Source organism: Streptomyces sp. NPDC086023 (assembly GCF_044540325.1).
Lineage (GTDB): Bacteria > Actinomycetota > Actinomycetes > Streptomycetales > Streptomycetaceae > Streptomyces.
On record NZ_JBITRX010000034.1, the window covers coordinates 1 to 48,132 of the forward strand.

A 48,132-nucleotide genomic window follows, 5' to 3' on the forward strand; every position below is an offset into this window, starting at 1 on the left:
ACGACGCCCGGCCCTTCAAGTGGACCAAGACCGCCGACCAGATCCTCGACCGCATCTGCCGCTACTGCTCACGCATCTCCGAACCAGATCACTAGCCGGCGTCCAGCCCCTCACCGGAAGGCACCACGACCCCGAACAGGTCGGCGACGGTCGCCAGCGCGCCGGCCCGCAGCACCTCCGCCGGCACCACGCCCCCGTCCGCCGCCGGCAGCGACCGGGTGGCCGTGGCCGCCGCGACCACCGTCGGCCGGTACCCCAGGTTGAACGCCCCCTGCGCGGTGAACAGCACGCACATGTGCGTCATGAACCCGGCCAGCACCAGGTCCTTCCCACTCCCTGCCGCGAACCCCAGCCCGTCCAGCACCTTCTCCAGATCGGTCCCCCGGAAGGAGTCCGGCAGCTGCTTCACCACCACCGCCTCCCCGGCCCGCGGCGCGACCTCGTCGCTGATCGCCCCGATCCGCGCCCGGACGTCGTACGGCGTACCCGGGCCGCCGTCGTTCACCACGTGCACCACCGGCGCACCCGCGGCCCGCGCCCGCTCCAGCAGCCGGGCTCCCTCCGCGAGGGCCTCCTCCGCACCCTCCAGGGCCATGACCCCCTCGCGGTAGGTGTTTTGAAAGTCGATCATCACCAGGACGGACTCGCTCAGCCGGGCCGGCCGGTCGTCCAGCCCGACCACCTCGCGCAGCCTCTTCGACACGACGCTCATCAGGACTCTCCTCACAAAAAGGGCATGGCGCGGCGAACACTCCGACCAGGCCACCGACACGAACAGAAGGAAGAAGAAAAGAGAGAAGGAGGGGTCAGCCGACCGACATCCGGAACCGCCGCCGATACGCCGCCGGCGTCGTCCCGACCTGCCGCCGGAACGCCCGGTGCAACGTCTCCGCCGACCCCAGCCCGGCAGCCGCCGCGACCTGACCCAGCGGCAGGTCCCCGGTCTCCAGCAGCCGCCGCGCCGCCTCCACCCGCGCCGACTCGACGTACGCACCGGCGCTCACACCGGTCTCCCGCGCGAACACCCGGGCGAAGTGCCGCTCGCTCAGGCACATCCGCGCTGCCAGCGCCCCGGCCGACAGATCACCGTCCAGGTGGTCGGCGATGAACAGCAGCAGCTCGTCGATGTCCCGCCGCCCCGCCGGGGGCCGGCTGAGGGGTACGGAGAACTGGCTCTGCCCGCCCTGCCGCTTCAGGTACATCACCAGCTGCCGCGCCACCGCCAGCGCCGTGTCCTCGCCCAGGTCCTCCGCGACCAGCGCCAGCGCCAGGTCCAGGCAGGCGCTGATGCCCGCCCCGGTCCACAGCCGCCCGCGGTCCGCCCGTACGAAGATCGGATCGGCGTCGACGGTGACGCCCGGGTGGTCGGCCGCCAGTTGGGCGGCGGTCGACCAGTGCGTGGTCGCCGTCTTCCCGTCCAGCAGCCCCGCCGCGGCCAGCACGTGCGCACCGACGCAGACCGACGCCACCCGCCGTGCCCGCCGCGCGGTCTTTGCGACCCACGCCACGACGCCGGGGTCGATCCGCGCGACGGGACCGTCCGGCCCCATGTCCACGGCCCCCGGCACGAGCAGCGTGTCCACCGGTCCCCGGACCTCGCCGAAGGCCAGGTCGGCGACCAGTCGGACCCCCGCCGCGGTCCGGACCGCCGCCCCGTCGGGCGACGCGAGGAGGACCTCGTACCCGGCACGCCCCCCGGTCTCCCGGCCGGCCAGCGAGAACACCTCGGCCGGACCGGTGACGTCGAGCAGGTCGACGTCGGGGAAGACCGCGATCACGACGCGGTGGGATGTGGTGGACATGCATCGATCCTCACCGCCCCCCGCCGCGGCCGCAATGACGATTCCCTGTCACATCCGGACACGGCCGGCCGCACCCCCTAGGCTGCGGCCACAGCACACCCGCCCGTCCCGCACCAGGAACCGGGAGAACCCTTGAACGCGAAGACCCTGGCCGCAGCCGCGGCCCTGGCAGCCGCCGCACTGATCGCCGCGGCGCACACCGCTGCCGCCCGTGAAACCCCCGAACCGCCCGCCCCGGACGAGTCGGCGTCCTCCCACGCCCTCACCCCCCAGGGTGAAGCCGAGGACTACTGGACCCCCGAACGCATGCTCGCGGCGGCCCCGGCCCCCATGCCCACCGAGCCCTGAGCCCGGTCGACGGGCATCAGCGCGGCGTTGCGCGCCAGGGCGAGCGGGTGGCCCGCATGGTTGGCGCGCAGCATCGGAGTCGGATACCCCTCACGTCGCGCTCGACGGTTGATCAGCTGATAAATGTCCCGGACGGTGAGAACTTCGGGTGCCTCGGCGTCGCCGACGGCAAGCACCTCGGTCAGGTGCCGGGTGAAGACCGGCAGGCCCTGGTCGTCAACGAACGAGGCAGCGTCGGCCCCGCTGGAGGCGAGGAGATACGTGCTCGGCGCCTCCTGCAGACCCGAGTGCGGGCCCATCACGTCCAGCGCGCGACCCGAGTAGCAGGCGTCCAGCACGATCAGCGAACGCTTGGCTCGACTTGAGGACACCAGTTCCCTGATGTCGTCGTACTGCACGGCGGTGTAATCGGCGTCAGGGCGAGTGCTGCGGGTGGCGAGCTGAAGCTTCCCCCTCCTGGACACCAGGCCATGGCCGGAGAAGTACAGCATCAGCACGTCGTCCGCTTCGTCAGCGGCAGCGTGCACCGCCCCCAGGACGTCGCGGGGGTCCTCCGGGTCGAGCAGCACATCCAGCCTGTCGAAGGCCGGCTCCGGCCACGGGGCGGTCAGGACCTCCGCCAGCATCTCCGCCGCCCTGACGTCTCCCGGCAGGTCGGAGAGATGATCGTACGCACCTGTTGCGACGAGGAGGCACCGGGACCGGCCCGGGTCCGGCATCTCCACAGGCCGTGACGGGCTGATGCCCGACGAAGACGGTGATCGACGGACGACGGGGCCGACGACTTCGTCACCCGCCACCCCGAAAGGGCCCTCGGAATCCGCCTCAGGGGTTTCCTCACGCTCCGTCCGGACCGGCTCCTCGTCGTCGTGGGGCGGCACTCGCCCTGCCGGCACCACGGGTGGCGGCAGCTCGGGCGGTTCCAGCAGCTCGAACGTCATCGCCGCGTCCCACAAGGCGTCGAGTTCGTCGTAGAAGCGGTCTTCGCTCTCTTCGTCGCCGCTCACCCGGGGGCGGGGTGTCCGCCCGTCGAGCCATCCCGCAAGCCTGAACAGGGTGCGGGCGTCATGGGGGCACCTCCCCGAGGTCAGCATGTCGTGGATCTTGTGACGGCTGCACCCCACGGCCTCGGCCATGTCGCGGACACCGGGAGCCCCTGCGCGGCCGTGCAGCCGGTGCATCCACAGCAGCAGGTCGCGAACGGGGCTCGGGCCGATGTCGTGAGGGAACCGGAGGCGTGCCATGGCCCTCCTTGTCCCCTGGCGTCATCCCGTGTCATGTGCCGTCAGCGAGCGTAGCGCGGGGTCATGGGTCGTCATAAGGGCCTGACAGGTGCTGGACCATCTCAACTACCCGGAAAACGGGAGGAGGTGAGGACCATGTCCGTGTCGGAAGAGATCGGCAGGACGGTCCGGATGGCCATTGCCAAGCAGCGCCGGACCGCCCGCCTGATCTGCATCCTGCTGGCGGTGGGCGCCATCGCAGGTGCGGTTCTGTTGATCATCAACGGTGGTGAGTTTTCCGTGACGGTCGGGTAGAGCATCTCGCTGGATCTCTCTGCCCCACCACAGCAAAGCACGAGCAGGGGGCCCGGTCGACTGTTGTCGACCGGGCCCCCTGCCTGCTTTCGGCGGGCGGATCGTTCACGACCGGCGAGCAGAGCGTGCAACGGCAGCGCTCGGCTCAGGCACCGACCAGCGGCCCGCTCCCACCACGCCGCCGCCGCACGCTCACGGCCACCGCGGCGGCCGGCACCAGCAGGAGCAGCGGCAGCCCGAGGTACGCGGCGAGCGCCCCGGTCAGCTCCGCGAGGGCGAGGAACGGCAGCCCCGCGGCCAGCACCGCCGGCGCCGTGCGCAGCCGTACGAAGGCCTGACGCCCCGCCAGCAGCAGCCCCCCGGCCACCGGTACGAGGAACCGCAGCCAGCCCACCGCGTACGGCAACGGCACCGCCACCACCGCCGCGCTCAGCACGACCCCCCAGGCCGCGACCGCCATGGCACCAGCCGCGCTCCGCACCTGCGGCACCGGCCGCAGATCGGGCGGGCAGGCCAGCGCCACCAGGACCAGCACCAACAGCGGCCCCGTGGTGAAGAGGGCGGCCCCCGCCGCCCCGGCACCCTGCCGCCAGGCATCCGCGGCCAGCGTCCCGGCCACCCCCGCCGACGCGAGCCGGCAGCCGGCCGTCCACCGACCGGCCAGGGCCAGTACGGCCCCCGCCACGGTCACCAGTCCGCCCGCGGCCACCAGCGTGTACGCCGTACCGGCCGCAGCCACGGTCGTACCGCCGCCCAGGCCGACCCGGAACATCAGCCCGGACCACCAGAGCGCGGCCGCACCGGCGGCCACCAGGGCGAACGGCGCGACCGCGGCGAACCACCGCCCGGCCCGCCCGGCCGAGCCCAGCCCGAGCCGCATGCGCACGGCGTGCCCGACCACGTCGCCGGTCTCCCGCATCCGCGCCAGCGGACCCGCGTCACGTGTGGCCTCCCGGTACGCCTCGGCGACCTCGTCGCCGAACTCCCGCCGGAAGGAGGCGGGGTAGAGCCGAACCGCCCAGCTCACGCGCCCACCGCCCCACCGGCGGCACCGAGACCGGCGGCACCGAGCCCCAGGCGGCGCGTGGCCTCCCGGGCGGTCCGCGCGATCCGGGCCGCCTCCGCCGCCAGCACCTCGCGGCCGCGCGGCGCGAGCGCGTAGCTGCGCCGCCGCCGCCCGTCGACCACCGCGTCCTCGTGGACGGCGATCAGTTCCTGTTCCAGGAGCCGCTCCAGGGCCCCGTACAGCGTCCCGGTGCGCATCTTCGTGCGCCCTTCCGAGATCTTCTCGACCTCCTGGGCGATCGCGTACCCGTGCCGCGGGGCATCGGCGACCGCCGTGAGGATGAGCAGCGTCGGCTCACGCAGAGCTTGATCGTTCACGCTCCGACAATAACTCGCCTACCGACATATGTCGATGCCCGAGCTATGAAACGACGGCGGGCCGCCCTCGGACCGCAGCCCGCAAAGACGGCCCGACGCGCGGAACTTCACCGCCGCGCGGTCCGCAGCAGCGTCATCGCCCCCACCCCCGGCACGGCCACGGAGCACGCCGCGATCACCAGCAGCTCCACCGGCCCGACGCGCACCGCCGCCAGCACCAGCGCACCCACCAGGAGCATCAGCGGCACGGCGACGGACGCGGCCGTGCCGAGCACCTTCTCCCGCCGCTCCCACACCGCGGAGCTCCACAGCAGCACCAGCCCGGCCAGCAGAGCCACCCCGCCCAGCGCGAAGTTGGCCAGGACCAGCAGGCTCGCGCAGGCGAGGAGTCCCACCGTGACCCGCGTCCGCCACAGCGGTTCCGAAGGCGCGGCAGACGCAGCCGCCGCCCCGGCGGTGGGTGTGGCGGCCGGCTCCTCGGCGAGCGCGGACGCGGCCACGGTCCGCGGGTCGCCGAGCTGTTCCAGCACCTCCCGGATCTGCTCCTCGCCCTCCGCGCCGCTGTCCTGGACGTGCTCGCGCAGGTCCGCGAGCAGCTCGGCCCGCCGCTCGGCGGGCAGTTCGGCCGTCTCGCGCGACACGGCGTCGAGGTAGGCGGTCAGCAGCGGGTGCTCGGCAATGGCGTTCATGCGGTCTCCCCTTGCGGGTCGGTGAGGAAGTGGTCGACGGCGTCCCGGAAGAGCGGCCACGCCTGAGTGAACTCGGCGAGGGCCGCCCGGCCGACGGGCGTCAGGGTGTAGTACCGCCGCGGCGGCCCGCTCGGGGACTCGCGCAGCTCGGTGTCGACGTACCCCTCCCGCCGCAGCCGCGACAGCAGGGGGTAGATCGTGCCCTGGCTGGTCGTCATCACGCTGACCGCGGACAACTCGGCCAGCAGCTCGACCCCGTACCTGGGCCCGTCCCGCAGCAGGGCGAGCACGCAGTGCTCCAGCACGCCCTTGCGCAACTGGCTGGGGACCCGTCCCCCTGCCTCGTTCTTTGCGTTACCAGGAACCATGCAATGCAAGATACCTCGCACGGGAACCCATCGACAACCAGCCACCCCCGCACACCCGCTCACGGGTACTCAGACACCTGCGCGCCGAACCTGAGTACCAGCACCCTGACCTGGACTTCCGCGCTCCAGAACACTGTTCCCCATGAGCACTCGACTCCACAGCCTCCCCCGTGACCTGATGGCCACCCCCCTCCTGGCCGGCCTCGCCGTCGGCGCCTGGGCGGCCTGGCTCGGCTGGGACCAGATCCTCGACGTGGCCCCGGACGGCTCGGTCAGCGGCCCCTACCAGGCCTGGCAGGTGATCGGCCTGGTGCTGACCCTCATGGCGGTCGTCTGGGCCGCCGCCCGCCGCCAGTTGGTCGTGGCCTCGATCGTCGGCACCACCGCCGGCCTCACCGTCGCCTCGTTCTACGACTGGTCCGACGACGGCAGCGGCCTCTTCGTCATCGGCGTCGGGATGACCACGATCGCCACGTTCGCCGCCACCGCCGGCCTCACCGTCATCACGGCCTCACGCGCCCGCCGGGCCCACGCCTGAACGGACACCGCGTCAGGGCACCCGGGCCCGCACCATCACCACGGCCCGGTCCCCTACGGACACCAGCCGTCCGGCAGGGGAGGCGAACCCCGCCGCCGCCGCGAGCCGGCACCCGTCCTCCGCGCTCTCCGGCAACACCAGATCCTCCGCCACCAGTTCCGCGAACACCCCACCCGGGCGGAACCGCGACGCGACCGGCAGGGTGAACCCCACCCGCCCGCCGGGCCGCACCACCCGCAACCAGTCGTCGAACGCCGCCGCCCCCAGGAAGTGCAGCGAGGACGCGCAGAGCACCACGTCGAGGGCACCGTCCGCTACCGGCAGGGGCACCGCCGGACCCACCCGCCAGTCGATCGCCCCGCCGACCCCCGCCCGCTCCGCCCGCACCCGGCCCGCCGCCACCATCCCGGCCGACAGGTCCACCGCGAGCACCGGCACCCCACCGCCGCCCGCCGCGACCACGGCCAGCGCCACCGCGCCGGTCCCGCACGCCACATCGGCCACGGCCTCGTCCCCGCCCGGGGCCAGCCACCCGACCAGCGCCCGCCCGATCCCGTCGTGGTGCGCGTCGTCGTACGCCCCGGCCAGCCCGTCGAACGCCACCGCCATCCGCCGCCCCGCTGTCGTCATGACCGAGCAGCCTAACCAGCCCCTCCCGCCGGAAACCGCGCCTCCCGCCGATGAGTTCGGGCACCGCGCGGCGTCTACCCCTCGGAACACCGACGCGCAGACATCCCCTGGACCCGGCCGAGGAGGCACCCCATGACCAGCCCCAACCCCACCTTCACCACCGCCCCCACGCCCCGCACCCAGTCCACTCCCGCCACCACCCGCACCCGCACCCGTCTCCTCCTCACCGGCGGCCTGGCAGCCGGCCCGCTCTTCCTCGCCGCCGGCATCGCACAGGGCCTCGCCCGCGACGGCTTCGACTTCACCCGCAACGCGATCAGCCAGCTCGCCCTCGGCTCCCACGGCTGGATCCAGACGGCGAACTTCCTGCTCGCCGCCGTTCTGCTCACGGCAGCCGCGACCGGCCTCCACCGCCTGCTCCGCACCGCGCCCGCGGCACCTGGGCCCCGCGCCTGGTCGCCGTCTTCGGCGCCTCGTTCCTCGCGGCCGCGGTCTTCCCGGCCGACGCGGGCGCCGGCTTCCCGGCCGGCAGGACGTGCCTGAGTGCCGTCACGGCCAGACTCCTCACCGACCGGAGCTAGGGTCGACCTTCCCGATCAAGGGGGAATCCACAGGGGCCGGTGGAGCGAGCGGGTCCGCCGGGGAACGTCCCGCCCTGCACTCGCGGGGGAGGGGCGCGGGGGACGTTCCCGGGATGCCGAGCACCGAGAGGAATGCCGTCGCCGCGGGCGGGCGCCCGGCAAGGCTCCAGACCACGTGCTCGACGCGGGCCGGGGCGTCGGTGACCTCGATGACGGTCACCCCGTCGAGCGTCGGCGCGTAGGCGGCGGGGAGCAGCGCAACGGCGAGGCCCTCACCGACGAGCCGGGCCATGAGCGAGTCCGCGGTGTTCACCTCGAAGGCCACGTCCCGGGTGAGGCCGGCGGCCGCGAAGGCCTGGTCGGACTGGAGCCGTCCGGCCGTTCCGGCCGGGAGGTCCACGAACACCTCCGAGGACAGCCTGCGGAGGTCCACCGAGGGCTCGGCGGTGAGCGGGTGGTCCGGTGCGGCCACCGCGACGAGGCGGTCCCGGGCGAGTTCGTGGGCGGCCACTCCGCGGGGCTGCGAGGTCGTGGGCAGTCCGAGGAACGCCACGTCCAGGGTCCCTTCCCGGACCTGCTCGGTCAGCTCGTCGCTGGCCCCCACCCGCAGGCCGATGCGCACGTGCGGATGGCGCCGGCGGAACTCGCGCAGCGCCCCCGGCACGTCGGCCGCGGCGACCGTGGGGATCAGTCCCACGGACAGCCTTCCGCGGACTTCGCCGACCGCCGCGGCGACCTCGGCGACCGCCCGTTCGGCGGCTTCCACGGCCTGACGGGCCGCAGGCAGGAACGCCGCGCCGGCCGGAGTCAGCCGGACCCGGCGGCTGGTGCGTTCGAAGAGCTTCGCCCCGAGTTCCCGTTCCAGACGCGCGATCTGGTGGCTGAGGGCGGACTGGACGACCAGACAGCGTGCGGCAGCCCGGGTGAAGCTGTTCGTCTCGGCGACGGCAAGGACGTAGCGCATCTGCTGGAGCTCCACCCGTCCATCGTGGATCGAGATCGATGAGCTGACAAGCATGTGTTGGACTCATGGATCCCACCCGACCGAGACTCCGGTCATGTCTCCCCACGCGACGAGTCCCCAGGCGCTGCGGACGAACGACACCTCCATTGCGGCACTCACCGCGCTGACGGCACTGGCCCCGCTGTCCTGGGGCACGTTCTACGTCGTCACCACCGAACTCCTCCCGCCCGGGCACCCGCTGTTCGCGGGCTTCCTGCGGGCGCTGCCCGCCGGCCTGATCGCGCTGGCCATCGGCCGGACGCTGCCGCGCGGGGCGTGGTGGCCGAAGGCCGCGGCGCTGGGCGTGCTGAACACGGGCCTCACCTTCCCGCTGCTGGCCGTCGCGGCCGAACGCCTGCCGGGCGGTGTGGCCGCCACCCTCGCGGCCGCCCAGCCGCTCGTCGTCGCCGTCCTGGCCGTGGCGGTCCTCCACGAACGCCGGTCCGTCTGGCGGCTGGGCTGGGGCGTGGCGGGCATGGCAGGAGTCGGCCTGGTCGCGATCGGCCCGGACGCCGCACTCGACGCCGTGGGGGTCCTGGCGGGCCTGGCCAGCGCAGCCTCGATGGCACTCGGCGTGACACTCACCAAGCGCTGGGGGCGCCCCGCCGGAGTCGGCGCCACCGCCTTCGCCGGCTGGCAACTCACCGCAGGGGGAGTCTTCCTGACGCCGGTCGTGCTGCTCGCCGAGGGCGCGCCCCCCGCCGTTGACGCGCCTGCCGTCCTCGGCTACCTCTGGCTCGGCCTGGTCGGCGGTCTTCTCGCCTTCGTCCTGTGGTTCCGGGGCATCACCACCCTGCCCGTCACCGGCTCCGCCGTCCTCGTCCTGCTCTCGCCGCTGGTCGCGGCCGCCCTCGGCGCCGCCCTCCTCGGCCAGACCCTGAGCCCCGCCCAACTCGCGGGCTTCGCCCTGGCCCTGTCCGCCATCGCCGCGGGCCAACTCCCCATCCCGCCCCGCTCCCGCGGCTGAACCGAGCCCCGGCAGCTGCTCCTCGCCGCAGCCGAGCAGCCGGCGCACCGCCTCGACCGGGAGGTCCAACCACCGCAGCGCCCTGATCGAGGGTCAGGCCCGTCCTCGAACGGCGGCTTCGCCGCCACCTGCCGACCGCGGCGTCGCCCGGTGGTCGCGCCACGCCGCCAGGGCCTCCTCGCGGCTGCCGGCCGGGTGGGCGGCGTGCCAGTCGCGCAGGTGGCGGTTGAACTCGAACTGGGCGCCGATCTCCTGCGGCAGCGCCGCCTCGGCGCGCGTCGCGTGCCAGTGCGCGACGGCCTCGCCCAGGGTGCGCCCCGCGTTCTCGGCGACGTAGGCCCGCATGTGCGCGTCGAAGTGGAATCCGGGCCCGATCTCCCGCACGAAGAACTCCCGCAGCACCTGACTGCACCGCTGCCCGTCCGGAATCACCGTGCCTGCGTCCACCGGGGCGGCCAGCTGCCGCCCGCCCGGCCGCCGGACGCGCACCTCCGCGGGCACCGGCTCCCCGTCGAGTGCGGCGCGCAGCCGCTCGGTGAGTACGGCCTTCCCGCCCCCGCGCGGTACGCCGAGCTCCCGGGCCAGCCCGGTCAGCTCGGCCAGCGTCCAGTACCACCGCCCCAGCTCGTCCCCGGTCAGCGCGGAGCCGAGCACCGGGCGTCCCGCACGCATGTCTCCATGATTCGAACGCATATTCCATTCTAGCAACCGCCCGCGTGGCGTTAACTTCACCGTCATTGCAACACGCGCCTCACCTCAATTGCATTAACTCGCCAAGTCAACGCAACGATTTACCCACTCTGAGCTGCAAAAATAGATCTACATCGCAACGAACACGTTGCTGAATCAGTGAACACAACGTAGCTTTTGCGTTGTCGGAAACGAGCGGGCCAAAGGGGCCGGCGCCCGACACGATCAAGGAGCAGATCATGCAGCAGTTCGACACCACCGCCCCGCTCTCCGCCCTCCTGAACGTCCCCGCGGGCCGCATCCGCTTCGTGGCCACGGACGAGCCGGACACGACGCACACGCCGAACGGGACGAGCACGACGGTGGAGGTCCTGCCCGTGGACGCCTCGAAGAGCCGCGACGTGAAGGCCGCCGAAGCCGTCCAGGTCACCTACGCCGACGGCGTCCTCCGCATCGAGGCCCCCGAGGACAGCGCCCGGATGCTCGGCAACCCCGGCTCCGTCGAGGTCACCGTCCACCTGCCGGCCGGTTCCCACCTGCGGGCGAAGACCGCGTCCGCCGAGTTCCGCGCCATCGGCCGCCTCGGCGAGGTCGAGTACGACAGCGCCCACGGCTCGGTCAAGCTCGACGAGACCGCGGGCGGCCGCATCACCCTCCAGGCCGGCGACATCGCGGTCGGCCGCCTCGGCGGCCCGGCGGAGATCCGTACCCAGAAGGGCAACCTGATGATCGCCGAGGCCGTCCGCGGCACGGTCCGCCTCAGCACCGACGCCGGTGACGTGACCGTCGGCGCCGCCCGCGGCGTCTCGGCCGCCCTCGACGCCGGCACCTCCTACGGCAGGATCCACAACAGCCTCGCCAACACCGAGGGCTCCGCCGCCGCCCTGACCATCCACGCCACCACCTCGTACGGCGACATCACCGCACGCGCCAACTGAAGGAGCCGCACCAGGACTCCCCCCGGCCCCGACCACTCCGAGGCCTGGATGTCCCCGACGTGCACCACGCAGGCGCCGCCCTCCTCACGCAGACCCGAAAGGCAGAAATGGACCGCACACTCTCCTCGGACGGCACGAAGATCGCCTACGAGCGGACCGGACAGGGCCCCGCCCTGATCCTCGTCGGCGGCGCGTTCCAGCGCCGCGGCGACTTCGGAGACCTGCCGGACCTGCTGTCCGGGCACTTCGAGGTCATCACGTACGACCGCCGAGGCCGGGGCGACAGCGGCGACACCGCCCCGTACGACGTCCGGCGCGAGATCGAGGACCTCGACGCCCTGATCCGCCTCGCCGGCGGAACCGCCTTCGTCCACGGCATGTCCTCGGGCGCCGTCCTCAGCCTGGAGGCCGCCGCCCACGGCAGCGCGATCTCCCGCCTCTCGGTGTACGAGCCGCCGTTCGTCGTCGACGACACCCGCCCCCCGGTCCCCGAGGACTACGCCGACCACCTCACCGCCCTCGTGGCGGCCGGCGCCCGCTCCGACGCGGTCGCCTACTTCCTCACCCGCGGAGTCGGGGTCCCCGCCGAGACGGTCGAAGGCATGCGCCAGACCCCCTTCTGGGCCGGCATGGAGGCGCTCGCCCACACCCTCCCGTACGACGCGCAGGTCATGGCCGGCACCATGTCCGGCCACCCGCTGCCGCCCGGCCGCTGGGACTCCCTGGCCCCGCACCTCCTCGTCCTCGACGGCGGCGCGAGCGACCCCTGGATCCGCAACGCGGCAGCAGCCCTCCCCGGCCGCCACCAGACCCTCCCCGACCAGGACCACCAAGTCGACCCCCACGCCCTGGCCCCCGCCCTGACCGCCTTCTTCACGAACTGACCCTCCCGGGTCAGACGGACGGCAGGGGCCGGTACGGCAGGCCGGGAAGCCGGATGCGAACCGCATCCCCGGGACTGAGGAAGCCGGTCGCCTCGACCACGGCCATCACCCCGGCCCGTCGCACCACCCGCCCCTCCCCACCCGGGGCGAACACCTCCAGGCGCACGCCGTCGATGGCACGCACCCCGTCGAGGCGGACGACGGCGTGCGCCCCGAGCTGCAGCCGGGTGCCGAGCGGAAGCCGCGCGAGATCGATGCCGCGCGTGGTGACGTTCTCGCCGAGCTCCCCCGGCTCCAGCTCGTGCCCGGCCTCGGCGAACTCGTCCAGGACCTCCGCCGGCAGCAGGTGGACCTGTCCGACACCACGCCGACGACGCCGCGAGGCACCCCGCACACCGAGGTCGCCCTCGACCCCGACCCCGGCCAGCAGCCGGACCCGCGCCCGCAGCTCCCTCCCGTCCCGGTCCCCGGCATCACGCCGAAGCACCCGGCCGACGACCCCGTCGTACAAGACCACTCCTCACCACCCGGACCGCGTCGCGCGGTCCAACGTCCGACGGCCGCCCCCCGGTGCCGCAAACCCGCCGAACACCCCCGAACGGCTGAAGCCCGCCGACCCGGTGTCATCCACGCGGCCGCGCAGCGGATGCCGGGCCGCGCCCACCGCGTCAGGCTGCGGTCAACGGCACACCGCACAGACGAGGACCGAGCCATGTCCCACCACCGGCGTTTCGGGGTCATCACCGGAGCGGCAGTCCTGCTGCTCACCGCCACCGCGTGCTCCGCCGACAGGACCACCGTGGGCACCCTCAGCTTCCGCGCCCACGACTCGCCGGTCGAACTGACCTACAGCAACACGCCGGTCCAGGGCTGCCACAAGATCGCCCTCCCACGCGGAGCCGCGCACGTGGAGAACAACACGCTCGTCGACATCGTCCTCTACCGCACCCCGGGCTGCCAGAAGTCGGACGAGGCCCCCGGCACCTACCTCGCCACCACCATGTCGGACGTCACCGCCCCGGACACCCTCCCCTGGCGCAGCTTCACCGTCGTCCACTGACCACCCCGCCCGGACCACCACCCGCGCCGTCGCGGTGCGTTCCCCCTGCTAGCTTCCCCTTCCATGGGGGAACACCAGGAGGACACCAGAGCGGCCTACGACGACGTCGTCGAGCTGTACGCGTCGCTGTTCGCCGACCGGCTGGAGACGCGCCCGTTCACCCGCGCCATGCTCGGCACGTTCGCCGAGCTGGTCCGCGCGACGGGCAACCTCCGCACAGCCGACGTCGGGTGCGGCCCCGGCCACCTGACGGCCATGCTGCACGGCCTGGGACTGGACGCCTTCGGACTCGACCTCTCCCCGGCCATGATCGCCCACGCCCGCCGCTCCCATCCGGACCTGCAGTTCGACGAGGCCCGCATGGAGGCCCTCCCGGTCGATGACCACACCCTCGGCGGCGTACTGGCCCACTACTCGATGATCCACACCCCGCCCGGGGAACTGCCCGCGCTGCTCGCCGAGCAGGTACGCGCCCTGGCACCCGGAGGGCTGCTCCTGGTCTCCTTCTTCGCCACCGACGCCCCCGACCCGGTCCGCTTCGACCACAAGGTGACCCCCGCCTACGCCTGGCCGGCCGCCCGCTTCACCGCCCTCCTGACCGCCGCCGGCCTCACCCCCGTAGCCCAACTCCTCCACGACCCGGCCTCGGAACGCGGCTACCTGGACGCCCATCTCCTGGGGCGGGCCGTCCCCCGTCCCGGTTGACCCGACCGGGCGGACCGGCGGCGCGGAGAGACCCCCGGCACCGAGGGGTCAGGACGACACGGCCGGGGGGAGGAGGTCGGCGACGAGGGCCGCGAACTCCTCGGGGTCGAGGATGCGGATGCCCAGTTCCTCGGCCTTGGTCCGCTTGGAGCCGGCCTTTTCCCCCGCCACCAGGAGGGTGGTGCGCTTGGACACCGACGACGACGCCTTCCCGCCGGCCCGCTCGATCAGCTCGTTCATCTCGTTCCGGGACAGCTCCGCAACCGGGCCGGTCATGGAGCCGGTCACCACGACGGCCTGACCGGCCAGCGGTCCGCCCGCGGCCTCGGCGCCGATGCCGTCGCCTCCCTCGGCCACGGGCTTCCGCACCTCGGTCACCTGCGTGCCGACCCGCTGCGCTTCGAGTTTGTCGAGGAGCGGGGCGAGTTCGACGAGTTCGGCCGCGATGACGCGGGCCTTCTCTGTCCCGATGCCGTCGACCCCGGCCAGCGTGTCGGCGTCGGCGGCCCGGATCGCGGCCATCGAGCCGAAGTGCGCGGCGATCCGGCGCGACATCGTGCGCCCGGTGCCTCGGACGCCGAGGGCGCAGAACACGCGGCTCAACGCGGCCCCGCGGGCGGTCTCGATCGCGGCCAGGAGGTTGGTGGCGCTGGTCTCGCCCATCCGCTCCAGGCCGAGGAGCTGCTCGCGGGTCAGGGTGAACAGGTCGGCGATGTCCGCGACCAGACCGGCCTCCACCAGCTGGACCGCGCGCGTGCCGCCGAGACCTTCGATGTCGAGCTGGTCCCGCCCGGCCGCGTAGATCACCGAGGCCACCGCCTGGCAGCTCCGGCCGCGCACGCACCGCCACCGCTGTTCGGCGGTGTCGATGGCGTCACCGCAGCGGGGGCACGTCTCGGGGAAGACGATCGGGCTCTCGGCGCCGGTGCGCTGGTCGACCAGGGGAGCCTCGACCCGGGGGATCACGTCGCCGGCGCGGTACACGAACACCTGGTCGCCGATCATGAGCCCCCGACGGGTGATGTCGGCCGGGTTGTGGAGCGTGGCGTAGGTGACCGTCACCCCGTCGATGACCACGGGCTCCAGGACGGCGCGCGGGGCGATGATCCCGGTCCGGCCGACGTTCCACTCCACCGACAGCAGGCGCGTCACCTTGTGTTCGGCCGCCATCTTCCGGGCCACCGCCCACCTCGGGGCGCGCGAGCCGTTGCCGGCCTGCCGCTGGTCCTCGGCGGTGTCGGCCTTGACGACGACACCGTCGATTCCGAACGGCAGGTCGCCGCGCAGGCCGGCGATCACGTCGATACGTTCCTGCACCTGCTCCAGGGTCTCGTACCGCGCGGGGGCGGCCGCCGTGCCGGCGGCCGTGTTCGCGCCGAGCGCGGCCAACTCCTCCAGCAGGGCGAGGTGGCCGAGGTCGTCCAGGCCGATCGCGCCGTAGGCGAAGAAGGTCAACTCGATCCGGTACGGGCGGTCCTTGGCCCGCAGTGTGCCGGCCGCCCCGCTGCGCGGGTGGGCGAAGGGCGTGGCCTCGTGGGCGAGGCGGATCCGGTTGGCCTCCTCGAACTGCGCGGTCGTCAGCAGCACCTCGCCGCGCAGCTCGACGTCGATCGGCCGGGTGAGCACCGACGGCAGACCGAGGACGGCGTCGGCGGCGTGGGTGATGTCCTCGCCGGCCAGACCGTCGCCGCGGGTGAGGACCTGGACGAGCCGGCCGGCCCGGTACCGGGCGGCCACCGCCAGGCCGTCGAGCTTCGGCTCCACACACCACCCGGCCACCGGGCGACCGAGGCGCCGTTCCAGCCCCGCGGCCCACTCGGCGAGCTCGTCGGCGTCGAAGACGTTGTCGAGGGAGAGCATCGGCACCGAATGCGGTACGTCGCCCTGCACGGCCCCGCCCGCCACCTTCCCGGTCGGCGACTCGGCGAGCACCTCGTCCGGGTGGGCCTCCTCGTAGGCCGCGATGGCGCGCAGCAGCCCGTCGTACTCGTCGTCGCCGAGCGGGGTGGTCCCGTCGCCGTAGTACGCGGCCGACGCCGCCACGGCGGTGGTCACGGCCTCCACGTAGGCGGCAGGAGAGAGCAGGGCACTGTTTTCGGTCATGAAGGTCATCATCCCGCCCACCACTGACAACGGCCCCGGCCGCCGGCCGTCGGCAGCGCTGCCGAGGACGCGGTGATCGCGACGGAACCGCCTCGCCGCGTGGCCGGGCAGCCGGCTGCGCGGCGAGGTCCCGTCCGGCCGTCGCGCGGGGGGTTGCGACGGACGGACGGGACCGGTCTCTGTGTGGTTACGGGGTGCGTTGGTTGACCCAGCGGCGGGTGGGGGCCTGGACGGTGGTGTGGAGGGCCGCGCGGAGGGCCGCCAGGAGGCGGCGGGTCTTTCGCATCAGAAGAAGGTGCGGACGAGGTCGACGACCGTTTCGCCGCGGGTCACCGGGATCAGCTGCCATTTGTCGAAGGCCGTGCACGGGAAGGCCTGGCCGAGGCGGACCCAGTCTCCGATGCGGACGTCGTTGCCGGGCGCCAGGCGGATGAAGGCGTGCTGGTCGTTGACCGCGTTGACGACGCAGTCGTGCAGGGCGTGGGTCGTGCCGTCGTCGCGGCGGACGGCCTGCGGCTCGGGGAGCCAGGCGTCGAAGGACAGGTCGCGCTTGCCGGCTGTGACGAGGGCCAGGCCGGGCTCGGGCATCGAGGTGACCCGGCCCCAGGCGTGCAGGGCCGGGCGCAGCGTGCGGTCGGTGTCGCCCTCGCGGGAGAAGGGGGACATCCACCGGTAGAAGCCGTCGTCGTGGGCGATGTAGCAGCCGCTGCGCAGTACCGGCAGGACGTTCATCCCCGTCTTCCACGGGCGGGTGAGTGCATCGGCCACCTGGTCGAAGAAGCAGCTTCCGCCTGCGGTGACCACGATGGTGTCGGTCTCGAACAGGCTCTCGTCGTGGAGGAGGGTGGTGACCTCGCGGAGCCGGTCGAGGAAGTCGTCGATCACGCAGAGGCTGTGGGGCGAGGGGTCGTTGACGAGGACGCCCTCGTAGCCTCCGACGCCGACCAGGCGGAGCGCGCGGCTGGCGTGGACGGCGCGGGCGGTGGCGAGGGCGTCCTTGCCGGTGCGGGCGCCGGCGCGGCCGCCCGTCCGGCCGATCTCGACGATGATCTCGATGGGCCGGGCCGGTGCGGTCTCCAGGTCGGTGAGGACCTGGTGCATCCGCTCGACCACCTCGGGCGAGTCGGCGAAGCAGATGAAACGGAAGGACGGGTCGCGGTCCATTTCCTCGGTGACCCAGCGCAGCGAGGGAGCGTCGACCAGCTCGTTGGCGAAGAGCACGGTGGAGACGCCGAAGGCGCGGTAGACGCGCAGCTGCGCGGTGTTCGCGGCGGTCAGGCCCCACGATCCGGCGTCCAGCTGACGTTCCCAGAGCTGGGGCGCCATCGTCGTCTTGGCGTGCGGGGCGAGTTCGACACCGCGTTCGGCGCACCACTTGGCCAGGACTTCGACGTTGTGGTCCAGGGCGTCGGCGTCGAGGGTCATGACCGGGCCGACGAAGCCGTCGTCGAAAACGTTGAGGCGGCGGGCTGCCAGTTCGGCGACGGTGCTGCCCTCGGCCGAGACGGGGAGTCCTTTGAAGCGCCAGTCGATCCGCTCGTCCTGCAGGGCCCGGACGGCTCCCTTGTCGATCGCCGGGGTGGGGGTGGCATGGGGCATGGGGTCTCCCTTGGTGACCGTCATCGGATCACCTCTCGTAGGGCTCGGGCGAACACCTCGGTGTCCTGAGGTGAGGTGTAGTGGTGCGGTGAGACGCGCACGGCGTGGTCGACGCCCTGTCCGGGCAGGTAGAGCGGAGTGTGGTTGCCCTGGGCCACCCAGACGCTGACGCCCCGGGCCGCGAGTTCGGCGCGGATGCGTGCTGCGGAAACGTCCGCGCAGACGAAGGTGACCAGCGAGGCGTGCCGCGTCCCCGGGTCGATGAGGCGGGTGCCCGGCACGGCGGCGATCGCGTCCCGTATCGCGGCGCGGGCGTCGTGTCCGGTGCCGGGTTCGGCCGTGCGGGCCAGGTGGTGGCGGAGTGCCGCGTCGAGTCCGCGGACGGCGGCCGCGGAGCGCTCGGCGTATTCGAAGCGCCGGGCGCTGTCGGTGTGGACCTCGTAGTCGTGGAGGGCTGTCACGTCCGCGACGTGGAGGTCGTGGAAGAGGGGGGTGGCGGCTGCCCGCAGGCGCGGCCCGATGGCGGCGAACCCGGTGCCTCGGGGCCCGCAGAGGAACTTGCGGCCCGCGCCGGTGAGGAGGTCGCAGCCGATCCGGCGGACGGAGACGTCGAGCTGCCCGACCGACTGGCAGGCGTCGACGAGGTAGAGGCAGGGCCACGGGGCGAGGATGCGGCCGATCTCCTCGACGGGGTTAACGATCCCGCAGCCGGAGGGAACGTGGGGGACGGAGACGACGGCCACGTCCTCGCGGATGTTGCGGCGCATCCAGTCGAGGTCGAGGTCCCCGGACGGCGTCAGGGGGACGACCTCGACGCGAAGGCCGGTGCGCCGGCGCAGCTCGGTCCAGAGGATGAGGTTCCCGGCGTACTCGTAGGGGGTGATCCAGACCCGGCCGGTGCCGGTGAGGCGCAGGGCGCCGACGGCGGAGCTCCAGGCACGGGTGGCGTTGTCGAAGAGGGCCACATCGTCGACGGGTGCGTCGAGTACGGACGCCAGTGCCTCGTACACGCCTTTGTCCAGCGTGTCCGCGTGGCGCAGCTCGGTCTCGTACGCGCCCTCGGCGGCCTCCTGCGCGAGGTGGTCGGCCATGACGTCCACGACCTCGGCGGGCATCAGACCGGCGCCGGCGGTGTTGAGGTGCACGCGCATCCGTGGGCTCCTTCGTCGGGGACAGGGCCCGGTCAGAGGTGGCGGGCGAGGGTGGCGGCCTCGGCGAAGGAGCCGCCGCCGTCGATCTGTGCAGGGTCTCCGCCCAGACGGCGCCACTGGCGGTACTTCGAGGCGTAGCTGAGCAGCGTCTCCTGGTTCTCGCGGCCCCGCGAGCGGGTGAGGACGCCGGCCCACAGGCCGTCCCAACGGGCATATCCGGGGTCCTGGAGCAGCACCTGGTGGGCGCGCTTCATGTTCCAGAACGGCACGCCGGTGTTGAGGTGGTGCACCAGGTGGTAGTTGTCGTGGTGCCGGCCGAGCAGGAAGCGCTCGATGGCCCAGCCGTGCCGGTTGCGGGTCATCAGCTTCTGGCGGGACTCGCTCTCGGGCAGGGGGTAGTGCTCGGCCAGTTCCGACAGCCAGCCGATCGCGACGGCCGTGGTGAACAGGGGCACGAACCAGAAGAGCAGCAGCTGGAGGAGCCAGCCCTGCCAGGCGCAGAACCCGGTGATCGCAGTCCACTGCAGGAGCAGCAGGGCGCGTTCGGTGCTCTGCCGGATCGGCATCGACACGGAGACGTTGTCGTTGAAGAGGATGCGGTCGCGCACGACGTAGGTGACGTACTGGGGCGCGCGCAGGCCGAGCAGGGCCGCGGCGATGTTGCGGGCGAAGAAGCGGGCGTCGGAGACCTGGTGGTCGTAGATGCCGATGTCCCGGTGGAACTGGTAGTCGGGGTCCTTCTCGGGGTCGCCGAGGAACCGGTGGTGGAAGCCGATGTGGGAGTTCCGGTACGGGTTGTACATGTGCAGCACCAGGTATCCCGAGAACACGGTGCCGAGAACGAGGTTGAGGCGTCCGCTGCGTGCGAGGACCTTGTGCGAAGACTCGTGTAGCAGGTTCACGAAGGCCCGCTGGGTGGAGCCGATGAGCACGATGGCGAGCGGATAGAACCAGTAGGAGACGCCGACGCACGCGTAGATCGACGCAGCCACCAGCAGATAGTCGCCGATCAGTGCGAGCGGGGCGTGGTGGTTGTCGACGGTGCACAGCGCTCTCAGCTGTTTCCGCACTCCGGGGTCGAGTCGGTTGAAGTCGAGACTCAGATCCTCGTGCTGTATGGACGTCGTCATTCTTCTTCTCCAGGACCAGGGATGAAGGGAGAGCGTGAGGCAGGCCCTGAGCCTAAGAGGCAGGCACAATCTTGGCAAGAGATTGCCAAGCGCGGATTCGGCTTCGACCTCTACAAACTACCGCTACACGCGGCGAACTGACGGTTCATCGTATGCGTGAGGGGGGTCTCTTGGCGCTTGAGTTGCCAATAAGCCCTTAGGGGATTGCCTTAGCTGGCAAGTCTCTGGCAGGGTTCTTGCCATGAAGCCTCGTGTACTGGTCCTGGGCGATCAGCAAACCCTGGTCGACGCGGCCGTCAAGCTGGGAGCCGAGGTGTGGTGGGCGCAGCGCCCCGACCGCGTCGCCCCCGCCGCGGCCGCCGCTCCGGTCGTGACCCTGCTGACCGACTACACCGCGCCGGAGTTCGTCGACCTCGTCGCGCATCTGCACTCGCTCCGGCCGTTCGACGCGGTCGTGAGCATCCAGGAGCACGCCCTCCTGTCGCTGGCCGCGCTCAACGACCGGCTGGGGCTGCGCGGGCCGCGTCACGAAACGGTCCGCCTGATCACCGACAAGTGGGCCATGCGCACGCGGCTCGCCGAGCAAGGAGTAGGTCCGGTGGCGGCCGCCCTGGGGCAGACCGCCGAGGACATGCGCGCGTTCGGCGCCGCGCACGGCTTCCCGTACATCGCCAAGCCCGTCTCGGCGACCGGCAGCTTCGGCGTGGTCCTGGTCCAGCCGGACCGGGTGGACGAGATCGCCGAGGGGTTCGCCGGCAGTGGGGCGAGCGCCTTCCTGCTGGAGGAGTACCTCGAAGGACCCGAGATCAGCGTCGAGTCCTTCACCTTCGCCGGCCGCCACATCGTGTTCGCGCTCACCGACAAGTCGACCGGCGACGGCTTCGTGGAGTCCGGGCACACCGTGCCCGCAGAACTCGACACCGCCGTGGTCGCCGAGGTGACCGAGCTGGTCGGGGCCTTCCTGGACGCGGTCGGCCTGACCGACGGACCCTCGCACGTCGAAGTGAAGCTGACCGCCCACGGCCCGCGGATCGTCGAAGGGCACTGCCGGCGCGGCGGCGACCGGATCAACGAACTCGTGCGCCTCGCCTACGGCGTGGACATGGAAGAGCTGAGCGTGGCCTGGGCGCTGGGCCTGGCCGAACCCCCGGCCGAGCGTCCGCCGCTGCTGCGCGCGTCGGCCATCAGGTTCGCCGAGGCCCCCTGCGGCGAACTGGTGGCGGTGACCGGACAGGACGAGGTCCTCGCCGATCCGGCCGTGACCGAGCTCCGCGTCCTCCACGAGCCGGGCACGCAGGTCGGGCCGGTGCGCTGGTCGGGCGACCGGGCCGCGTACGTGATCGCCACCGGCGACACCCCCGCGGAGGCCGAGGCCAGAGCGGCGGCGGGAGTGGCCGGGCTGGTCTTCACCGTGGCACCGGGGCCGGCCGCGGAACCTGCCCACCGGGCTTCCGACGCACAGGCCATCAGCCGCGAGAACGACCTTTCCCGCCTCGTCGGCTACCAGCGGACGGACACCGTCGGCCATGGCTGAGGTCGCCGAGCGGCCGCGGGCCGGACTCGGACTGGGCGAGAAGGCACTGCGCCGGACCCTCGGCGTCAACTACCTGTGCTGCCAGTTCGGCAAGTTCTCCCTGATGCCGGTGCTGGCGGTGATGCTCGCCCGGGGCAGCGGGGGCAGCACCTCGGCCGCCGGATTCCACATGTTCGCGTTCCTGCTGTGCGTCGGCCTGTCCTCCCTGCTGGTCAGCCGCTGGTTGCCGAGGCTGCCGTACGCGGTGACCATGGCGGGGGGCATGGTCTGCTCGGGAGCCGGGTTCGGCGCCCTGGCCTTCACCAGCCGCCCCGGACTCGTCCTGCTCGCGCTCTGCCTGGCCGGATTCGGCAACAGCGTCCACGGTGTGCTCGTCCGGGTGCTGATCGCGGAGAGCCTGGACGCCGAGCCGACCCGCAACACCGTCTACGGCATCCTGCAGATAGCCACCAACGCCGCCGCCGCGCTGGGTCCGTTCATCGCCGGGGTGCTGTACGTCGCCGGCGACAACCGCTCGCTGCTGGCGTTCGTCGGCATCGCCTACCTGGCCGCCGCCGTGACGCTCCTCGTCGGCCTGCCCCTCGGGCTGCGGCCGCCGAGCACCATGCGGCCCACCGACGGAGCGCGCGCCCGGATCCGTACGGTGCGCGACCCGGAGTGTCTGCGCGCCCTCGCCCTCACGGCCGCCGGAGCCTTCGCCTACGGGCAGTTCTACTCCGCCTTCGCGCTGTTCGTCGCCATGGCGATCGATTCCGCGATGCTCCGTGCGGTGCTGCTCGGCGGGCCCCCGGTCCTGATCGTGCTGTTCCAGTCCGGCGTGACGGTTCTGACGAACCGGAAGCTGCGGTCCGGTACGCCGCCGCTCTCGCTCCTGGCCGTCTCGGTGGGCGCCTTCGGCATCGGGATCGTGCTGCTGGGAGTCGGCCTGCCGGTCGTCGCCGGAGCTGCCGCGGCCGTGGCGGTGTTCGCGTTCGCCGAGATGCTGTTCGGCCCGATGGTGAGCATCGCGTTCAACCGCCTCACCAACGTTTCCCCCATCACCTCCTCCAACTTCCAGGGCGTCTCGCTGACCACCGGCGAGGCCCTCGGATCGCTGTCCGGCGGAGCCGTCTTCCTGGCCTGCTACCACCACGGCGCGGGCGACTGGTACTGGCTCGCGCTCGGCGCGGCCACCCTCGTCGGCGCCGGCCTCCACTTGGCACGAGCACGAACCACCACCGTACGACCCGAGGAAGGGCACTGAGATGGAACACCTGAAGCGCATCGCGATCCTCGCCGAGGACGAGATCACCCCGAGTCCGGCCAAGACCCTGATGGGCATCCTGCGGTACCGGGCCGACCGGATCGTCGCCGTGGTCGACCGCCACAACGCGGGCCGCGACACCGGCGACGCGGTCGGCGGCCTCGGCGCCGGCATCCCGATCGTGGCGGACATCGAGGCCGCGATGGACTACCAGCCCGACGCGGTCCTGCTGGGCGCCGAGCCCACCGGCGGCATCCTGCCGCCGAGTTGGCGGGCCATGGTCCTCGAAGCGGTCGGCAAGGGGCTGGACGTGATCAACGGCCTGCACACCATGCTGGAGGAGGACGAGGAGATCCGCGCGGCCGCCGAGCGGTCCGGGTCCACGCTCTGGGACGTCCGCCGGGAGCCCAAGGAGCGCTACACCGTGGAGTTCATGCCGGACGGCAAGCCGGTGTTCGAGATCAAGACGCACCGTCCGGGCTCGCGGACCGTCCTCACCGTCGGCACCGACTGCGGCATCGGCAAGATGACCACGATGCTCGAGATCGAGAAGGCGGCACTGCGCCGGGGCCTCGGGCCGAAGTTCGTCGCGACCGGCCAGATCGGCACCATGATCACCGGCCGCGGCGTCTCGATCGACGCGATCATGGTCGACTACGTCGCCAAGATCATCGAAGAGGAGGTCTGCGCCGCCGTCGAGGAGAGCGACCTCGTCCTGGTCGAGGGCCAGGGAGCGCTCAACCACCCGCGGGGCTCCGGCGGACCGCTGTTCCTGATGCACGGCAGCCGCGCCGACTCCCTGATCCTGTGCCACGACCTGAGCCGGCCGACCATCAAGCTGCTGCCCGACTTCCCGCTGCCCTCCCTGGAGCGCTCGATCGAGATGCACGCGGAGGGCGCGAGCTGGGTCTGGCCCGAGGGGCGCTGCCCGATCGTCGGCATCTCGCTCATCACCCGCGGTCTGTCGGACGAGCAGGCACGCGAGGAGATCGCCGCGATCGAGGCGGCCACCGGCCTGCCGGCGACCGACGTGGTCCGGTACGAGGACGGCGCGGAGAAGCTGCTCGACGCGATCCTCGCGGGCCCGACCGCCTGAGCGCGCCCCCTGCCGCCGGGCCTCCCTCCCCCCCGCCCTGGGACCCACCACCCCCGCACCCCCACCCCCCACCTCACGACCGTCCGACCGCACCACGACGCAGTCGACAAGAAGGAGACGATGAAGTGACCGAGACCCTGACCCGTGAGCACACCGGTGTCGAAATCGCCCGCGTGTCCGGCAACATCGGTGCCGAGATCCGAGGCGTGAACGCCGCGGAGGACCTGCCCGAGGCGGTCGTCGCCGAGCTGCGCCAGGCCCTGCTGACCCACAAGGTCATCTTCCTGCGCGACCAGGAACTCGACTACGACCAGCTCGTCACGTTCGGGCGCCGCCTGGGCACGCTCACCCTCGGCCACCCGATCTACGGCGGCCCCGAGGGCTACCCGCACCTGCGGGAGATGGACTCCATGGGCGAGGGGACCCGCGCCAACTACTGGCACGCGGACTTCACGTACATGGAGAACCCGCCGGCGTTCGCGATCCTGCACAACGTCGTCTGCCCGGAGGTGGGCGGCGACACGATGTGGGCCGACACCGCGCTGGCCTACCGCAACCTGCCGGAGGGGCTGCGCACGCTCGCCGACGGCCTGCGCGTGGTCCACAGCAACGACTCCGACTTCACGGACGCCACCTACGACGGCGACGTGAAGGACAGCTACCTGAAGAACGTGTTCAGCGCCGAGCACCCCGCGGTGCGCGTGCACCCGGAGACCGGCGAGAAGGCCCTGATGCTCGGCGGCTTCGCCCGTCGCGTCGTCGGCTACAGCCCGCAGGCCGGCCGGGACGTCCTGCGTGCCCTCACCGAGTACGCCACCGTCCCGGAGCACACGGTGCGCTGGCGCTGGCGCAAGGGCGACCTCGTCATCTGGGACAACCAGGCGACGCTGCACTACGCCATCAAGGACTACACCGAGCACCGCCGCGGCGAGCGCGTCACCGTCGCCGGTCCCGTCACCGTCGGCGCGGACGGCCGCCCCGGCTACGCGATCCGCGGCAACACCCACGAGTTCGGCGCCGGCGGCACGCCGACCATGTGATCCGGAATCCCCCTCTCCCGCGCATCCCGGCCTGGCGACGTGACGTCACCAGGCCGGGTTCGCTCCCGCGTGTCCCTCGCCTGCCTGACAGCCCTTGAACGATTCCAGGAGAAGACGTGACCATCCTGTCGGAGAACACCACCGGCCTCGACCGCGAAGTCCGTTTCGGCGACGTCCGCTACGACTTCCACGTACGCCATGGCCACAGCGCATGGGGCGATCTGCGCGCCCGGGCGGCGGAGCTCGACGCGGACCGGTTCGTGGTCGTGGCGGACGCCGGCCTGCCCGGGCACCTGGTCGCCGAGGTCGAGACGGCCCTGGCCTCGCTCGCCCCCACCCGGGTGCTGAAGGCCCAGGCCGACGAAATGCAGAAGAGCCTCACCACGCTCCACCGGCTCGCCGAGGAAGCCCTGCGCGACGGCATCACCCGTCGCTCGGTCGTGGTCGCCCTCGGCGGCGGCACGGTCGGCAACATCGCCGGCCTGCTGGCCGCGCTCGTCTTCCGCGGCATCCGGCTGGTCCACATGCCCACCACCCTGCTCGGCATGTCCGACTCGGTGCTCTCCCTCAAGCAGGCGGTGAACTCCAGCTACGGCAAGAACCACCTGGGCACCTTCCACGCCCCCGTGTTCGTCTGGAACCACCTGGACTTCCTCGACTCCCTCCCGGCCGCCGAGATCCAGTCCGCGCTCTGCGAGATGATCAAGAACGTGCTCGGCATCGTGCCGGAGCGCTACGACGAGGTCGCCGCCCTGCTGCGCACCGACGCCCGCTACACACCGGACGTGCTGAGCCGGTTCATCGACCTGTGCGTGGACGCCAAGACCCGCGTGATGCGCAACGACGCCAACGAGAAGGGCGAAGCGCTGATCCTGGAGTACGGGCACACCGTCGGGCACGCAGCCGAACTCCTCACCGGCGGACAGCTGCGCCATGGCTTCGCCATCGGCATCGGCATGCTGGCGGCCGCCCGGGTCTCCCGCGAGCTCGGCATGCTGGACCGCTCCGACGAGGCCGCCCACCTCCGGCTCCTCGAACTCAACGGCGCCCCGACCGTGCTGCCCGAGGAGCTGGACGCCGCGTCCGTGCTCGACATCGTCCGCCGGGACAACAAGCGCGGTTACGTCCCCGGCCGCAGCGGCACCTGCGACCTGATCCTCCTGGAGGGGCTCGGCCGACCGCACCGGCCGGCCGGCAACCAGATCACCCAGGTCGACGAGGAGACCGTACGGACGGGCATCGAGTCCGTGCTCGGCAGCCGTCCGGCGCTGGTGGGTGCCTGATGGCCACCGTCGTGCGCGGCGAACGCCGCCCCTTCGGCCCCATCGCCAACGACATCTCGGGCCCTGCCGTCACCCACCGCCAGGTCGGCGGTGAGGGCGCCTGCCGGTGGAAGATGCTGATGAACGGCATGCACCTGGAAGGCGAGTGGAACTGCGTCGAGTACGTCGTCATCGAGCCGGGCGCGTCCGTCGGCGAGCACGTGCACCTGCGCACCGAGGAGATCTACTACATCGTCAGGGGCCGCGCCGTCGTCACCATGGACGGCGTGGAGATCGAGGCCGGGGCCGGCGACCTGATCACCACCCCCATCGGCTCGTCCCACTCCATCGCCAACCGGGGCGACGAGGACATGCACTTCTTCGTGACCGAGGTCTTCCCGGGCGAGGGCCCGGCAGCGCCCCCCGCCCAGGTGCACGTGCCCGACCGGCTGGCGTCCCGCGGAGGGATCCGGTCGGCGGAGGTCGACCTGACCCCGTACTTCACGGGTGACTGGCAGCGCTTCAGGCTCCTCGAAGTGCCGGCCGGCATCCGGTTCGAGGAGTGGGTGCCGGCCGACCGCAGCATCGTCCTGCACGTACTCCAGGGCTCCGCCGTGATCTCCGTCGAGGGCGTGGACTACCCGGGGGGCCCGGGCCTGTCCGTCGCGATCACCCCGGGCTCGGCCTTCACCGTGCAGTACGTCTCCGGGCCGGAACCGCTCCGGCTGATCAGCACGGAGGTGAGGGCCGCGTGAGGCTCGGACTCGACGGCCGGACCGCGATCATCACCGGTGCCGCGAGCGGCATCGGGGCCGAAACGGCACGCACGATGGCCGCGGAGGGCGCCCGGCTCGGCCTGGTGGACCGCGACGCCGAGGAACTCGCACGACTCGCCGAGGAACTGGGCGGGACGGGCACCGAGGTGACGGCGGTGACGGCCGATCTCGCCGGCGCCGACGGCGTGACGGAGGCGTTGACCACCCTGCTCGACCGCTTCGGCGGCACCACCGACGTACTGGTGAACAACGTCGGCCAGTGCCGCGCCCGCACCTTCGACGAACTCTCCGACCAGGACTGGCTGGACACCTTCGAGATCAACTTCCTCAGCGCGGTCCGCGCCGTCCGGCTGGTCCTGCCGGGGATGCGGAGGCGCGGGTCCGGCAGCATCGTCACCAACGCCTCCGACCTCGCCCGCCAGCCGGAGGCCGGGCCGGCCGACTACCAGGTCTCCAAGGTCGCCCTGCTCAGCCTGACGAAGAGCCTGGCGTTGTCCGAAGGACCGGCCGTCCGCGTGAACGCCGTCGCTCCGGGCCCCGTGTGGACCCCGCTGTGGACCCGGCCGGGCGGCTTCGCCGACACCCTGGGGAACGTGCACGGAAGGGAGGCCAAGGAGGCCGTCGAGTACGAGATGGGCAAGAGGCAGCTGCCCCTGGGGCGGATGGGCGCCCCGGAGGAGGTGGCCCGGGTCATCTCGTTCCTCGCTTCGGAGGCGGCCTCGTTCGTCACCGGCGCGGTCTGGGGCGTGGACGGCGGCACCATCCGGGGCCTGCTCTGATGGCCGCGTCGCCGGCCGTGCACGGCGGCACCCCGGTGCGCGCCGGCCGGCCGTGGCCACGCTGGCCGCAGCCGGCCCCGGGGGCGGATCGCGCCCTGCTGGACGTTCTGCACTCGGGCCGGTGGTCCATCGCCAGCCCGTACGGAGGCGTTCCCACGTACGAGCAGCGGTTCGCCGAGGCCTTCGCGGAATACCTCGGCACCGGCCACTGCGTCCCCACCGCCAGCGGTACGGCGGCCCTGATGACGGCGCTCGAAGCGTGCGGCGTCGGGGCGGGCGACGAGGTGATCGTGCCCGCCCTCTCCTGGGCCGCCTCCGCCTCGACGGTGGTCGGCGTGAACGCCGTACCGGTGTTCGCGGAGGTCGACCCGCACACGCTGTGCCTGGACCCGACCGCGGCCGAGGCCGCCATCACCCCGGCGACGAAGGCCATCGTGGTGGTGCACCTGTACTCGGCCGTGGCCGACCTCACGGCCCTCCGGGCGGTGGCGGACCGGCACGGACTGGCGCTGATCGAGGACAGCGCCCAGGCCCACGGTGCGACGTACAAGGGCCGCAAGGTCGGCACCTTCGGCGATGTCGGCACGTTCAGCATGCACCACACCAAGGTGCTCACCAGCGGCGAGGGCGGTGCGGCGGTCACCGACGACGCGGCGCTCGCGCGCCGCATCGAGCACCTGCGCGCCGACGGCCGCTGCCGGGGCCCGCTCCCGCCGCGTACGGGGGCTCCCGAGCTGGTGGAGACGGGCGAGCTGATGGGCAGCAACCGCTGCCTGTCCGAGTTCCAGTCCGCGCTGCTCATCGCGCAGCTGAAGACCCTCGACGCGCAGAACAGCACCCGCTGGGCGAATGCGGTCCTGCTCGACCGGCTGCTGACCGAGCAGGGCCTGCGCCCGCAGCAGACCTCCCCGGGGACCACGCGGCGCACCTACTTCGGGTACGCGGTCGGGCTGCCGTGGGAGGAGTTCGACGCCGCCGACTCCGGGGCCGTGGCGGAGGCACTGACGGCCGAGCTGGGGCTGCCGGTGCGGCCCGTCTACCAGCCGCTCTTCGCCAGCCGGCTGTACGACCCGTCGTCCCGCCGCAGGTTCGACATCGGCCCCGGACACCTTGGGCGGCTCGACCCCGGCCGGTACTCGCTGCCGGTCAGCGAGCGCGCCGCCCGCTCGTTCCTGACGTTCCACCATGCCGCGCTGCTCGGCGAGGAGACGGACATGCACGACATCGCCGAGGCCTTCCGGCGGGTCCTGGCCCGTCGTGCGAGGCTGACCGGCTGACCGGCCGTACGACGACCGGGCATGTGTGGTGGCCCTGCCCCCTCGGGGGCAGGGCCACCACACATGCCCGGTTCGTGTTCCGCCGGCCTAGAACCGGATGGTGTGCGTGTGGAAGTCGGCGGGAGACCCCATGTCCTTCATGTCGCGGACGTCGGCGCGCTTGACGGCGGGGTAGAGGACGCGGCGCTCGGGCCCCAGGACGGACATCATGAACTCGTCCTGCTCCAGGGCGTCCACGGCCTCCTCCAGCGACCTCGGCAGCGGACGGACGCCGCGGCTGCGGAGCTCCCGGTCGGAGAGCCTGTTCGGGTCCTCCAGCAGGGGCTCTCCGGGGTCGAGCCGGCGGCGCACGCCGTCCATCCCGGCGTGGATGAGCGCGCCCAGCGCCAGGTAGGGGTTGGCCGTCGAGTCGCAGGTCTTGACCTCGATGTTCGTCGAGGCGGACTCGCTGCCGCGCAGCCGGCTGGGGATCCGTACGGCCGCCTCGCGGTTGTCGAAGCCGTACGCGCCGAAGGCGCCCGACCACATGCCGGGCTGAAGCCGGTGGTAGCTGTTGACGCTGGCGTTGGTGAGCGCGACGAGCGCCGGCAGGTGCTCCAGGAGGCCCCCGATGAAGTGGCGTCCCAGGGCGGACAGGCCGAGCTCGTCCGCGGGGTCGGCGAACAGGTTCACGGCGGGCGCGCCCGCCGTTTCGCGCTGCCAGAGCGACAGGTGGGCGTGGTTGCCGTTGCCGCGCATCCCAGGGCGCGGGACCGGCGCGAAGGTGGCCCAGAGACCGCGTTCCCGCGCCAGCCCGCGGGTGAAGGCCCGCTGCCACACGTAGTTGTCGGCGGCGCGCACGGCCGGCGCGTAGCGCAGGGTCATCTCGTGCTGGCCGCTGCCGAACTCGGGGTGGTACGTCTCCACCTCCAGGCCCTGGGCGCGCAGCGCGCGCACGAGGGCCACGGCGTACTCGTTGGCGGCGTCGAAACCCTCGTTGTCGAAGCACAGGCTGTCGTCGAGCAGGTCGAGCCTGCCCGGCGCCGGCTTCCCGGCGCACAGCGTGAACTCCGGCTCGAAGGCGGCGAAGACCTCGTAGTCGGCGGCTGCGGCCAGCGCCTCCTTGAGGAAGGTGCGCGGGCAGGCCGCCCACGGCTCGCCGTCGAGGGTCACCAGGTCACACAGCATGCCGGCCGAACCCGGGGCGTAGGGCAGCCGGACGAACGAGTCGGGGTCCGGCACCAGCCGTACCTCGCCCACCGCGTCGAATCCCGGTACCGGCTGGCCGAGGTCCAGCAGGCTCGACGCCTGGCGGGTGCGGGCCAGTCCGATGCCGGATTCCATGCGGGAGGAGAGGGCGCTCCTGGTCGCGGCCTTGCCGCGGGTGACGGAGTTGTGGTCGACCCAGAGGAAGCGGATCAGCTCGATGTCGTCCTGCTCGACGGACTTACGGATGGCGTTCAGGACGTCGTGGTTGCGCACGGGTAGGGGCTCTCATCTCTGATCGTGGGCGGACGGTTCGGTGGTCCGGGAGGGCCGGCCGGATCAGACCCAGGCGATGGCGTCGGTCAGGGCGTCGTCGAGGAAGCCGAAGAAGAAGCCCATGGTGACCCGGTCCGCCGTGCCGAGGGGCCGTTCGATCGAGTGGTAGTGCGTGGGGTTGAGCAGGTAGACGTCGCCGGCCTCGGGCTTGAAGCGGTGCGAGGGCGCGCCGCCGGTCACCGCGTCGTCGTAGCCGAGGCCCTCGACGACCTTGAAGTCCTCGTCCTCGGGCGCCCACCGCTTGCGGTGGATCTCCAGCTCGCCGCCCTCTTCGCACTCCTGGAGGCACACCACGACGCTGAGGTGGTGGCGCAGGTTCTCCAGGAGCAGGCCGGTGCCGGCCGCGTCGCGCATCATGTTGTCGTTGTGCAGCGGGGTGCGGACCCCGTCCGAGTAGATGCGGACGTTGTTCTCGGCGTAGCGGCGGCCGTCCGGCTCCACCGCCGCCTCGAACGAGTCGAGGCCGAGGACCTCGGCGAGCCGGGCACGGGTGCGTGCGGCGAGGTCGAAGCCGATCGAGGAAGTCAGTCGTGCGGCCGCCTCGGCCTCCTCGAAGTAGGCGTCCACGGCCCCGAGGTGCTTGGCCAGGAACGGGCCGATGGTGGTCAGGCTTCCGTTGCTGTACTGCGTGGTGGCGGCCTGCCCGAACAGCGGGACGACGCGCCGGACGTTCGCGTCGAACTCCTCCCGGGGGAAGAGGCCGCGGAGGACGACCACGGCGTGGTCGCCGTTGACGAGTCCCTTCAGGATGCCGGGGCCGTCGGGCTCGGCATCCCCGGGGCGGTCGAGGTGGTGGACGAGGCGTTCCCAGGCAGCAGGCATGACGGGGTCCTTTCTCGGTTGCTTTTCAGACGCTTTCGCGGACGCGCGTCCGCGCCTCGGCACGTGCGCGTGCGTGAGCGCGAGCGAAGGGGAAGGTGAGCACGGTGTCGGGCGGCACCGGCTCCCACTGGTCGGCGGAGGCCAGGTCCGGGACGGTCTCGGAGGCCACGACGACCCGGTCCGCGGTGGTGTGGCGGTGCATCGCGAAGAACACCGGGGTGCGGGTCTCGGGCGGGCTCCAGTGGACGAGGTGGGCCTGGTCGGGGTGGACGGCGATGGCGTTGCCGGACATGCCGCCGGGCGGGATGGCGCGCAGCCGGGCCAGGGTGGACGCCTCTTCCAGGCACGGGGTCCGCGGCGGGACGAGGTAGTCGAAGTACTCCTCGGAGTCGAAGACCGACTCGCTCATGCCGAGCAGCTTGTGCACGGTCGGCAGGTAGCCGTTGTGCATGAAGCACCAGGAGTCCTCGGGCCGCTCCAGCGGGTGGGTGAACGTGAGCCCCCGGTTCTCGGGCAGTGTGGCGTTGCGGACGTGGATGGCCAGGAAGTCCGTGCGCACGTGTGCCACGGCGGAACCCAGGGCGCTGTCGGCGGCCGGGCGCACGTCACGGTGGACCCGCAGCCCGCCGTCGACGGGATCTCGCCACACCGCTCCCCAGCCGTGGGCGTGCACGGTGGTGGCGTTGTCGTGGTTCGCGGTGACTCCGCAGCTCATCTGCACGGCGGCGGCCACGATGTCCGCTGCGTCGAACGAGCCGTGGGCCAGGATCAGCCGGCACATGCGCCGGCCGTTCTCTCGGCGGTCATCCGGTCTCCTGCGGGGTCTTGAAGGGTCGGTTTCCGCCCTCGACCCTAGGAGCGATGGCAAGTCTTGGCAACATAGTTGCCCATTAGGCAAGGTTGTGACAACCTCAAGGCATCGATCAAGGAGTGACATGGCTGACCACTTGCCTGCCAGGACCGTTGTGATCGTGGACGGCTACTCCAACGCCGCATCCCTGGTCACCGCGTTCGCCCGGCGCGGGCACGCCTCGGTGCACGTGCTCAGCACGGCCGAGCCGAGGCCGGCGATGATCCCGCCGCGCCCCGAGGACTACGCGGAATGGCTGGCCTGCCCCGAAGGGACCCCGGTGGAACAGGTCCTCACCCGGCTGCGCGCACTCGACCCGGTCGCCGTGCTGGCCGGCCAGGAGCCCGGCGTACCGCTGGCCGACGCGCTCAGCGAACGACTGGGCCTGGCCACCAACGGCACGGCGCTCTCCACCGCACGGCGCGACAAGTACGAGATGATCGAGACGCTGCGAGCCGCCGGCATCCGCTGCGCCGAGCAGTTCAAGACCGACGACCCGGACGCGGCGGCCGCGTGGGCGGTACGGCACGGACGTACACCCGTCGTCGTCAAACCGCTGTCCTCCGCGTCCTCCGACAACGTGTACATCTGCCGCACCCCGGGGGAGGTGGTGGACGCGGCCCGTCGCGTCCTCGCCGCCCACTCGATGTTCGCGGAGCGCAACACCGAGGTCCTGGTGCAGGAGTTCCTGTCCGGGCGCGAGTACGCCGTGGACTGCGTCAGCGCCGACGGCAGCCGCTACCTGGCCGGGGTGTGGGAGTCCGAGCGGCGTCCCGTCCAGGGCGGCCGGACGATCTACGACATGTGCGTGCTGCGCGACCCCGGCACCGCACCCGTCCCGGCCCTCAACGCGTACGTCCACACCGTCCTCGACGCCCTGGGCATCCGGCACGGCCCCTCCCACGCCGAGGTCATCATGACTCCGCAGGGGCCGACCCTCGTCGAGATCGGCGCCCGCCTCAACGGCGCCATGAACGCCGACTTCTACGACGCCGTGTTCGGCACGAACGTCGCCGAGCTGGTCGCCCACGCCTACACCGAGCCCGCCGACTTCGCCCACCGGTTCGGCGGCCGGACGTACCGGATGGTGCGCGCCGCCGCCGTCTACGAAGCCCCCACCGCACTCGACGGCGTCGTCGCCGCCGTCGACAGCGGCATCGTGGACCGGATCGCCGCCCTCCCCGCCGTACACGGCGCCGTCGTCCGCTCCGGACCCGGAAAGCGCCTCCGGCCGACCGAGGACCTGCTCACCAGCCCCCTGCGGGTCTTCCTGGCCGGCCCGGACGAGGAGAGCCTGCGCCGCGACCGGGCCTTGGTCGACGAGCTCAAGGACAAGGTCTACCGGCTGCTCTGACGGCCCCACACAGAAGGAAGTGTCATGGCAAACGACAACCGCCCGCTGGTCCTGCTGCTCGGCAGCGCCCGGTACACGGTCGAGGCGTGCGTCCGCCTGGGCATCGACGCCGTCATCGTCTCGGGCGCGCGGGAGAACGACGCCGGTCTCGCGGCACACGGGCAGCCGACCGTGCTGCGGGTCGACGACCAGGCCTCCCCGGAAGCGGTCCTCGGCGCACTGCACCGCGCCGGGCTCGCACAGCGGACCTTCGACGCGGTCGTCACCTCCGACGAGTTCGCCCTGGTGACCGCAGGGCTGATCGCGGAGCACCTGGGCTGCCGGGCGATCGACGCGCGTACGGCCCTCCGGTTCCGCGACAAGTACCTGCAGAAGGCCCTGGTGGCCGAGGCGGGCATCGACACCGCACGGGTGAGGGTGATCGAGGACGTCCACGACGTCTCCGCCGTGACGGAGCTCCCGTCCACGAGTGCCGTGCTCAAACCGGTGGCGGGCGCCTCCACCCGGCTGACCGCCGTCGTCGACTCCGTTGCGGAACTGCACGAGCTCAGCCACCGGTACCGCGCCGCCGGAACCTCCGAGCGCACCTTCGTCCTCGAGGAGTTCATCGGAGGCGAGGAATGGATCGCCGACGGCATCGTCTTCGACGGCGAGGTGCTGTTCTGGTCGCTCGGCGCCTACGGCGACCCCTGCCTGACCGCGCTCGACGAGGGCGTTCCGCTGTGGATGCGGCGGATCGACCCGGACACCGAGCAATGGCGGTACGAGAAGGCCGAACCGGTGGTGCTCGGCGCCCTGCGGGCCCTCGGCCTCACGCACGGGGTCTTCCACATGGAGCTCTTCCACGACCCGGTCACCGGCCGGCTCGCCTTCGGCGAGTGCGGCGCGCGACGCGGCGGCGCCTTCATCCAGGAGGAGGTACAGGCCAAGTTCGGCGTCGACCTCGGCGAGGCCATGCTCCTGTGCGCACTCGGCCGGCGGCCGGAGCTGAACGTCAAGGTCCGGCCGGGCATCGTCGGCGCCGCCTACCTGCCCGGCCGGCCGGGCGTCCTGATCGACCTGCCCTCGGCGGCCGACCTCATGGCCCTCCCCGGCGTCGCATACGCCCGGGTCGAGGTTCCGGTCGGAACGGTCTGGAGCGGGGGCGCCGCGGGCACCGACCAGCGGGCCGCCCAGATCCTGGCCGTCGCCGGCTCCGAGGCAGAACTGAGGCAACGTTTCGCCGAGGCCCGCCAGTGGTTCGACGAGCGGCTGATCGTCGCACCGCACCCGGCGACCCCCCGCGAACTGCGCTCCTGGCAGCGGAACACCTGGCCGCAGAGCGACCTCGGAGACCGGCTGTGGCTCTGACCGAGAACGCCGGGCAGCAGGCCCGCCCGGCGGAGCTGCTGGCGGACCCTGCGGCCCCGGCGGAACGGCGCCGTCCGCGCCGGTGGGCGAAGAAGCTGCTGCCCTCGCCCGGCCCGCAGCGCGTCCTTGCCGCCGCCACCCTGGTCAACACCTTCGGCAGCGGCCTGTTCGTCACGAGCAGCGCGCTGTACTTCACCCGAGTGATCGGACTGCCCACGACCCAGGTGGCGGTCGGCCTCACCGCCGGCGGCATCGTCGGACTCCTCGCGGGCATGGCCGGCGGCCGGATCGCGGACCGCTGGGGCGCCAAGCGCACGCAGATCGCCGTCATGGTGCTCGGCGCCTTCTTCATGACCTGCTACCTCTTCGTCCACACCTTCTGGGCCTTCATCGCGGTCGCCTGCCTGACCGCCGCGGTGCACTCCGCCAACCCCACCAGCCGGGACCCGCTGGTCCGGCAGTTCGGCGGCGACCGGCCCGCCGCGTACCGCGCGTACCTCCAGGCCATGACGAACCTGGCCATCGCACTGGGCGCAGTGGTGGCCGGCGCCGCCATCCAAGCGGACTCGCCCGAGGCCTACACCAGCCTGCTGGTCGGCCGGACCCTCGCCTTCATCGGCTGCGCCCTCGTGCTCACCCGGCTGCCGGGTCCCCCACCGAACGCGACGCGGGCCGCCGAGAAGGTCGGCTGGGTCGCGCTGCGCAACCGCCCGTTCCTGGTCGCGACCGTCATCAACGGCGTCATGGAAATGCACTACGCGGTACCGACCTTCGCGCTGCCCCTGTGGATCGTGGACCACACCAACGCGCCCCGCTGGACCGTCTCCGTCATCCTGCTGCTCAACACCGCGATGGTGGCCGGCCTCCAGGTGATGGCCGGCCGGTCGGTCTCCTCGGCCGAGGACGCGGGCAAGCGGATGCTGTGGGCCGGCTGCGCCCTGTCCACCGGCCTGGTCCTGATGGCCGCCGCCGACGGGCCGACGGCCTGGGTCTCCGCCCTGACGCTGGTGGTGGCCACCGCCGTCTACACCCTCGGCGAACTGTGGCACGCCGCGGCCTCCATGGAGTACTCCTTCGGCTTCGCCTCCGCCGAGGCGCAGGGCCAGTACTCCGGCGTCTTCCGGCTCGGCGCCGGTACGGGTGACGCCCTGGCCCCCACCGTGATGGGCGTGCTGGTGCTGTCGTGGGGCCGGCCCGGCTGGCTCGTGCTCGCCCTGCTCTTCCTGCTCGTCGGTGCGGTGAGCCGCCCCGCGGTCGCCTTCGCGAGCCGCCGGTCCCTCAGGTAGGACGTGCGGAGCCGGAGAGTTCAGGAATCCAGGAGTTCAACATGCAGATCAGACTGATGCGGGCGGACGACCTCCACTCCGCGGAGCGCGCCTCGGCGGCGACGTTCCTCGAAGCCGAGCAGCTCAACAGGCGGGCTGTCGAGCCCGAGGTGGAGCCCCGCTCGGCCGAGGCGTCCGCCCTCTGGGTGGACCGGATGGGCTTCTTCCTCACCGTGGACCCGGAAGGGTGCTGGGTGGCGGTGGACGGGGACGAGGTCGTGGGCTTCGCGATCTCACAGAACCGCGACCGCCTCTGGTACCTGGCCACGTACGGCGTGCGGCCGGGCCGGCAGGGCCGGGGCGTGGGCAAGGGCCTGATGGACGCCGCGCTCGCGCACGCCGGGGACCGCCAGGGGATCTTCATCTCCAGCGTGCACCCCGGCGCGACGCGCCGGTACCGGCTGGCCGGGTTCTCGCTCCACTCCCAGGTGCGGATGACCGGGGCCGTCGACCGGACCGCGCTTCCGGCGGTCACCGGCCTCACCGAGGGCGGAACCGCCGACTTCGGCTGGATGGACCGCGTCGACGAAGACCTCCGCGGCGCGGGCCACGGGCCCGACCACACCTTCATGCTCTCCACGCTGCGGCTGATCGTGGCCCGGTCGGGGCACCGGCCGGGATACGCGTACGTCGACGACCGGGGCCACGTGGCGCTGCTGGCCGCCGCCCACGAGGACACGGCCCGGGCGCTGTTGTGGGAGGCCCTGGCGTCGTCCCCGGAGGGGGCGTTCGTCCCGTCGATCACCGCGGCCAACGAATGGGCGATGGACGTCGGCCTGGCGGCCGGGCTCGACATCGTCCAGGAGGGCTACGTCGCCGTACGCGACATGGCTGTCCCGGGGCCGTACCTGGCCAGCGGGCACTTCCTCTGATCCTTTCCCGACCTCCCTCTGCGATGAGGATTCCCGATGAAATCGTTCTGGTTGCTGACCGGGGCCACCGCGGTGTCCACGGCCGGAAACACCTTTCTCTACCTGGCCGTTCCCTGGGCGCTCGTCGAGTCCACGGAGTCGAGCCTGCTGGCCGTCCTGAGCCTCGCCGCCCAGACCGCTCCCTATCTGGCGGCGCCGTTCCTCGGCGCGGCGATCGACCGGTACGACCGGCGCATCCTCTTCGCCGCGGGTGAGGTGGTTCAGGGCGTCTGCGTGGCCCTGATCCCCTTGCTGCTGGCCGTGCACGCGATCGCGCCGGTCTTCGTGGCGCTGTTCGTCATGGGCCTGGCCAAGGTCGTCTCCGACGTTGCGGGCGACTACGGCCTGCTCCCGGCCCTGGTCCCGCGCGAGCGCCTGGACCAGGCGTCTGGCTGGTTCAACTCCATCCAGCTGGCGGCCCGGTTCGCCGGGCCCGCCCTGGCCGGAGCCGTCATCGCCGGCGTCGGCCCGGGCTGGGCCCTGGCGATCGACGCAGCCACCTTCCTGCTCACCAGCCTGACGGTCGTCTTCATGCCGAAGCTGGCGCCCGCCAGGACCCGGACGGCGATGGGCGCGATGCTCCGCGAGGGCTTCGCCTACTTCCGCTCCCGGCCCGATCTGCAGCGGCTGGCCTTCGCGGTCGCGCTGTACAACCTCGGCGCCGGCGCGCTGGAACCCACCCTGCTCACGGTCGGCGCCACCCAATGGAACTGGTCGTCCTCCGCCCTGGGCATCGCGGTCTCCTGCGGGGCGGTGGCCGCCGCCGTCGGTGCCTGGCTCAGCCCCAAGGTGCTGGCTCCCGACCGGAGGCAGCAGCGGATCGCGTTCTGGCTCGGGTTGGCCGCACTCGGCTCCGCCGGCCTCCTGATCAGCACCCCTCTGGCGGTGGTGATCGGCTTCTGCGTGCTGTGCCTCGGCGAAGGCGGGGTCAACGCCACGACGATGGCCTACCGGCAGCACGAGATCCCCGCGGAGCTGGCCGGCCGGGTGAACGCGGTGATCCGCACCTTCATGACCGGCGCGGTGCCCGTCTCCGCACTCCTGCTGGGCCTCACGGCGAACCTCACCGGCTCGGTCCGGATTTTCCTGCCGGTCACGGCCACCGCGCTGCTCGGGGTGCTCGTGTGGACGGTCCGGAACTCCGCGCCCCGCCCCGCTCCCGTCACTCCCGCACCCGCCATGGCCGAGGAAAGGTCCGCGTCATGAAGAACGTCCTGTTGATCAACTCGAGCCGGCAGAACGCAGCCCGGATGCTGCAGGAACGGGAGGACATACGGCTGTCGGTCATCACCATGCCGGAGTACGTCGACCACTACGGGCCCGGCGTGGACGTCGAGGTGGTCGGAACCATCGAGGACCTGACCGCGGTCCGGCTCGCCGCGCTGCGCATCCGGGCCAGGAACCCGTTCGACCACGTGGTGGCCCCGTCGGAGTGGAGCATCCAGGCCGGCGGCTACATCCGTTCGTACTTCGGACTGGCCGGCACCGGATACGCGGTGTCCAACGCCTTCTCCAACAAGTTCGTGATGAAGCAGGAACTGGCGGCCGCGGGGCTGCCGGTGGCGGCCTTCCGCCGGCTCGACTCCTTCGCCGACACGACGGATGCCGGGGACGAGCTCGGCTGGCCGTTCGTCGTCAAGCGGGCCTTCGGCGGCGGCTCGGAGGACATCTTCGTGCTCCGGGACGCCGACCACGCCCGCGCCCTGGCCACCGACGACAGCACGGCGAGCCTGCGGGCGGCCCCCTATCCGCTGCTGGCCGAGGAACTCGTCGACATCGAGACCGAGCTGCACTGCGACGGCGTCGTGGTGGACGGGCAGGTGCAGTTCGCCCCGGTGTCCCGGTACTTCGCGCCGGTGCTGCGCAGCGTGGGCGGAGTCATCGGCTCGTACACCCTGCCCGAGAACGATCCGGAAGCCCGGGTCGTCGCCGAGCTCCACCAGCAGGTGGTCGCCGCGCTGGGCCTCACCGACGGGGTGACCCACCTGGAAGTCCTCAAGTGCTCCCGGGGCTATCTGATCGGCGAGATCGCCTGCCGGACCGGCGGCGGAGGCATCGCACCGCAGCTGGAGCACCAGTACGGCGTGGACCACCTGCGCGTCCTGGTCGACCTGTCCCTGGGGGAGCCGGTCGACGTCGAGCAGCCGGCGCGCGCGGACCACATGATCCAGTACATGCTGCCGCGGCCGCTCGGCACGGTCACCGCCGTCACCCCGGTCGAGGAGCTGCTGGCGGCGCCGGGCGTGGTCCATGCCGAGGTCAAGACCAAGGTCGGAGACGTCTTCGAGGGGCCGGTCGACTCGTCCGTCTACGGCGGCATCGTGGTGATGCGGGCCGCGGACGAGGCACAGGTCGCCGAGCGGGTGGCGGAGATCGCCCGGCGCTTCCGCGTGACCGTGGCAGAGAGCGGCGACGCCGGCCCCGCCCTGGCCGCCGTCGGCTCGGACCGGGTCGGGTGACGCGGATGGACATCGTCGACGAGCACGGACTGTCCGTCGCCCTGATCACCCCGACGGAGCTGGCCTCCCGACCCTGGCTCAGCAGCTCCAGGTCCGTCGACGTGGTCAGGATGACCGAACCGCCGGCCGCCTGCCATGACGAGCTGGCCGAGGCGGGATTCGTCCTCAAGCCCGAACTGTTGTGCTGGAAGGCCGAGCTCGGCTCTGACGAGACCGGGTTTCTGGCCCGGCTGGACAACAAGTCCCGCCAGGACATCCGGCGGGCTCGGACCCGGGCGGAGAGCGTGCTGCGCTTCTCGGTTCACGACACGCTCGTGCCGGAGATCCTGGATCCGTTCCTGTCCCTGTACGGGGACAGGGTCGCCGAGATGGCCTACGGCATCCCCATCGCCGTCCGGCAGCGGGACCGGCTCCTGGGCGGTGCGGAAAAGTACTTCGCGGTGCTCGCCCACGACGGCGACGAGCTGGTCGGCGGCTGCGTGGTGCGCGAGTGCGGGGACGAGGACGCCGTACGCATCCGGTTCTCGGCCGTGACGGAGCAGTGGCGCCGGCACAGCCTGGCCCGCACGCTCTACTTCGCCGCGATGCGAACGGGGCGCGAGAAGGGGTACCGCTGGGCGACGCTGGGCGACGAGCCGAACCTGTACGGCCACCTCACGAAGGCCGGGCTCTTCTCGTTCAAGGTGAACATGGGGTTCCGCTGCGTGCCGTCCCAGGACTTCCACGACCCCGAGGGCCGCGATGTGGCGGATCTGATCCTGAGCCTGACGAACCTGAGCGGTCCCTGTCTGGTGCTCGGCTACGCGGCCGACCCCGCCGGGGACCGGACGCTGCGCGCCGAGTTGTTCACCGACGACCCGGCCGGCACGGATCCGAGGAGGTACGCCGCGCCGTTCCTGGCGAGCGTCGGGGTGCGCGCCCCCGGACGGTAGCCAGTCGGTCGCGGAAAGGCTGTCGGGCCGGACCCCCCACACGGGGTCCGGCCCGACAGCCTTTCCGCGCCCCTGCCGCTCAGGCGCTCGTGCCGAACTTCTCCGTGTGCTCCAGCGCCTCGGCCAGGAGACGCCAGATCTCCGCCGCCAAGTCCATGTTGGAGGCGCGGCGGGCGTCCTCGCCCAGCTGCTTGAGCCGGGCGAGCCCGCGCTCCTGGTGCCCCTCGCCGATCAGCAGCAGGCTGTCCAGGGCGTGCAGCCGGATCTGGTCCCGGTAGCTCAGCATCAGCTGGTCGAGGTCCAGGCGGTCGAGGAAGCCCCGGGCCGCGACGCGGTCCCCCTCCGCGAAGGCGAGGTGCGCCTGGAGCGTCAGCAGCTCCTGCTCCTGCACGGGCGTGCCGACGAGCGACAGCGCCGTCTCCGCCTCCCCGAGGTACTTGCGGGCCGGGCCGGTGAGCGCGGGCCGGGACTGCAGCGAGAGCGAGGCCGCGGCCAGCCGCAGGCGCGCCCACAGCGTGAGGTCGTCACGGCTGTCGAGCGCCGCCATGGCCTGCCCCAGGTAGGCCATGGCGGCCTCGTCGTCCCCCAGCCGGGAATGGACCGTGGCCGCCGACCAGAGCGCCTCGGCCCGCCGGGTGTTGTCCGGGACGTCCGCCACGAGTTCGAGCAGCTCCTCCACGTGCGTACGGGCGTCCGGCAGCCGGCCGGCTTCCGCCTCGGTCGCGACCAGGCTCAGCAGGGCGTTGCCCGTGTCGGCCGTGGACAGCCGCGCTTCCTTCGCCTCCCGGTAGGTGCGGGTGGCCAGCTCCAACGCCCGGGAGATCTCGCCCGCCGCCCTCAGACACCGGGCGAAGGTGGTCCGGGACCGGCACTGGAGCGCCGCCAGCCCGAGTTCGTCGGCGAGTGCGCACAGCTGCTCAAGAGCAGCGAGTTCCTCGGCGCGCTCGCCCCGGCGGTGCCAGTACTTGACGATGTGCCACAAGGCCTGCCAGCGCAGCAGCGGGTCCTCGTCGCTCGCTGCGGCGAGCGCGTCGATGAGCTCCTCGGCGGCCCCGTCGTTGTCCGTCGTGGCCGCCATGCTCACTGCCTGACCGAGGGAACCGCTGGTGGGCGGGGTGTCGAAGGCAGAGCGGTCCACCCCGAGCTGCTTGGCCAGATAGCTGATGACCCGCTCGGTGGGCTGTCGTGCGCCGGACTCCAGACGGGAGAGATACCCCGTAGAGATCTCGTCGCCCGCCAGAGCTGCCTGGGAGAGCCCCTGCTGCTGCCTCAGCGATCTGAGGCGCGACCCGAAGGACGACTGTGATGTCATGCAAGTCCCGCAATCGTTCTGGGCGGGACACGCTGTCGCGTCCCCACCATGTCTTCGTCACGCCCCCTCGTGACATCTGAGTTGCCAATATGGTGCCACGAACCGCACAGCGGCAGGCACCATCCGGCCGAAAACTCTAGGCAACTTTTGGCAACTCACTTGTCAATGTCAACTTGATCGTCCTAGGTTTACGGCGGTCAAGCCGGGCAACAACCGTTGCCTGTCAGGGCCGTTCAAAACGTCAGTGTCCGGGCCATACCTGGAGATCCCATGCCCAAGCACCTGCTGCTGCTTTCTGCCGCAATCCTGTCCTCCGCTCTGACCGTCCTTGCCATCGGGCTGCAGACCGACATCGACTGGCCGACCCCCGGCCCCGCGATCGTCGTGGCCGCCGACGCTGGGGAGGACATCGACTGGCCGTAAGCGGTTGCAGCTGCGGGCCTGAACACAGCACACCGCCGTCGGCAGAGCGCACACCGCGGACTGCCGACGGCGGCTTCGCACCCAAGAGGCGGACGCCAGCGACCGGGCCGGGGCCGTACGCCGATCCCCCCATCGGCCGGCGAAGGGAGGGACATCGCGACCGACGCGCACCGGCCGGCGCACCACGACGCCGATCTCCGACCCGGACCCGCACCCGGTGCCCGGCCCCAAGAAGAACGAACCATGACCACCCAGCACATCGAGACTCTGACCATCGGGCCGCCCAGGCCGGTCACCACCCCGGCAGCTCCTGATCGTCGACGAGCGCGAGCAGATCGGTGACGCTGCCCCTACGACAGCGCCAGCCTGTTCACGCGCTCCCGGGCCAACGGCTCGGACGGGATGCCGTTCCCCAACGACCGTGGGAGGTCGACCGCCTCGCGGCCCTCGACAGCGGAGGTTCCGCCCCGACGACAACGTCGCGCTGACGACCGGCACCTCGCCACCGACATCCCCCCTCGGTCACCAAGTGCGGCCGACGGCTCGACGACCCCGACCTGACAGCCCTGCGCCTCCACATGGAAGCCGCATGAAGGTCTTCGCGGGCCGGGTCGCCGACGGCCTGAGCCTCCTCGACGAGGCGATGGTCTCGGTCCCGTCCGGGGACCCGTCTTCGACGTCGGCTGGATGGGCGGGTGGACTCACGCGCTGACCACCTGGTGCGACGACCAGCCCGGCCTGGCCGCGTTCAGGCGGCACGCCGCGGCGGCGGGGACCCGGCGGCCGGTCAAGCCCACTACAAGCGCGGTGAGGCCGCCGCGCCCGTCGCCCTGGCCCGTGCCGAGGCGGACCGCGGACTCGTCTGCACGCGGCAGGCGTACGAGACCTGGGCGCAGGTCTCCGCAGTGCCCGAGGTGGCCCGCCCCATCACCTGGTCTGATGACGCCCTCCCCCAGACCGGGAACGCGACGCATTGGCCTAGACCTATTGTGCGGCCTGGTTCGTGACGGTACGTTCGTGTCCGGCTGCGCAGCCTGCACGTACCGCACCACATCGCATCGTCAGGCACTTTTTCAGGAGGACATGCCATGTACCGCCGCACAGCAGCCGCCGTCGCCACCGCCGTCACGGCGGGAGCCCTCGCCCTCGGCGCCGCGGGCGCCGCCGAGGCCGTCCCGGGCACCGGCTTCTACGCCCGCAGCAACCACGCCTCGTACACCGAATGCGTGGCCGCCGGCCGGGCCGGCTACAACATCTGGGGCCCCGTCTTCTTCTGCGAGCCCTTCAGCGTCGACCGCCCGGACATCATCACCCTCTGGGTCCGCTACTGACCCACCCGGCCGCCCCGGGCCGACACGGGGCGTGCCGTACGCCATTCACGTATTACCAAGCCCGCATCACCTGGCACCCACCGCCAGGTGATGGGCGTCGTGCGGGGGTGTCGTCCGGTTGGTGAAGGCCCCCAACTGCCAGGTCGGGTTTCCCTTCGCCGCGTACGTGGGGCGGATGCCGCGCCACTGACGTGCGGGTCTGCCAGCAGCCCCGGCCCCCAGTTATTATCCGCGATATTATTTGATGCAAGAGTGAGACCCTACGCACTGCCGAGGAAGTACATGGTCGACAACCCCTGGACCCCGGCCCATGAAGCGGTTGAGTCGGCCGAGTACGCCACCTTGACGCGGCTCCTTGATGAAGGCTCTGACGTCAACGAGGTCTGCTGCGGGCAGACCCTCTTGATGCATGCCATCGATCTGGAAGGCGACTCCGCGCTCCAATCAGGGGAGCCAGCCAATACCGCGCTCACCGCAATCCTCCTCGCCTACGGCGCTGACCCCGCCATCGCCCTCGAAGGGAAGACCGCCCATGACCTGGCTTGCGAATACGAGCACGTCACGGCCATCCGACTCCTCGACCGGTTCACCACCAGCCTGACTTCGCCGGCCAGCTGCCCGCATAGCGGGCAATACAGCTAGGGCCTGGAGGCGAAGCCGGAAGGGCCCAGGAGGTGGGGAGCGAAGCGGACCGGCCCAACGGGCCGTAGGCCCGGTCCCCGTGAAACGGGGGTCTCCACACTCGGCCGCTCTGACCAGAGGTCTTGAAGCGGGTTAGAGTCCCTGCGGGGTCATGCTGACCCGTTCGCGGGGGGTGAAGAAGATGTTGGGGAAGAGGTACGAGCGGGCTTGGGTGCAATGCATCGTTTTGGCTGTGGCCGCAGTGGGGCTGAGTGGGTGTAGCGGGGAGGGCGCGGCTCCGAAGGAGATTGTTCTGCGAGGGGCTCCGGGGGAGGTCGCGGAAGTGGTTCTACCTGCGTCGATTCCTCATCAGGATGACATTCCCGTTGTTTGGTTGGATATGAATCCTGGGGTGGCATCACCGCTGCTGGGTGACCGTCCGTACTGTCACTATGCGTATGCCTATCAAGCCCAGCTTGATATTGTCTGCTCGGTGGATGGCGAAGGCATATTGCGAGCGAGAATCGCTTCGGGCGTCAAGCCTGGGCAGCGTATACCGGCTGGATACTTGATAGCTGAGAATGTGCATACCGCAAAGAAGACACCGATCGTAGTCGAAGTAGCTGCCGTCTGGTAGGCAAACGAGCTCAGCTTCGCCGAGCTCGTTTTTGGAGTAAAAGGGAGCCACGAACGAAGCTCCCAAGACGAGTCCGCTGCCAGCTGCCCGCGGAGCGAGATGGTCCTGAAGGCGGAGCCGGAAGGGCCCGGGCGGGGGAGCGAAGCGGACCCGCCCAACGGGCTGAAGGACCGGACCCCATGAAACAGGGTCAGGGCCTGTGCAACAGGCCCTCGAGGCCGAGCGCAGCGAGGCCCCGAGCAGTCCGAAGCGAAGCGCAGGACACCGGCCGAAGGCCGGCCTAGCTCGGCGAAGCCGAGCCTCCACCGAGCGCAGCGAGGTGGTTCTCTCCTCACACGCGCAGTTCGGCCGATCAAGGCCCGGATTAGCTGGGCAGCTCCTGCCGCGAAGCGGCAGGAGCAGGGCCCGAAGCGAAGCGAGGGGGTTTCCCTGCCAAGCACTACGCGTGCCCGTCCGAAGCGCAGCGGAGGACCCCGGCGCAAAGGGCCGGTGCCCGAGCGCAGCGAGGCCGGTCTCTCCTTCGCGCGCAGCGCGAAGGGACCCGACAGCCCGGTTTAGCCGGGCAGCTCCTGCAGCGAAGCGCAGGAGCAGGCCCAAAGGGCCCCGAGCCAGAGGGTTTCCCTACCAAGCACTACTAGTGCTTGGTCAGGTTCAGTCGTTGGTGGCGTGTCCGGGTGATCGGTTGTTGCGTTGATCGGGTGTGAAGCCTGAGGAGTTGGCTGCGGTCCGGTGTGATCTGGAGGATTTCGCGGCGGAGGTGTTCGAGCCGTTCGTGCGGGCGGATCAGCGGCGGTGGGGGTCGGTCTGCCTGCGCGGGCTGCTGACGGACGGCGGACGCAAGTCGGTCGAGCCGATGGCCTCCCGGCTCGGCCAGGACGGGAACCGGCAGGTCCTGGCCCACTTCATCACCTCCAGCCCGTGGGATCCGGCCCACGTGCGGGCCCGACTCGCGTGGAAGATGCAGTCGGCGATCAGGCCGGCCGCGATGGTCATCGACGACACCGGGTTCCTCAAGGACGGTGATGCCTCGGCATGCGTGACGCGGCAGTACACCGGCACCGCGGGCAAGGTCACCAACTGCCAGGCCGGAGTCTCGCTCCACCTGGTGTCGGCGTACTCGTGAAACTGCAGAAGGAAGTACGTAGGAACGTGCAGAGCCTTGGTTGGCCCGATATGCACGGGTCGAATGGCGGGGCGCTATTGGGTTGAGCGTCGATAGCATCGGTGGCATGGTCAGGCGGGTGGAGTCACAGATGCTCAGCTCAGATGACTATGCGTCGATCCATGAGGCGGGGCGGGCGCTCGCCGACCGCTATGGCGGCGTCGTCACGATCAACGCCATGTTGGAGAGGTGGGCGGCGTTCGTCGAAGACATCGAGGACGGCTTCGATGCGCAGGGCGCATTTGAGTATGACCACGACCTGAGGTGCCGGGACTGGCTGGTCGAAGCATGGCCGATGCTGACCGAGGCCGTGCGCTCACTTCGCGATGGCGAGTTGAAAGACCTGGACGCCCGTTACCTATGTGCCACGGTTGCTCTCGAAGGAGTCAGCGCTGAGCGGGCGGAACCCGGGGGTGGACGCTGGTGGCGCTTCCGACGGCCCCGGCTCGTCGAGGGTATTGAGGGAACGGGGTTGCCGTCTGGGTGGTAGGAGGTCAGAGTCGATGGGGTTCCCGGGAAGGTTGGGTTATGCGACGCCGGCTTCGCCGTCGATGGCGGTGAGACGGTTCTTGAGCCGGTAGCTCGGGCCGTTGATCGGGACGACGTCACAGTGGTGGAGGAGACGGTCGAGGATGGCCGTGGCTAGGACTTCGTCGCCGAAGACCTGTCCGAATTCGCTGAAGCTCTTGTTTGAGGTCAGGATGATCGAGCCTTTCTCATATCGTTTCGAGATCAGCTGGAAGACGAGGTTGCCCTCCTCACGCTCCAGCGGCAGGTAGCCGACTTCGTCGACCACGAGAACATGGGGCCGCAGGTAGCTCTGAAGCTTGCGGTTCAGGCGGCCGATGGAGTCAGCGGCTTTGAGCTGGCGGACCATGTCGTCCAGCGACGTGAAATAGATGGTGAAGCCAGCCCGGCAGGCGGCGACCGCCAACGCGATGGCGATGTGGGTCTTTCCGACCCCCACCGGGGTGGGCAAGACACACATCGCCATCGCGTTGGCGGTCGCCGCCTGCCGGGCCGGCTACTCGATCTACTTCACCAGCCTCGACGACATGGTCCGCAACCTCACCGCTGCCGAATCCGCCGGACGCCTGACCAGCAAACTCGGCAGCTACCTGCGGCCAGCCGTCCTTGTTCTGGACGAGGTCGGCTACCAGCCCCTCGCGCGAGCCGAGGCGAACCTGGTCTTCCAGGTCATCTCAAAGCGCTACGAAAAGGGCTCGATCATCCTGACCTCGAACAAGACCTTCAGCGAATGGGGGCAGGTGTTCGGCGACGAGGTCTTGGCCACCGCCATTCTCGACCGCCTCCTCCACCACTGCGGAGTCATCTCCATCAACGGCCCAAGCTACCGCCTCAAGAACCGACTCGCCGCCATCGAACGAGAACGAGACGACGCAGCCTGAAGATCGTGCAACGGGTGGGCCTTGACCTGCGGAGGCGGATGATCGGTCGTCACGGATGCCCTCGGCGCCGATCTATGAGCGCTCGCGCTTCCCTACCGACCGGATGCTCAGAAGGCAGGTCCGCCTTGCTCCTCCTCGTCCCTCTCCAGAGCGCTGATCGCGCGGCGGCGCCAACGTGTGATGGCTACAGCGGCAATCACCCCGCCCAGCAGGCTGACCAGCGGAACACCCCAGGCCGCGGCCACGAACAAGGTCCCGAGTGACTCCATGACGCCCCCTCTGAGGGCGAGACTACTCGGCAGCTCAACGCCAGGTCGGTGGAACGGCTTCGGACCGACGCAGATGGCGAAAGACTGGTGCACAGATCTCTGTACTCGGTGGAGCACTCTCATGAGTACGCCGACAACAGTCCGCAGCGCAGCGCAGGACCCCGGCCCGAAGGGCCGGCCCTCGCTCGGCGAAGCTGAGTCCCGCCGAGCGCAGCGAGGCGGTCCACTGCCCGAAGCGAAGCGGAGGGCAGGGCGCCGAAGGCGCCCCGGCCGAGCGCAGCGAGGCCGTTCTCTCCTGAGCGCGCAGCGCTCAGGAACCCGCTCCGCGGG

General features: G+C 71.5%; 49 protein-coding genes and 2 pseudogenes. 31 read left to right on the forward strand and 20 right to left on the reverse strand.

Going from position 1 to position 48,132, the window contains the following annotated elements; translation table 11 throughout:
* Positions 1–91: 91 nt before the first annotated feature.
* Together ACIF6F_RS36060 and ACIF6F_RS36065 are read right to left on the reverse strand one after the other, a co-directional pair.
* Complete coding sequence (locus ACIF6F_RS36060) at positions 92–712, reverse strand: cysteine hydrolase family protein (protein ID WP_399957512.1); 621 nt, start codon at positions 710–712, stop codon at positions 92–94.
* Positions 713–806: 94 nt separating this feature from the next.
* On the reverse strand, positions 807–1,802 hold the full coding sequence (locus ACIF6F_RS36065; RefSeq protein WP_399957515.1) for a GlxA family transcriptional regulator: 996 nt from the start codon (positions 1,800–1,802) through the stop codon (positions 807–809).
* Between the two features lie 132 nt (positions 1,803–1,934).
* Between ACIF6F_RS36065 and ACIF6F_RS36070 the strand changes: the two genes are divergently transcribed.
* A complete protein-coding gene (locus ACIF6F_RS36070) occupies positions 1,935–2,150 on the forward strand; it encodes a hypothetical protein (RefSeq protein WP_399957518.1) in 216 nt (71 codons plus the stop codon).
* Here the strand turns inward: ACIF6F_RS36070 and ACIF6F_RS36075 are convergent.
* The gene (locus ACIF6F_RS36075; RefSeq protein ID WP_399957520.1) at positions 2,090–3,394 is read right to left on the reverse strand and encodes a caspase domain-containing protein; all 1,305 of its coding nucleotides are present in this window, start codon (positions 3,392–3,394) and stop codon (positions 2,090–2,092) included. The two genes, ACIF6F_RS36070 and ACIF6F_RS36075, sit on opposite strands and share 61 nt — an antisense overlap.
* 135 nt (positions 3,395–3,529) lie before the next feature.
* Here ACIF6F_RS36075 and ACIF6F_RS36080 point away from each other — a divergent pair, with 135 nt between their 5' ends.
* Positions 3,530–3,688, forward strand: coding sequence for a hypothetical protein (locus ACIF6F_RS36080; protein ID WP_399957523.1), 159 nt, complete (start codon positions 3,530–3,532; stop codon positions 3,686–3,688).
* Positions 3,689–3,833: 145 nt separating this feature from the next.
* Here the strand turns inward: ACIF6F_RS36080 and ACIF6F_RS36085 are convergent, their stop codons facing one another.
* The 4 genes from ACIF6F_RS36085 to ACIF6F_RS36100 all read right to left on the reverse strand — a co-directional run bounded on the left by ACIF6F_RS36085 (position 3,834) and on the right by ACIF6F_RS36100 (position 6,128).
* Positions 3,834–4,715, reverse strand: coding sequence for a hypothetical protein (locus ACIF6F_RS36085; RefSeq protein WP_399957526.1), 882 nt, complete (start codon positions 4,713–4,715; stop codon positions 3,834–3,836).
* Complete coding sequence (locus ACIF6F_RS36090) at positions 4,712–5,071, reverse strand: PadR family transcriptional regulator (RefSeq protein WP_399957529.1); 360 nt, start codon at positions 5,069–5,071, stop codon at positions 4,712–4,714. The genes ACIF6F_RS36085 and ACIF6F_RS36090 overlap by 4 nt, the downstream gene beginning before the upstream one ends.
* Before the next feature lie 107 nt (positions 5,072–5,178).
* Complete coding sequence (locus tag ACIF6F_RS36095) at positions 5,179–5,760, reverse strand: HAAS signaling domain-containing protein (protein ID WP_399957532.1); 582 nt, start codon at positions 5,758–5,760, stop codon at positions 5,179–5,181.
* The gene (locus tag ACIF6F_RS36100) at positions 5,757–6,128 is read right to left on the reverse strand and encodes a PadR family transcriptional regulator (RefSeq protein ID WP_399957535.1); all 372 of its coding nucleotides are present in this window, start codon (positions 6,126–6,128) and stop codon (positions 5,757–5,759) included. The genes ACIF6F_RS36095 and ACIF6F_RS36100 overlap by 4 nt, the downstream gene beginning before the upstream one ends.
* A gap of 142 nt (positions 6,129–6,270) precedes the next feature.
* Here ACIF6F_RS36100 and ACIF6F_RS36105 point away from each other — a divergent pair, with 142 nt between their 5' ends.
* Positions 6,271–6,666 (forward strand): hypothetical protein, encoded by a 396-nt coding sequence (locus ACIF6F_RS36105; protein WP_399957538.1) that lies wholly within the window; start codon positions 6,271–6,273, stop codon positions 6,664–6,666.
* 12 nt (positions 6,667–6,678) lie between these two features.
* Here ACIF6F_RS36105 and ACIF6F_RS36110 read toward each other — a convergent pair whose 3' ends face one another.
* On the reverse strand, positions 6,679–7,296 hold the full coding sequence (locus tag ACIF6F_RS36110; RefSeq protein WP_399957541.1) for a class I SAM-dependent methyltransferase: 618 nt from the start codon (positions 7,294–7,296) through the stop codon (positions 6,679–6,681).
* Between the two features lie 132 nt (positions 7,297–7,428).
* Between ACIF6F_RS36110 and ACIF6F_RS36115 the strand changes: the two genes are divergently transcribed.
* Positions 7,429–7,839 carry a DUF998 domain-containing protein gene (locus ACIF6F_RS36115; protein WP_399957544.1) on the forward strand — a complete coding sequence of 137 codons (411 nt, stop codon included), beginning with the start codon at positions 7,429–7,431 and terminating at the stop codon, positions 7,837–7,839.
* Positions 7,840–7,860: 21 nt separating this feature from the next.
* Here ACIF6F_RS36115 and ACIF6F_RS36120 read toward each other — a convergent pair whose 3' ends face one another.
* Positions 7,861–8,856 (reverse strand): LysR family transcriptional regulator, encoded by a 996-nt coding sequence (locus ACIF6F_RS36120; protein WP_399957547.1) that lies wholly within the window; start codon positions 8,854–8,856, stop codon positions 7,861–7,863.
* 79 nt (positions 8,857–8,935) lie between these two features.
* Here ACIF6F_RS36120 and ACIF6F_RS36125 point away from each other — a divergent pair, with 79 nt between their 5' ends.
* A complete protein-coding gene (locus tag ACIF6F_RS36125; RefSeq protein WP_399957550.1) occupies positions 8,936–9,847 on the forward strand; it encodes an EamA family transporter in 912 nt (303 codons plus the stop codon).
* 93 nt (positions 9,848–9,940) lie between these two features.
* On the opposite strand, the gene ACIF6F_RS36130 is transcribed toward ACIF6F_RS36125, so the two are convergent.
* On the reverse strand, positions 9,941–10,519 hold the full coding sequence (locus tag ACIF6F_RS36130; RefSeq protein ID WP_399957553.1) for a DUF6434 domain-containing protein: 579 nt from the start codon (positions 10,517–10,519) through the stop codon (positions 9,941–9,943).
* A gap of 257 nt (positions 10,520–10,776) precedes the next feature.
* Here ACIF6F_RS36130 and ACIF6F_RS36135 point away from each other — a divergent pair, with 257 nt between their 5' ends.
* A complete protein-coding gene (locus ACIF6F_RS36135; protein ID WP_399957555.1) occupies positions 10,777–11,475 on the forward strand; it encodes a DUF4097 family beta strand repeat-containing protein in 699 nt (232 codons plus the stop codon).
* A gap of 107 nt (positions 11,476–11,582) precedes the next feature.
* A complete protein-coding gene (locus ACIF6F_RS36140) occupies positions 11,583–12,359 on the forward strand; it encodes an alpha/beta fold hydrolase (protein ID WP_399957559.1) in 777 nt (258 codons plus the stop codon).
* A 10-nt stretch (positions 12,360–12,369) separates the two neighbouring features.
* Here ACIF6F_RS36140 and ACIF6F_RS36145 read toward each other — a convergent pair whose 3' ends face one another.
* Positions 12,370–12,870, reverse strand: coding sequence for an MOSC domain-containing protein (locus ACIF6F_RS36145; RefSeq protein WP_399957562.1), 501 nt, complete (start codon positions 12,868–12,870; stop codon positions 12,370–12,372).
* 201 nt (positions 12,871–13,071) lie between these two features.
* Between ACIF6F_RS36145 and ACIF6F_RS36150 the strand changes: the two genes are divergently transcribed.
* Both ACIF6F_RS36150 and ACIF6F_RS36155 read left to right on the forward strand, forming a co-directional pair.
* Positions 13,072–13,419: a hypothetical protein gene (locus tag ACIF6F_RS36150; protein ID WP_399957565.1), complete on the forward strand. Its 348-nt coding sequence runs from the start codon at positions 13,072–13,074 to the stop codon at positions 13,417–13,419.
* A gap of 63 nt (positions 13,420–13,482) precedes the next feature.
* Positions 13,483–14,124 carry a class I SAM-dependent methyltransferase gene (locus ACIF6F_RS36155; RefSeq protein WP_399957567.1) on the forward strand — a complete coding sequence of 214 codons (642 nt, stop codon included), beginning with the start codon at positions 13,483–13,485 and terminating at the stop codon, positions 14,122–14,124.
* 48 nt (positions 14,125–14,172) lie between these two features.
* Here the strand turns inward: ACIF6F_RS36155 and ligA are convergent, their stop codons facing one another.
* The 4 genes from ligA to ACIF6F_RS36175 form a co-directional block, all read right to left on the reverse strand.
* Positions 14,173–16,236: an NAD-dependent DNA ligase LigA gene (ligA, locus tag ACIF6F_RS36160; protein WP_399957651.1), complete on the reverse strand. Its 2,064-nt coding sequence runs from the start codon at positions 16,234–16,236 to the stop codon at positions 14,173–14,175.
* 276 nt (positions 16,237–16,512) lie between these two features.
* The gene (locus ACIF6F_RS36165) at positions 16,513–17,850 is read right to left on the reverse strand and encodes an alanine racemase (RefSeq protein ID WP_399957570.1); all 1,338 of its coding nucleotides are present in this window, start codon (positions 17,848–17,850) and stop codon (positions 16,513–16,515) included.
* The gene (locus ACIF6F_RS36170) at positions 17,847–18,977 is read right to left on the reverse strand and encodes an aminotransferase class V-fold PLP-dependent enzyme (protein ID WP_399957573.1); all 1,131 of its coding nucleotides are present in this window, start codon (positions 18,975–18,977) and stop codon (positions 17,847–17,849) included. The genes ACIF6F_RS36165 and ACIF6F_RS36170 overlap by 4 nt, the downstream gene beginning before the upstream one ends.
* A gap of 32 nt (positions 18,978–19,009) precedes the next feature.
* Complete coding sequence (locus ACIF6F_RS36175; RefSeq protein ID WP_399957576.1) at positions 19,010–20,107, reverse strand: fatty acid desaturase; 1,098 nt, start codon at positions 20,105–20,107, stop codon at positions 19,010–19,012.
* 241 nt (positions 20,108–20,348) lie between these two features.
* On the opposite strand from ACIF6F_RS36175, the gene ACIF6F_RS36180 reads away from it, so the two are divergent.
* The 8 genes from ACIF6F_RS36180 to ACIF6F_RS36215 all read left to right on the forward strand — a co-directional run bounded on the left by ACIF6F_RS36180 (position 20,349) and on the right by ACIF6F_RS36215 (position 29,114).
* The gene (locus tag ACIF6F_RS36180; protein ID WP_399957579.1) at positions 20,349–21,641 is read left to right on the forward strand and encodes an ATP-grasp domain-containing protein; all 1,293 of its coding nucleotides are present in this window, start codon (positions 20,349–20,351) and stop codon (positions 21,639–21,641) included.
* Positions 21,634–22,884, forward strand: coding sequence for an MFS transporter (locus ACIF6F_RS36185; protein ID WP_399957583.1), 1,251 nt, complete (start codon positions 21,634–21,636; stop codon positions 22,882–22,884). The genes ACIF6F_RS36180 and ACIF6F_RS36185 overlap by 8 nt, the downstream gene beginning before the upstream one ends.
* Position 22,885: 1 nt before the next feature.
* Positions 22,886–23,980, forward strand: coding sequence for a DUF1611 domain-containing protein (locus ACIF6F_RS36190; RefSeq protein WP_399957586.1), 1,095 nt, complete (start codon positions 22,886–22,888; stop codon positions 23,978–23,980).
* A gap of 125 nt (positions 23,981–24,105) precedes the next feature.
* Entirely contained in the window at positions 24,106–25,020 is a 915-nt protein-coding gene (locus ACIF6F_RS36195; protein ID WP_399957589.1) for a TauD/TfdA dioxygenase family protein, read from the forward strand.
* 116 nt (positions 25,021–25,136) lie between these two features.
* Positions 25,137–26,303, forward strand: coding sequence for a 2-deoxy-scyllo-inosose synthase (locus ACIF6F_RS36200; RefSeq protein WP_399957592.1), 1,167 nt, complete (start codon positions 25,137–25,139; stop codon positions 26,301–26,303).
* Positions 26,303–27,037: a cupin domain-containing protein gene (locus ACIF6F_RS36205; RefSeq protein WP_399957595.1), complete on the forward strand. Its 735-nt coding sequence runs from the start codon at positions 26,303–26,305 to the stop codon at positions 27,035–27,037. The genes ACIF6F_RS36200 and ACIF6F_RS36205 overlap by 1 nt, the downstream gene beginning before the upstream one ends.
* On the forward strand, positions 27,034–27,837 hold the full coding sequence (locus ACIF6F_RS36210) for an SDR family NAD(P)-dependent oxidoreductase (protein WP_399957598.1): 804 nt from the start codon (positions 27,034–27,036) through the stop codon (positions 27,835–27,837). The genes ACIF6F_RS36205 and ACIF6F_RS36210 overlap by 4 nt, the downstream gene beginning before the upstream one ends.
* Positions 27,837–29,114 carry a DegT/DnrJ/EryC1/StrS family aminotransferase gene (locus ACIF6F_RS36215; protein WP_399957601.1) on the forward strand — a complete coding sequence of 426 codons (1,278 nt, stop codon included), beginning with the start codon at positions 27,837–27,839 and terminating at the stop codon, positions 29,112–29,114. The genes ACIF6F_RS36210 and ACIF6F_RS36215 overlap by 1 nt, the downstream gene beginning before the upstream one ends.
* A gap of 87 nt (positions 29,115–29,201) precedes the next feature.
* Here the strand turns inward: ACIF6F_RS36215 and ACIF6F_RS36220 are convergent, their stop codons facing one another.
* The 3 genes from ACIF6F_RS36220 to ACIF6F_RS36230 all read right to left on the reverse strand — a co-directional run bounded on the left by ACIF6F_RS36220 (position 29,202) and on the right by ACIF6F_RS36230 (position 32,238).
* Complete coding sequence (locus ACIF6F_RS36220; protein WP_399957604.1) at positions 29,202–30,575, reverse strand: glutamine synthetase family protein; 1,374 nt, start codon at positions 30,573–30,575, stop codon at positions 29,202–29,204.
* 63 nt (positions 30,576–30,638) lie between these two features.
* A complete protein-coding gene (locus tag ACIF6F_RS36225; protein ID WP_399957607.1) occupies positions 30,639–31,457 on the reverse strand; it encodes a hypothetical protein in 819 nt (272 codons plus the stop codon).
* Positions 31,458–31,482: 25 nt separating this feature from the next.
* Positions 31,483–32,238, reverse strand: a complete 756-nt coding sequence (locus ACIF6F_RS36230; RefSeq protein WP_399957609.1) for a class II glutamine amidotransferase — start codon at positions 32,236–32,238, stop codon at positions 31,483–31,485.
* A 154-nt stretch (positions 32,239–32,392) separates the two neighbouring features.
* Here ACIF6F_RS36230 and ACIF6F_RS36235 point away from each other — a divergent pair, with 154 nt between their 5' ends.
* The 7 genes from ACIF6F_RS36235 to ACIF6F_RS36265 are packed head-to-tail and all read left to right on the forward strand — an operon-like array spanning position 32,393 to position 40,638.
* Positions 32,393–33,661 (forward strand): ATP-grasp domain-containing protein, encoded by a 1,269-nt coding sequence (locus tag ACIF6F_RS36235; protein ID WP_399957612.1) that lies wholly within the window; start codon positions 32,393–32,395, stop codon positions 33,659–33,661.
* 24 nt (positions 33,662–33,685) lie between these two features.
* The gene (locus ACIF6F_RS36240) at positions 33,686–35,011 is read left to right on the forward strand and encodes an acetyl-CoA carboxylase biotin carboxylase subunit family protein (RefSeq protein ID WP_399957615.1); all 1,326 of its coding nucleotides are present in this window, start codon (positions 33,686–33,688) and stop codon (positions 35,009–35,011) included.
* Entirely contained in the window at positions 35,002–36,297 is a 1,296-nt protein-coding gene (locus ACIF6F_RS36245; protein WP_399957618.1) for an MFS transporter, read from the forward strand. The genes ACIF6F_RS36240 and ACIF6F_RS36245 overlap by 10 nt, the downstream gene beginning before the upstream one ends.
* A 41-nt stretch (positions 36,298–36,338) precedes the next feature.
* Entirely contained in the window at positions 36,339–37,208 is an 870-nt protein-coding gene (locus ACIF6F_RS36250) for a GNAT family N-acetyltransferase (protein ID WP_399957620.1), read from the forward strand.
* 36 nt (positions 37,209–37,244) lie between these two features.
* Entirely contained in the window at positions 37,245–38,453 is a 1,209-nt protein-coding gene (locus ACIF6F_RS36255) for an MFS transporter (protein ID WP_399957622.1), read from the forward strand.
* On the forward strand, positions 38,450–39,706 hold the full coding sequence (locus tag ACIF6F_RS36260) for a hypothetical protein (RefSeq protein ID WP_399957624.1): 1,257 nt from the start codon (positions 38,450–38,452) through the stop codon (positions 39,704–39,706). Before ACIF6F_RS36255 ends, ACIF6F_RS36260 begins: the two co-directional genes overlap by 4 nt.
* Positions 39,707–39,711: 5 nt before the next feature.
* Positions 39,712–40,638, forward strand: a complete 927-nt coding sequence (locus tag ACIF6F_RS36265; protein ID WP_399957627.1) for a GNAT family N-acetyltransferase — start codon at positions 39,712–39,714, stop codon at positions 40,636–40,638.
* 79 nt (positions 40,639–40,717) lie between these two features.
* On the opposite strand, the gene ACIF6F_RS36270 is transcribed toward ACIF6F_RS36265, so the two are convergent.
* Entirely contained in the window at positions 40,718–41,950 is a 1,233-nt protein-coding gene (locus ACIF6F_RS36270; protein ID WP_399957630.1) for a helix-turn-helix domain-containing protein, read from the reverse strand.
* A 270-nt stretch (positions 41,951–42,220) separates the two neighbouring features.
* Here ACIF6F_RS36270 and ACIF6F_RS36275 point away from each other — a divergent pair, with 270 nt between their 5' ends.
* The 6 genes and pseudogenes from ACIF6F_RS36275 to ACIF6F_RS36300 all read left to right on the forward strand — a co-directional run bounded on the left by ACIF6F_RS36275 (position 42,221) and on the right by ACIF6F_RS36300 (position 46,614).
* Entirely contained in the window at positions 42,221–42,373 is a 153-nt protein-coding gene (locus tag ACIF6F_RS36275; RefSeq protein ID WP_399957633.1) for a hypothetical protein, read from the forward strand.
* Positions 42,374–42,962: 589 nt separating this feature from the next.
* Positions 42,963–43,085: a hypothetical protein gene (locus ACIF6F_RS36280; protein WP_399957635.1), complete on the forward strand. Its 123-nt coding sequence runs from the start codon at positions 42,963–42,965 to the stop codon at positions 43,083–43,085.
* A 376-nt stretch (positions 43,086–43,461) separates the two neighbouring features.
* The gene (locus ACIF6F_RS36285) at positions 43,462–43,704 is read left to right on the forward strand and encodes a hypothetical protein (RefSeq protein ID WP_399957638.1); all 243 of its coding nucleotides are present in this window, start codon (positions 43,462–43,464) and stop codon (positions 43,702–43,704) included.
* Between the two features lie 282 nt (positions 43,705–43,986).
* Complete coding sequence (locus ACIF6F_RS36290) at positions 43,987–44,346, forward strand: iron dependent repressor, metal binding and dimerization domain protein (protein ID WP_399957642.1); 360 nt, start codon at positions 43,987–43,989, stop codon at positions 44,344–44,346.
* Between the two features lie 1,331 nt (positions 44,347–45,677).
* Positions 45,678–46,073 (forward strand): annotated as a pseudogene (locus ACIF6F_RS36295) (transposase); the annotation flags it as partial.
* A 142-nt stretch (positions 46,074–46,215) separates the two neighbouring features.
* Positions 46,216–46,614: a hypothetical protein gene (locus ACIF6F_RS36300; RefSeq protein WP_399957645.1), complete on the forward strand. Its 399-nt coding sequence runs from the start codon at positions 46,216–46,218 to the stop codon at positions 46,612–46,614.
* Positions 46,615–46,650: 36 nt separating this feature from the next.
* On the opposite strand, the gene ACIF6F_RS36305 is transcribed toward ACIF6F_RS36300, so the two are convergent.
* Entirely contained in the window at positions 46,651–47,118 is a 468-nt protein-coding gene (locus tag ACIF6F_RS36305; RefSeq protein WP_399957648.1) for an ATP-binding protein, read from the reverse strand.
* Here ACIF6F_RS36305 and ACIF6F_RS36310 point away from each other — a divergent pair.
* Positions 47,087–47,533, forward strand: a pseudogene (locus ACIF6F_RS36310) (ATP-binding protein); the annotation flags it as partial. The gene ACIF6F_RS36305 and the pseudogene ACIF6F_RS36310 overlap by 32 nt on opposite strands.
* Positions 47,534–48,132 lie beyond the last annotated feature (599 nt).

What these genes read in the sequence shown, in the direction of transcription:
- ACIF6F_RS36060 (WP_399957512.1), bottom strand. Translation starts at nt 712, where the DNA reads ATGAGCGTCGTGTCGAAGAGGCTGCGCGAGGTGGTCGGGCTGGACGAC.
- ACIF6F_RS36065 (WP_399957515.1), bottom strand. Translation starts at nt 1,802, where the DNA reads ATGTCCACCACATCCCACCGCGTCGTGATCGCGGTCTTCCCCGACGTC.
- ACIF6F_RS36075 (WP_399957520.1), bottom strand. Translation starts at nt 3,394, where the DNA reads ATGGCACGCCTCCGGTTCCCTCACGACATCGGCCCGAGCCCCGTTCGC.
- ACIF6F_RS36080 (WP_399957523.1), top strand. Translation starts at nt 3,530, where the DNA reads ATGTCCGTGTCGGAAGAGATCGGCAGGACGGTCCGGATGGCCATTGCC.
- ACIF6F_RS36095 (WP_399957532.1), bottom strand. Translation starts at nt 5,760, where the DNA reads ATGAACGCCATTGCCGAGCACCCGCTGCTGACCGCCTACCTCGACGCC.
- ACIF6F_RS36100 (WP_399957535.1), bottom strand. Translation starts at nt 6,128, where the DNA reads ATGGTTCCTGGTAACGCAAAGAACGAGGCAGGGGGACGGGTCCCCAGC.
- ACIF6F_RS36105 (WP_399957538.1), top strand. Translation starts at nt 6,271, where the DNA reads ATGAGCACTCGACTCCACAGCCTCCCCCGTGACCTGATGGCCACCCCC.
- ACIF6F_RS36110 (WP_399957541.1), bottom strand. Translation starts at nt 7,296, where the DNA reads ATGACGACAGCGGGGCGGCGGATGGCGGTGGCGTTCGACGGGCTGGCC.
- ACIF6F_RS36115 (WP_399957544.1), top strand. Translation starts at nt 7,429, where the DNA reads ATGACCAGCCCCAACCCCACCTTCACCACCGCCCCCACGCCCCGCACC.
- ACIF6F_RS36125 (WP_399957550.1), top strand. Translation starts at nt 8,936, where the DNA reads ATGTCTCCCCACGCGACGAGTCCCCAGGCGCTGCGGACGAACGACACC.
- ACIF6F_RS36130 (WP_399957553.1), bottom strand. Translation starts at nt 10,519, where the DNA reads ATGCGTGCGGGACGCCCGGTGCTCGGCTCCGCGCTGACCGGGGACGAG.
- ACIF6F_RS36135 (WP_399957555.1), top strand. Translation starts at nt 10,777, where the DNA reads ATGCAGCAGTTCGACACCACCGCCCCGCTCTCCGCCCTCCTGAACGTC.
- ACIF6F_RS36140 (WP_399957559.1), top strand. Translation starts at nt 11,583, where the DNA reads ATGGACCGCACACTCTCCTCGGACGGCACGAAGATCGCCTACGAGCGG.
- ACIF6F_RS36150 (WP_399957565.1), top strand. Translation starts at nt 13,072, where the DNA reads ATGTCCCACCACCGGCGTTTCGGGGTCATCACCGGAGCGGCAGTCCTG.
- ACIF6F_RS36155 (WP_399957567.1), top strand. Translation starts at nt 13,483, where the DNA reads ATGGGGGAACACCAGGAGGACACCAGAGCGGCCTACGACGACGTCGTC.
- ligA (WP_399957651.1), bottom strand. Translation starts at nt 16,236, where the DNA reads ATGACCTTCATGACCGAAAACAGTGCCCTGCTCTCTCCTGCCGCCTAC.
- ACIF6F_RS36165 (WP_399957570.1), bottom strand. Translation starts at nt 17,850, where the DNA reads ATGACGGTCACCAAGGGAGACCCCATGCCCCATGCCACCCCCACCCCG.
- ACIF6F_RS36170 (WP_399957573.1), bottom strand. Translation starts at nt 18,977, where the DNA reads ATGCGCGTGCACCTCAACACCGCCGGCGCCGGTCTGATGCCCGCCGAG.
- ACIF6F_RS36175 (WP_399957576.1), bottom strand. Translation starts at nt 20,107, where the DNA reads ATGACGACGTCCATACAGCACGAGGATCTGAGTCTCGACTTCAACCGA.
- ACIF6F_RS36180 (WP_399957579.1), top strand. Translation starts at nt 20,349, where the DNA reads ATGAAGCCTCGTGTACTGGTCCTGGGCGATCAGCAAACCCTGGTCGAC.
- ACIF6F_RS36185 (WP_399957583.1), top strand. Translation starts at nt 21,634, where the DNA reads ATGGCTGAGGTCGCCGAGCGGCCGCGGGCCGGACTCGGACTGGGCGAG.
- ACIF6F_RS36190 (WP_399957586.1), top strand. Translation starts at nt 22,886, where the DNA reads ATGGAACACCTGAAGCGCATCGCGATCCTCGCCGAGGACGAGATCACC.
- ACIF6F_RS36205 (WP_399957595.1), top strand. Translation starts at nt 26,303, where the DNA reads ATGGCCACCGTCGTGCGCGGCGAACGCCGCCCCTTCGGCCCCATCGCC.
- ACIF6F_RS36215 (WP_399957601.1), top strand. Translation starts at nt 27,837, where the DNA reads ATGGCCGCGTCGCCGGCCGTGCACGGCGGCACCCCGGTGCGCGCCGGC.
- ACIF6F_RS36225 (WP_399957607.1), bottom strand. Translation starts at nt 31,457, where the DNA reads ATGCCTGCTGCCTGGGAACGCCTCGTCCACCACCTCGACCGCCCCGGG.
- ACIF6F_RS36230 (WP_399957609.1), bottom strand. Translation starts at nt 32,238, where the DNA reads ATGTGCCGGCTGATCCTGGCCCACGGCTCGTTCGACGCAGCGGACATC.
- ACIF6F_RS36235 (WP_399957612.1), top strand. Translation starts at nt 32,393, where the DNA reads ATGGCTGACCACTTGCCTGCCAGGACCGTTGTGATCGTGGACGGCTAC.
- ACIF6F_RS36240 (WP_399957615.1), top strand. Translation starts at nt 33,686, where the DNA reads ATGGCAAACGACAACCGCCCGCTGGTCCTGCTGCTCGGCAGCGCCCGG.
- ACIF6F_RS36250 (WP_399957620.1), top strand. Translation starts at nt 36,339, where the DNA reads ATGCAGATCAGACTGATGCGGGCGGACGACCTCCACTCCGCGGAGCGC.
- ACIF6F_RS36255 (WP_399957622.1), top strand. Translation starts at nt 37,245, where the DNA reads ATGAAATCGTTCTGGTTGCTGACCGGGGCCACCGCGGTGTCCACGGCC.
- ACIF6F_RS36260 (WP_399957624.1), top strand. Translation starts at nt 38,450, where the DNA reads ATGAAGAACGTCCTGTTGATCAACTCGAGCCGGCAGAACGCAGCCCGG.
- ACIF6F_RS36265 (WP_399957627.1), top strand. Translation starts at nt 39,712, where the DNA reads ATGGACATCGTCGACGAGCACGGACTGTCCGTCGCCCTGATCACCCCG.
- ACIF6F_RS36270 (WP_399957630.1), bottom strand. Translation starts at nt 41,950, where the DNA reads ATGACATCACAGTCGTCCTTCGGGTCGCGCCTCAGATCGCTGAGGCAG.
- ACIF6F_RS36275 (WP_399957633.1), top strand. Translation starts at nt 42,221, where the DNA reads ATGCCCAAGCACCTGCTGCTGCTTTCTGCCGCAATCCTGTCCTCCGCT.
- ACIF6F_RS36280 (WP_399957635.1), top strand. Translation starts at nt 42,963, where the DNA reads ATGAAGGTCTTCGCGGGCCGGGTCGCCGACGGCCTGAGCCTCCTCGAC.
- ACIF6F_RS36285 (WP_399957638.1), top strand. Translation starts at nt 43,462, where the DNA reads ATGTACCGCCGCACAGCAGCCGCCGTCGCCACCGCCGTCACGGCGGGA.
- ACIF6F_RS36290 (WP_399957642.1), top strand. Translation starts at nt 43,987, where the DNA reads ATGGTCGACAACCCCTGGACCCCGGCCCATGAAGCGGTTGAGTCGGCC.
- ACIF6F_RS36300 (WP_399957645.1), top strand. Translation starts at nt 46,216, where the DNA reads ATGCTCAGCTCAGATGACTATGCGTCGATCCATGAGGCGGGGCGGGCG.
- ACIF6F_RS36305 (WP_399957648.1), bottom strand. Translation starts at nt 47,118, where the DNA reads ATGGCGATGTGTGTCTTGCCCACCCCGGTGGGGGTCGGAAAGACCCAC.